The organism is Curtobacterium sp. 179-B 9B NHS (assembly GCF_045370965.1).
In the GTDB taxonomy this organism is placed as follows: domain Bacteria; phylum Actinomycetota; class Actinomycetes; order Actinomycetales; family Microbacteriaceae; genus Curtobacterium.
Genome location: NZ_JBIQDQ010000004.1, coordinates 1 through 57,671, shown reverse-complemented (window position 1 = coordinate 57,671; position 57,671 = coordinate 1). Strand labels below are relative to the sequence as shown.

General features: G+C 72.4%; 52 protein-coding genes (1 of these 52 running past the window's edge). 6 read left to right on the top strand and 46 right to left on the bottom strand.

Translation table 11 applies throughout. From position 1 onward, the window contains the following. Nucleotides 1-837, bottom strand: the 5' portion of a protein-coding gene (locus tag ACH0A8_RS05550; protein WP_406906786.1) for an RsmB/NOP family class I SAM-dependent RNA methyltransferase. It extends 729 nt beyond the left edge of the window; 837 of the gene's 1,566 nt are visible here — the first part of the coding sequence; the start codon lies at nt 835-837; the stop codon falls past the left edge of the window. Further along, on the bottom strand, nt 834-1,769 hold the full coding sequence (locus ACH0A8_RS05545) for a methionyl-tRNA formyltransferase (protein ID WP_311205451.1): 936 nt from the start codon (nt 1,767-1,769) through the stop codon (nt 834-836). Before ACH0A8_RS05545 ends, ACH0A8_RS05550 begins: the two co-directional genes overlap by 4 nt. Nucleotides 1,770-1,862: 93 nt before the next feature. Between ACH0A8_RS05545 and ACH0A8_RS05540 the strand changes: the two genes are divergently transcribed. Then, the gene (locus tag ACH0A8_RS05540) at nt 1,863-2,318 is read left to right on the top strand and encodes a DUF4383 domain-containing protein (RefSeq protein WP_174234689.1); all 456 of its coding nucleotides are present in this window, start codon (nt 1,863-1,865) and stop codon (nt 2,316-2,318) included. A 94-nt stretch (nt 2,319-2,412) separates the two neighbouring features. Here the strand turns inward: ACH0A8_RS05540 and ACH0A8_RS05535 are convergent, their stop codons facing one another. The 16 genes from ACH0A8_RS05535 to ACH0A8_RS05460 all read right to left on the bottom strand — a co-directional run bounded on the left by ACH0A8_RS05535 (nt 2,413) and on the right by ACH0A8_RS05460 (nt 21,207). Then, a complete protein-coding gene (locus tag ACH0A8_RS05535) occupies nt 2,413-3,594 on the bottom strand; it encodes a glycine C-acetyltransferase (protein ID WP_406906785.1) in 1,182 nt (393 codons plus the stop codon). After that, complete coding sequence (gene tdh / locus ACH0A8_RS05530; protein WP_406906784.1) at nt 3,594-4,646, bottom strand: L-threonine 3-dehydrogenase; 1,053 nt, start codon at nt 4,644-4,646, stop codon at nt 3,594-3,596. Before tdh ends, ACH0A8_RS05535 begins: the two co-directional genes overlap by 1 nt. Before the next feature lie 156 nt (nt 4,647-4,802). Then, entirely contained in the window at nt 4,803-6,785 is a 1,983-nt protein-coding gene (locus ACH0A8_RS05525; protein WP_406906783.1) for a primosomal protein N', read from the bottom strand. Between the two features lie 7 nt (nt 6,786-6,792). Then, nucleotides 6,793-8,007: a methionine adenosyltransferase gene (metK, locus tag ACH0A8_RS05520; protein ID WP_311205453.1), complete on the bottom strand. Its 1,215-nt coding sequence runs from the start codon at nt 8,005-8,007 to the stop codon at nt 6,793-6,795. Nucleotides 8,008-8,012: 5 nt separating this feature from the next. Next, a complete protein-coding gene (gene rpoZ / locus ACH0A8_RS05515) occupies nt 8,013-8,276 on the bottom strand; it encodes a DNA-directed RNA polymerase subunit omega (RefSeq protein WP_022906709.1) in 264 nt (87 codons plus the stop codon). Nucleotides 8,277-8,391: 115 nt separating this feature from the next. After that, the gene (gmk, locus tag ACH0A8_RS05510; RefSeq protein WP_066658295.1) at nt 8,392-9,285 is read right to left on the bottom strand and encodes a guanylate kinase; all 894 of its coding nucleotides are present in this window, start codon (nt 9,283-9,285) and stop codon (nt 8,392-8,394) included. Nucleotides 9,286-9,341: 56 nt separating this feature from the next. After that, complete coding sequence (gene pyrF, locus ACH0A8_RS05505) at nt 9,342-10,226, bottom strand: orotidine-5'-phosphate decarboxylase (RefSeq protein WP_081984888.1); 885 nt, start codon at nt 10,224-10,226, stop codon at nt 9,342-9,344. Further along, complete coding sequence (carB, locus tag ACH0A8_RS05500; protein WP_271825756.1) at nt 10,223-13,501, bottom strand: carbamoyl-phosphate synthase large subunit; 3,279 nt, start codon at nt 13,499-13,501, stop codon at nt 10,223-10,225. Before carB ends, pyrF begins: the two co-directional genes overlap by 4 nt. Beyond that, the gene (gene carA, locus ACH0A8_RS05495; protein WP_209682459.1) at nt 13,501-14,730 is read right to left on the bottom strand and encodes a glutamine-hydrolyzing carbamoyl-phosphate synthase small subunit; all 1,230 of its coding nucleotides are present in this window, start codon (nt 14,728-14,730) and stop codon (nt 13,501-13,503) included. The genes carB and carA overlap by 1 nt, the downstream gene beginning before the upstream one ends. Then, entirely contained in the window at nt 14,730-15,272 is a 543-nt protein-coding gene (locus tag ACH0A8_RS05490; RefSeq protein WP_066654534.1) for a hypothetical protein, read from the bottom strand. Before ACH0A8_RS05490 ends, carA begins: the two co-directional genes overlap by 1 nt. A 16-nt stretch (nt 15,273-15,288) precedes the next feature. Continuing rightward, a complete protein-coding gene (locus ACH0A8_RS05485) occupies nt 15,289-16,662 on the bottom strand; it encodes a dihydroorotase (protein WP_311205456.1) in 1,374 nt (457 codons plus the stop codon). Next, nucleotides 16,659-17,621 (bottom strand): aspartate carbamoyltransferase catalytic subunit, encoded by a 963-nt coding sequence (locus ACH0A8_RS05480; RefSeq protein WP_066654539.1) that lies wholly within the window; start codon nt 17,619-17,621, stop codon nt 16,659-16,661. Before ACH0A8_RS05480 ends, ACH0A8_RS05485 begins: the two co-directional genes overlap by 4 nt. Then, complete coding sequence (gene pyrR / locus ACH0A8_RS05475; protein WP_406906782.1) at nt 17,618-18,229, bottom strand: bifunctional pyr operon transcriptional regulator/uracil phosphoribosyltransferase PyrR; 612 nt, start codon at nt 18,227-18,229, stop codon at nt 17,618-17,620. The genes ACH0A8_RS05480 and pyrR overlap by 4 nt, the downstream gene beginning before the upstream one ends. A 57-nt stretch (nt 18,230-18,286) precedes the next feature. Further along, a complete protein-coding gene (gene nusB, locus ACH0A8_RS05470) occupies nt 18,287-18,772 on the bottom strand; it encodes a transcription antitermination factor NusB (RefSeq protein ID WP_066654543.1) in 486 nt (161 codons plus the stop codon). Between the two features lie 11 nt (nt 18,773-18,783). After that, a complete protein-coding gene (efp, locus tag ACH0A8_RS05465; RefSeq protein WP_058729119.1) occupies nt 18,784-19,347 on the bottom strand; it encodes an elongation factor P in 564 nt (187 codons plus the stop codon). Between the two features lie 171 nt (nt 19,348-19,518). Further along, nucleotides 19,519-21,207, bottom strand: a complete 1,689-nt coding sequence (locus tag ACH0A8_RS05460) for an AarF/ABC1/UbiB kinase family protein (protein ID WP_066654545.1) — start codon at nt 21,205-21,207, stop codon at nt 19,519-19,521. Nucleotides 21,208-21,333: 126 nt separating this feature from the next. Between ACH0A8_RS05460 and ACH0A8_RS05455 the strand changes: the two genes are divergently transcribed. Beyond that, nucleotides 21,334-21,678, top strand: a complete 345-nt coding sequence (locus ACH0A8_RS05455; RefSeq protein WP_066654547.1) for a hypothetical protein — start codon at nt 21,334-21,336, stop codon at nt 21,676-21,678. 177 nt (nt 21,679-21,855) lie between these two features. On the opposite strand, the gene aroB is transcribed toward ACH0A8_RS05455, so the two are convergent. The 9 genes from aroB to ACH0A8_RS05410 form a co-directional block, all read right to left on the bottom strand. After that, on the bottom strand, nt 21,856-22,953 hold the full coding sequence (aroB, locus tag ACH0A8_RS05450; protein WP_200884091.1) for a 3-dehydroquinate synthase: 1,098 nt from the start codon (nt 22,951-22,953) through the stop codon (nt 21,856-21,858). Continuing rightward, complete coding sequence (locus ACH0A8_RS05445) at nt 22,950-23,594, bottom strand: shikimate kinase (protein WP_400429041.1); 645 nt, start codon at nt 23,592-23,594, stop codon at nt 22,950-22,952. Before ACH0A8_RS05445 ends, aroB begins: the two co-directional genes overlap by 4 nt. Beyond that, entirely contained in the window at nt 23,591-24,826 is a 1,236-nt protein-coding gene (gene aroC, locus ACH0A8_RS05440) for a chorismate synthase (protein WP_066658306.1), read from the bottom strand. Before aroC ends, ACH0A8_RS05445 begins: the two co-directional genes overlap by 4 nt. A 55-nt stretch (nt 24,827-24,881) precedes the next feature. Then, nucleotides 24,882-26,471 carry an endolytic transglycosylase MltG gene (mltG, locus tag ACH0A8_RS05435; protein WP_406906781.1) on the bottom strand — a complete coding sequence of 530 codons (1,590 nt, stop codon included), beginning with the start codon at nt 26,469-26,471 and terminating at the stop codon, nt 24,882-24,884. A gap of 89 nt (nt 26,472-26,560) precedes the next feature. Continuing rightward, nucleotides 26,561-27,004: a Holliday junction resolvase RuvX gene (ruvX, locus tag ACH0A8_RS05430; protein ID WP_066658313.1), complete on the bottom strand. Its 444-nt coding sequence runs from the start codon at nt 27,002-27,004 to the stop codon at nt 26,561-26,563. Between the two features lie 8 nt (nt 27,005-27,012). Beyond that, nucleotides 27,013-29,670 carry an alanine--tRNA ligase gene (gene alaS, locus ACH0A8_RS05425; RefSeq protein ID WP_209682437.1) on the bottom strand — a complete coding sequence of 886 codons (2,658 nt, stop codon included), beginning with the start codon at nt 29,668-29,670 and terminating at the stop codon, nt 27,013-27,015. Nucleotides 29,671-29,726: 56 nt separating this feature from the next. Continuing rightward, the gene (locus ACH0A8_RS05420; RefSeq protein WP_066654557.1) at nt 29,727-29,909 is read right to left on the bottom strand and encodes a hypothetical protein; all 183 of its coding nucleotides are present in this window, start codon (nt 29,907-29,909) and stop codon (nt 29,727-29,729) included. A gap of 136 nt (nt 29,910-30,045) precedes the next feature. Continuing rightward, nucleotides 30,046-30,675 (bottom strand): 30S ribosomal protein S4, encoded by a 630-nt coding sequence (rpsD, locus tag ACH0A8_RS05415; RefSeq protein WP_066654559.1) that lies wholly within the window; start codon nt 30,673-30,675, stop codon nt 30,046-30,048. 236 nt (nt 30,676-30,911) lie between these two features. Then, nucleotides 30,912-32,324: a replication-associated recombination protein A gene (locus ACH0A8_RS05410; RefSeq protein WP_081984889.1), complete on the bottom strand. Its 1,413-nt coding sequence runs from the start codon at nt 32,322-32,324 to the stop codon at nt 30,912-30,914. Between the two features lie 129 nt (nt 32,325-32,453). Here ACH0A8_RS05410 and ACH0A8_RS05405 point away from each other — a divergent pair, with 129 nt between their 5' ends. Beyond that, nucleotides 32,454-33,266, top strand: coding sequence for a peptidylprolyl isomerase (locus tag ACH0A8_RS05405; protein WP_406906780.1), 813 nt, complete (start codon nt 32,454-32,456; stop codon nt 33,264-33,266). A gap of 149 nt (nt 33,267-33,415) precedes the next feature. After that, on the top strand, nt 33,416-34,648 hold the full coding sequence (locus tag ACH0A8_RS05400) for a DUF349 domain-containing protein (RefSeq protein ID WP_406906779.1): 1,233 nt from the start codon (nt 33,416-33,418) through the stop codon (nt 34,646-34,648). Between the two features lie 262 nt (nt 34,649-34,910). On the opposite strand, the gene ACH0A8_RS05395 is transcribed toward ACH0A8_RS05400, so the two are convergent. The 5 genes from ACH0A8_RS05395 to ACH0A8_RS05375 form a co-directional block, all read right to left on the bottom strand. Beyond that, on the bottom strand, nt 34,911-35,873 hold the full coding sequence (locus ACH0A8_RS05395; protein ID WP_066654563.1) for a bifunctional riboflavin kinase/FAD synthetase: 963 nt from the start codon (nt 35,871-35,873) through the stop codon (nt 34,911-34,913). A gap of 8 nt (nt 35,874-35,881) precedes the next feature. Continuing rightward, nucleotides 35,882-36,322, bottom strand: coding sequence for a hypothetical protein (locus ACH0A8_RS05390; RefSeq protein WP_066654565.1), 441 nt, complete (start codon nt 36,320-36,322; stop codon nt 35,882-35,884). Nucleotides 36,323-36,387: 65 nt separating this feature from the next. After that, nucleotides 36,388-36,753: a hypothetical protein gene (locus ACH0A8_RS05385; RefSeq protein ID WP_209682430.1), complete on the bottom strand. Its 366-nt coding sequence runs from the start codon at nt 36,751-36,753 to the stop codon at nt 36,388-36,390. Next, nucleotides 36,750-37,712 carry a tRNA pseudouridine(55) synthase TruB gene (gene truB, locus ACH0A8_RS05380; RefSeq protein ID WP_406906778.1) on the bottom strand — a complete coding sequence of 321 codons (963 nt, stop codon included), beginning with the start codon at nt 37,710-37,712 and terminating at the stop codon, nt 36,750-36,752. The genes ACH0A8_RS05385 and truB overlap by 4 nt, the downstream gene beginning before the upstream one ends. Nucleotides 37,713-37,760: 48 nt before the next feature. Next, nucleotides 37,761-38,207: a hypothetical protein gene (locus ACH0A8_RS05375; protein WP_406906777.1), complete on the bottom strand. Its 447-nt coding sequence runs from the start codon at nt 38,205-38,207 to the stop codon at nt 37,761-37,763. A gap of 97 nt (nt 38,208-38,304) precedes the next feature. Between ACH0A8_RS05375 and ACH0A8_RS05370 the strand changes: the two genes are divergently transcribed. Next, entirely contained in the window at nt 38,305-39,159 is an 855-nt protein-coding gene (locus ACH0A8_RS05370) for an A/G-specific adenine glycosylase (RefSeq protein WP_209683323.1), read from the top strand. A 108-nt stretch (nt 39,160-39,267) separates the two neighbouring features. Here ACH0A8_RS05370 and rbfA read toward each other — a convergent pair whose 3' ends face one another. From rbfA to ACH0A8_RS05310, 12 genes are all read right to left on the bottom strand, one after another. Next, nucleotides 39,268-39,717, bottom strand: a complete 450-nt coding sequence (rbfA, locus tag ACH0A8_RS05365; protein ID WP_209682424.1) for a 30S ribosome-binding factor RbfA — start codon at nt 39,715-39,717, stop codon at nt 39,268-39,270. Nucleotides 39,718-39,806: 89 nt separating this feature from the next. Next, nucleotides 39,807-42,659, bottom strand: coding sequence for a translation initiation factor IF-2 (gene infB, locus ACH0A8_RS05360; RefSeq protein ID WP_406906776.1), 2,853 nt, complete (start codon nt 42,657-42,659; stop codon nt 39,807-39,809). A 75-nt stretch (nt 42,660-42,734) separates the two neighbouring features. Next, on the bottom strand, nt 42,735-43,052 hold the full coding sequence (locus ACH0A8_RS05355) for a YlxR family protein (protein ID WP_082687788.1): 318 nt from the start codon (nt 43,050-43,052) through the stop codon (nt 42,735-42,737). Between the two features lie 99 nt (nt 43,053-43,151). Further along, nucleotides 43,152-44,147, bottom strand: coding sequence for a transcription termination factor NusA (gene nusA, locus ACH0A8_RS05350; RefSeq protein ID WP_406906775.1), 996 nt, complete (start codon nt 44,145-44,147; stop codon nt 43,152-43,154). Between the two features lie 143 nt (nt 44,148-44,290). Then, on the bottom strand, nt 44,291-46,045 hold the full coding sequence (locus ACH0A8_RS05345; RefSeq protein ID WP_251159755.1) for a proline--tRNA ligase: 1,755 nt from the start codon (nt 46,043-46,045) through the stop codon (nt 44,291-44,293). A gap of 38 nt (nt 46,046-46,083) precedes the next feature. Continuing rightward, nucleotides 46,084-47,217, bottom strand: a complete 1,134-nt coding sequence (gene ispG, locus ACH0A8_RS05340) for a flavodoxin-dependent (E)-4-hydroxy-3-methylbut-2-enyl-diphosphate synthase (RefSeq protein ID WP_126892096.1) — start codon at nt 47,215-47,217, stop codon at nt 46,084-46,086. A 50-nt stretch (nt 47,218-47,267) separates the two neighbouring features. Beyond that, a complete protein-coding gene (locus ACH0A8_RS05335) occupies nt 47,268-47,843 on the bottom strand; it encodes a cysteine hydrolase family protein (RefSeq protein ID WP_209682417.1) in 576 nt (191 codons plus the stop codon). Then, the gene (locus tag ACH0A8_RS05330; protein ID WP_406906774.1) at nt 47,840-49,288 is read right to left on the bottom strand and encodes a purine-cytosine permease family protein; all 1,449 of its coding nucleotides are present in this window, start codon (nt 49,286-49,288) and stop codon (nt 47,840-47,842) included. The genes ACH0A8_RS05335 and ACH0A8_RS05330 overlap by 4 nt, the downstream gene beginning before the upstream one ends. 47 nt (nt 49,289-49,335) lie before the next feature. Beyond that, the gene (locus ACH0A8_RS05325) at nt 49,336-50,670 is read right to left on the bottom strand and encodes a M50 family metallopeptidase (RefSeq protein WP_406906772.1); all 1,335 of its coding nucleotides are present in this window, start codon (nt 50,668-50,670) and stop codon (nt 49,336-49,338) included. Nucleotides 50,671-50,815: 145 nt separating this feature from the next. After that, nucleotides 50,816-51,901 carry a 1-deoxy-D-xylulose-5-phosphate reductoisomerase gene (dxr, locus tag ACH0A8_RS05320; protein WP_066654590.1) on the bottom strand — a complete coding sequence of 362 codons (1,086 nt, stop codon included), beginning with the start codon at nt 51,899-51,901 and terminating at the stop codon, nt 50,816-50,818. Between the two features lie 3 nt (nt 51,902-51,904). Continuing rightward, complete coding sequence (locus ACH0A8_RS05315; RefSeq protein ID WP_271825779.1) at nt 51,905-52,876, bottom strand: FKBP-type peptidyl-prolyl cis-trans isomerase; 972 nt, start codon at nt 52,874-52,876, stop codon at nt 51,905-51,907. 6 nt (nt 52,877-52,882) lie between these two features. Then, nucleotides 52,883-53,359: an OsmC family protein gene (locus ACH0A8_RS05310; protein ID WP_209682411.1), complete on the bottom strand. Its 477-nt coding sequence runs from the start codon at nt 53,357-53,359 to the stop codon at nt 52,883-52,885. 70 nt (nt 53,360-53,429) lie between these two features. Between ACH0A8_RS05310 and ACH0A8_RS05305 the strand changes: the two genes are divergently transcribed. Then, a complete protein-coding gene (locus ACH0A8_RS05305) occupies nt 53,430-54,422 on the top strand; it encodes an asparaginase (RefSeq protein WP_271825781.1) in 993 nt (330 codons plus the stop codon). 25 nt (nt 54,423-54,447) lie between these two features. On the opposite strand, the gene ACH0A8_RS05300 is transcribed toward ACH0A8_RS05305, so the two are convergent. Then, nucleotides 54,448-55,314 carry a hypothetical protein gene (locus tag ACH0A8_RS05300; RefSeq protein ID WP_406906768.1) on the bottom strand — a complete coding sequence of 289 codons (867 nt, stop codon included), beginning with the start codon at nt 55,312-55,314 and terminating at the stop codon, nt 54,448-54,450. Nucleotides 55,315-55,423: 109 nt separating this feature from the next. Continuing rightward, nucleotides 55,424-57,316 (bottom strand): zinc-ribbon domain-containing protein, encoded by a 1,893-nt coding sequence (locus ACH0A8_RS05295; protein WP_406906766.1) that lies wholly within the window; start codon nt 57,314-57,316, stop codon nt 55,424-55,426. Nucleotides 57,317-57,671 lie beyond the last annotated feature (355 nt).

Here is a 57,671-nt window from a genome sequence, read left to right as displayed (position 1 = left end):
GACCGGGGACACCGGGCCGGCGTCGGCCCCGGCGACCCGGCCGGGAGGCGCGGTGCCGGTCTCGTCGTCGGCTCCGGCTCCGTCGTCGGTGCGGGGCTGCTCGTCGGCTCCGGCCCCGCCGTCGGCTCCGGCCCCGTCGTCCGCTCCGGATCCGTCCTCAGCAGCGGTCGCCGTCGCGGTGCGGACGTCCTCGTCGGTGGCGAGCCCGGGCAGCGCGACGAGCTGCACGCGGGGCGCGACGTTGTCGGCCGCGAGCAGGGCAGCGAGCTCGTCCCGCGACCGCTCGGCCGCCAGGGCGTCACGGAGTGCGGCGACCACCCACGACGGGTGCGACCAGCGGGTGGCCAGCAGCGCGTCGCCGCTCCGACCCTCGGTCACCAGGGCGTCCCACTCGTCGTCGGTCCTCGCGGCGACCTTGCGCAGGACCGCGTTGACGAAGCCGGTGGCCCGGCGGGCGCCGACCTCGCGTGCGAGCTCCACGGTCGCCGAGACCGCCGCGTGCGTGGGTGTGCGCATGCCGAGCAGCTGGTGCACGCCGAGGCGCATCACGTCGAGCACGTCGGACTCGATGTTGTCGACCCGGCGACCGGATGCGACCCCGACGATCGCGTCGTAGCGGCCGAGCATGCGGATCGACCCGTAGGTGAGCTCGGTGGCGAAGGCGGCGTCGCGGGCGGACAGACCGGCGCGACGGATGCGCGTGGGCAGGAGCAGGTTGGCGTAGGCGTCGTCGACCTGCACCGCGCGGAGCACGTCGAACGCGACCCGCCTGGCGCTGGTCGGACGGGGGCGACGGTCGCCGCGCGACAGCCGGGAGGACTGCTGCGCCGCGCTCACGAGAGCACCACGCCCTCGAGCGAGCCGAGGCCGCGTGCCCACGCGGCGCCGTCCATCGCCTTCTTGCCGGCGGGCTGGACCTCGGTGAGCACGAGCGGGACGTCGGCCGTGCCGACGAGGAGTCGTCCGTCGACCAGTGCGAGCGCACCGGGCGCGAGGTGCGGGGCGGAGGAGGCCGCGCCTCCCGGCAGGAGCGCGCTGCGGAGCAGCTTCACCCGCGTCTCGCCGAGGTGGGCGAACGCGCCGGGCTCGGGCGTCACACCGCGGACGCGGGCACGGACGGCCACGGCCGGCTCCGTGAAGGCGACGTGCGCGTCGTCGGCGGTCGGCTTCGGGGCGAGGGTCACCGTCCCGGACTGCTCGGTGGCGACCGCGCTGCCGTCGGCCAGGGCGTCGACGACCCGCAGGACGGTGTCCGCTCCGGTCTCGGCCATCGCGGCGAGGACCTCACCGCTGGTGGCGTCCGGGTCGATCGTGAACGGGTCGGCGGCGTACACGGGACCGGCGTCGAGCGCCTCGACGAGCTGGAAGACGGTCGCGGCGGTCCGGGTGTCGCCCGCCATCACGGCACGCTGGACGGGTGCGGCGCCGCGGTACGCCGGCAGCTCGGAGAAGTGCAGGTTGACCCAACCGAGACGTGGAGCGTCCAGGGCGGGACGACGGAGGAGCGCACCGTACGCGACGATGACGCCGAGGTCGGCCTGCAGTTCGACCAGCTGCGCGGTGACGGCGTCGTCCACCCGGGTGGCCTCGATGACGGGCAGTCCGAGCTCCTCGGCGACCTGCGCCACCGGGGTCGGCGTGAGGACACGCTTCCGACCCTGGGGTGTCGGGGGTCGGGTGAGGACGGCCGCGATCTCGTGGTCGGAGGCGGCGAGACGTCGGAGGGTGGGGACGGCCGCAGCGGGGCTGCCGGCGACGACGAGACGCATGGGGTCCATCGTCCCACGGCCGACGGTGTCCGACGCGCGCGGGACGCTGCCGGCCGGGAACGGACTGCGAGCGGGCTGGGTAACGTCCGGACCATGAGTGACGTCACCACCTCCACCAACCGCTACGCCGGCTCGTCGATCCAGAAGGTCGCGCTCGTCGTCGGCATCGTGTTCCTGCTCGTCGGGATCGCCGGGTTCGTGCCGGGGCTGACCTCCGGCGACCTCGGCGGTGCCGGGCACCACTCGATGGCGATGCTGCTCGGGATCTTCCAGGTGTCGGTCCTGCACAACATCGTGCACCTGCTGTTCGGCGTCGTCGGCCTCCTCGCGGCGAACCGGGCGACGGGGTCGCGGATGTACCTCGTGATCGGCGGCGTCGTCTACTTCGTGCTGTGGGTCTACGGCCTGTTCACGGCGGGCACGATGTCCGGCGCGAACTTCGTCCCGCTCAACTGGGCGGACAACTGGCTGCACCTGGTGCTCGCGATCGGCATGGTCGCGCTCGGCGTCGTCTTCCCGCGGGAGCGCCGCCGTCCGGTCGGCGCCTGACCCGGGGCCGAACCCGCTGGACGCAACGTCGGCGGCTCCTCGCAGCGGTACTCCCCTGCGAGCGGCCGCCGTCGTTGCGTTCCGCGGGAGGTCGTCAGGCGTCGACGGCGGCGCGGGCCCCGACGAAGGCGTCCACGCAGCGGCGCACCTGCTCCTCGGTGTGCGCCGCGGAGAGCTGCACCCGGATCCGGGCTCTCCCCTGCGGCACCACCGGGTAGCTGAACGCCGTCACGTAGACGCCCCGCGCCTGCATCTCGTCCGCGATCCGCGCGGTACGGCCGGCCTCGTGGAACATCACGGGCACGATCGGGTGCTCCCCCGGCAGCAGCTCGAAGCCCGCGTCCGACATGAGCGTCCGGAACGTCCTGGCGTTGGCTGCGAGCCGGGCGCGGGCGTCGTCCGACCGTTCGACGAGGTCGAGCGCCGCGACGGTCCCCGCCGCGATCACCGGCGCGAGCGAGTTCGAGAACAGGTACGGGCGTGAGCGCTGCCGCAGCAGGTCGACGACCTCCCGGCGCGAGGCCACGTACCCGCCGGACGCCCCGCCGAGCGCCTTGCCGAACGTGCCGGTGTAGACGTCGACGCGGTCCGCGACGCCGCACAGCTCGGGGGTGCCCCGCCCGTGCTCGCCGACGAACCCGACGGCGTGCGAGTCGTCGACGATGACGAGTGCGTCGTACCGCTCGGCGAGGTCGCAGATCTCGGCGAGCGGCGCGATCGAGCCGTCCATGGAGAAGACGCCGTCGGTGACCACCGCGCGGAACCGGGCGGACGAGGCGGCGGCGAGCTGCGCCTCCAGGTCGGCCGTGTCGCGGTTGCGGTACCGGAACCGCTGCGCCTTCGAGAGCCGGATGCCGTCGATGATCGACGCGTGGTTGAGCTCGTCGGAGATGATCGCGTCCTCCGGGCCGAGCAGCACCTCGAACAGCCCACCGTTCGCGTCGAAGCACGACGAGTACAGGATCGCGGCCTCGGTGCCGAGGAAGCCGGCGACCCGACGCTCGAGGTCGAGGTGCAGGTCCTGCGTGCCACAGATGAACCGCACGCTCGCCACCCCGTAGCCCCAGCGGTCGAGGGCGTCCTTCGCCGCGTCGACGAGGTCGGTCGAGTCCGCGAGCCCGAGGTAGTTGTTCGCACAGAAGTTGAGCAGGTCGGTGCCGTCCGCCGCGATCGCCGCACGCTGCGGACCGGCGATGCCGCGCTCGCGCTTCGTCAGCCCCGCGGCCTCGATCCCGGCGAGCTCCGTCGCCAGGTGGTCCTTGATCGCGCCGTACATCAGGTCTCCGTCCAGTCGATGACGACCTTGCCGCCGTCCGCGCTCGCCGCCGCGGCGAACGCTGTCTCCCAGTCGCGCGCCGGGTGGCACGCCGACACGATCGAGCCGATGCGCTCGCGCAGGACCGCACTCGTGGCGAGCATCGAGCTCATCGCCTGCCACGTCTCGTACATCTCACGGCCGTAGATGCCCTTCACCGTGAGCATGTGCGTGACGACCTCGGCCCAGTCCACCGCGATCGGGCCGCTCGGCAGCCCGAGCATCGCGATCCGCCCCCCGTGGTTCATGTTCTCGACCATCGCGGGCAGTGCGGTCGGGGCGCCGGACATCTCGAAGCCGACGTCGAAGCCCTCGCGCATGCCGAGCCGCTCCTGAGCCGCACGGACCGTGGCCGCCCCGTCGTGACGCACGTCCACCCCGAGGTCGGCGCCCATGCCCTCCGCGAGGCGCAGCCGCTCCGTGCTGACGTCCGTCCCGACGACGAACCGCGCACCGGCGTGTCGGGCCACCGCGATCGCCATGAGGCCGATCGGTCCGCACCCGGTGACCAGCACGTCCTCGCCGACCAGGGGGAACGCGAGCGCGGTGTGCACCGCGTTGCCGAGCGGGTCGAAGAGTGCGCCCACCTCGGGTTCGACGGGACCGTGGTGGACCCACACGTTCGTGCCCGGCAGCGTCAGGTACTCCGCGAACGCGCCGTCGCGCTGCACGCCGAGGCCCTTCGTGCGGATGCACATCTGCCGACGCCCGGCGCGACAGTTCCGGCAGGTGCCGCAGACGACGTGCCCCTCGCCGGACACGAGGTCGCCGACGGCGACGTCGCGCACGGCGGCGCCGACCTCGACGACCTCGCCGGAGAACTCGTGGCCGGGCACGAGCGGCGCGGTCACGGCCGATGCGGCCCAGTCGTCCCACCGCTCGATGTGCAGGTCGGTCCCGCAGATCCCGGTCCGCAGCACGCGGACGAGGACCTCGTCCTCGGTCGGGACCGGCACCGGCCGGTCGGTCATGATCAGTCCCGGACCGGCGTCCGGCTTCCAGAGCGCCCGCATCGGCGTCACCTCGTCACTCCGTCGTGCGTGTGGTGTGGTCGTCGGCGGCTCGTGGCCACCACCGACCAGCCTGGCACACCGTCCGGACGGACGGGAGGCTCGGTGCGCGCCCGGCGCGTCGTGGCACCTCGTCCGCGTGAGCGCGTCCGCGGCGGGTCAGACCTCGGTGAACGGCTCGGCGTCGTCGAGTCGCACGCGCAGGGTCGGCGCCGCGCGACGTCGGTTGCCGCCCGGGAGCACCCGGCGCGTCGACGAACGGCGGATGACCTCGGCCTTGAGCGTCGCCGCGACCTCGGCCCCGTGCGCGTAGGCGAAGCGCACGATCGCACGGACCGTCCCGGGCACCGGGTCGTCGGGTACCGGGACCGGCCCGAGCACCGCCCCGACCACCGCGTCACCGAGGGCCTCGACCGCCTCGGTCACCGCCTCGTCCGTACCGGTGAGCGTCGCCACCCGGACGGCCGGCGGGAAGTGCAGGGCCCGTCGGTCGACGAGCTCGTCGTGCGCCGGCCCGTCGAGCCGCCAGAGGGCCATCGCCGTGGCGAGCTTGCCGCCGATGCCGACGAGGTACACCTCGGCGCCGGGTGCGCCCTTGGCAGCGGCGTTCGTCCAGAAGCGGAGCACGTCCTCCTGCACCCGGAGGCCCTCGCGGGCCAGGAGCCGTTCGCCGTCGAGCAGCAGTACGCACGCGTACCCGCCCGGCGCGCTCGGCTCCGCGCCGCGTGTGGCGACGACGACCGCGGGGCGGGCGGGGACCTCGTCGAGCGGTCGGGAACCGTCCGCCACCACGATCCGGGTGCCGGGGAACGCCCGGCCGAGCTCGTCGGCGGTCCGCTGGGCCCCCTGCCCGACGGGCTTGAGCCGCCCGCCGCCGCACGTCGGGCACCGGAACCCCACGGCGAGGGCACCGCAGAACCGGCACTGCGGGGTCGCGTTCCGGTGCGGGCTCCCCAGGGGGCCGCCGCACACCCGGCAGTGCGCGCGTTCCCCGCAGTCGGCGCAGACCAGCCCGGTGCCGAAGCCCGGGTTGGCGACCTGCACGAGGACGGGCCCGTGCTGGCTGGCCTCCCGCGCGGCGCGCCACGCCGTGCTGGGGATGCGGGCCTGGGCCGCGAAGCCCTCGGCCCCCGCCTGCTGCGCGGTCGGGATCACCTTCGGCGTCGCTACCCGGTACGGCGCGAGCTCCTGGAGCCAGTGCAGCTCGACGAGCCGCTGGACGTCGGTCGACCTGGCGTGCGCGACGAAGAGGAGTGCGGCGCCGGACTGCGCGGTCCGCACGAGGGCGACGTCGCGCGTGTGCACGTACGGGGCCCGGGGCTCGACGAAGGACGCGTCGCCGTCGTCCCACATCGCCACGAGCCCGAGCTCGGACGCCGGTGCGAACGCCGCGGTCCGGTTGCCGATCGCCACGACGGCGTGCGTCCGCGCCTCCAGCAGCGCCTTCGCACGCTGCCCGTTCGTCTGCTTGGCGTCGAACCGGACGACGCGCTCCGGCGGGAGCACCGCGAGGAGCGCGCGTTCGAGGTCCGTGACGTCGCGGAAGTCCGGGACCGCGAGCACGGCCGACTGCTCTCGGGCGACGACGTGTGACGCCGCCTGTGCGAGCGTCGCGGCCCAGCCGGGCACCCACACGGGGTCATCGGCGGTCCCGAGGTCGACGGGGTGGGGCACGGCGTCGACCGCAGCCCGTCCGTGGTCGGCGAGCAGGGCCTCCAGGACGCCCTCGGCGTAGCCCGTCACCGGGGTCGGCTCGACTGTCGGCGGTGACCACGAGGTGTCGCGGGCGAGCCAGGCCTTCTCGGCACGGACCTGACGGGTCGGCACGGCGAGCCGGAGCACGTCGGAGGCGACACCGGCGGCGCGGTCGGCGACGGCACGCGCGAGCGTCCAGATCTCCGGGGCCAGCACGGGCACCGGTGACACGACCTGTTCGACGGGACTGAGCTCCCCCGGCCAGTCTCCCTCGGAGACGACCTCGACGACGTACGCGTCGGACATCCGGGCGCCGGTGCGCAGCGGCACCTTGACCCGGACCCCCGGCACGCAGTCGTCCTCGAGCTCGGCCGGCACCCGGTAGTCGAACAGACGGTCCAACTGCGGGAGCGGCGAGTCGAGGACGACGCGCGCGACGGTGGTCACACGGCGCCTAGACGGCGGCGGTGACGAGTCCTGCTGCCGCGCGGAGCTCCTCGACGCGGTCGAGCTGCTCCCAGGTGAAGCCCGGCAGCTCGCGGCCGAAGTGGCCGTACGCCGCAGTCTGGGCGTACCGGGGCTTGAGCAGGTCGAGGTCGCGGATGATCGCGGCGGGACGCAGGTCGAACACCTCGGTGATGGCGGCCTCGATCGTGGCGTCGTCGACGTGTCCGGTGCCGAACGACTCGACGTACAGACCGACGGGCTTCGCGCGGCCGATCGCGTAGGCGACCTGGACCTCGAGCCGGTCCGCGAGCCCCGCGGCGACGACGTTCTTCGCGACCCAGCGGAGCGCGTAGGCGGCCGAGCGGTCGACCTTCGACGGGTCCTTGCCGCTGAACGCGCCGCCACCGTGGCGGGAGGCCCCGCCGTACGTGTCGACGATGACCTTGCGTCCGGTGAGTCCGGCGTCACCCTGCGGGCCGCCGATCTCGAAGCGACCGGTCGGGTTCACGATCACGTCGACGTGCGACGAGTCGAGGTCGACCAGGTCGAGCACCGGACGGATGACGTGCTCCGTGATCTGCGCGGTGAGCTCGTCGAGCGTGACCGCGGGCGAGTGCTGCGTGGAGAGGACCACCGTCTCGACGGTCTTCGGCACGACGCCGTCGTAGCCGACGGTGACCTGGGTCTTGCCGTCCGGGCGGAGGAAGTCGAGCTGCCCGCTCTTGCGGACCTCGGCCAGCCGCTCCGCCAGGCGGTGCGCGAGCCAGATCGCGACGGGCATGTACTCGGGCGTCTCGTTCGTCGCGAAGCCGAACATGATGCCCTGGTCGCCGGCGCCCTGGCGGTCGAGCTCGTCGATGCCCGCACCGGACCGGCTGTCGAGCGACTCGTCGACGCCCTGGGCGATGTCCGGCGACTGCGCACCGATCGACACCTCGACACCGCAGGTGCGGCCGTCGAAGGAGACCTCGGACGAGTTGTACCCGATGCCCGTGATGACGTCGCGGACCAGCTTCGGGATCTCGACGTAGCCGGACGTGGTGACCTCGCCCGCGACGTGCACGAGCCCGGTGGTGACCATCGTCTCCACGGCGACGCGCGCGTGCGGGTCGACCGCGAGCAGCGCGTCGAGGATGGTGTCCGAGATCTGGTCGCAGATCTTGTCGGGGTGCCCCTCCGTCACCGACTCGGACGTGAAGAGGCGCAGGTTGGTGCCGCTCACCGGGGTCAGTCGGTGGGCTGCTGCTGCTTGGTGACGGTCAGCTTGTCCTCGTTGATCTCGTGCAGAGCAACGGACAGCGGCTTGTCGTCGATCGTCGAGTCGACGAGCGGACCGACGTTGTCGAACAGCGACCCCTCGTGCAGGTCGGCGTAGTAGTCGTTGATCTGACGGGCGCGCTTCGAGGCGAAGATGACGAGCGCGTACTTCGACTCCACCTTGGCGAGCAGGTCGTCGATGGGCGGGTCGATGATGCCCTGGGGGTTGGCCATGGTGTCTCCTGTCGGCTGCGGGTGCGTGGGGCGCAGGTCCGACCGGATCGGACCGCCCGACCGCGGTCGGGCTGCGCGGGCGCGACGCCGAGGAGGCGCGCGCGGGTGCGCCGTGTCAGGGCGCAGAGAACAAGTCTACGACCTCGCGTGCCGCGGTGCCGACATCCGAGTTCACGATGCGCACGTCGAACTCGTCCTGCGCGGCCAGTTCGACCTTCGCGGTCTCGAGTCGGCGTGCCTGTTCCTCGGCGGACTCGGTCCCGCGACCGATGAGCCGCCGGACGAGTTCCTCCCACGTCGGCGGCAGCAGGAACACGAGCACGGCCTCGGGCATGGCGTCGCGGACCTGCCGAGCACCCTGCAGGTCGATCTCGAGCAGCACCTTGTCGCCGGCGTCGAGCGCGCGGTCGATCGGCGGCCGTGGCGTGCCGTACCGGTAGGAGTTGTGCACCACGGCCCACTCGAGCAGCTCGCGGTCCCGGATCATCCGGTCGAACTCGGCGTCGTCCACGAAGTAGTAGTGCACGCCGTCGACCTCGCCCGGGCGGGGCTTCCGGGTCGTCGCCGACACGCTGAGGTCCACGTCGGGGAAGTGCTCGCGGATGTGCGCGCTCACGGTGCCCTTGCCGACGGCGGTCGGTCCGGCCAGCACGACGAGCTTCGACGCACCGCGCTTCCGGCCGCGGGCGGCGAGCCAGTCGGCCAGGGCGGAGCGCTGCCGGGTGCCGAGCCCGCCGAGCCGCTTCGACGGGGCGATGCGGAGCTCCCCCATCACGGCCTCGGCACGCGCCGGGCCGATCCCGGACATGCTCGTGAGCAGGTCGCGCACGCGCAGCGACTTCTCGGCGGGCAGGTCCGCGTCGGACCACGCGGCGCGAGCGACCTCGAGGGCGCTGCGCTCCCCCGACGCCACCTGCGCCTTGACGGCAGCACGGGCGCGCCGAGCGGCGACCGCCGCGCGGGCGGCGGCGACGCGGTCGACCTCCGGCGGGTTGCGGTGCGCGGGCAGGTCGCTGCGGTCCGGGGTCCCGGAGCCGGGCGTCTGGTCCGTGGGCGTCTGGTCCGTCACGCGGCGGCCCCGAGTGCGGCGTGGATGCGGTCCACGCGGTCCTGCACCAGCGCGGCGACCCCGTCCGGGCCGTCGGTCAGCAACCCGCGCGACTCGTTCACCAGGACCTGCTCGGCCCGCGCACCGTACCGGGCGCGCAGGTCCTCGATCCGGGCACCCTGGGCACCGAAGCCCGGGGCGAGCACCGGCGCGTTGCCGATGGCGCCCGCGTCGATGCCGAAGTCGTCGAGGTCGAGGGTGGCGCCGAGCACGAGCCCGACGTCCCCGAGCGGCTGCTCGCCGCCGGTCCGGTTGTCGTCTGCCACAGCAAGGACGATACCGGCAGCGACGGACCGTCCGGCACGCGGCCCCTCGGCGAGCACGGCCGTCTGGAGCACGCGCGCCTCCGGGTTGCTCGTCGCCGCGAGCACGAAGACGCCCGCACCGTTCCGTCGGGCGACGTCGACCGTGCCGGCGAGGGACCCGTACCCGAGGTACGGCGAGACCGTCATCGCGTCCGCCCGGAACGGCCCGTCGCGGTCGAGCCACGCGAGCGCGTAGTCGTCGCCGGTCGAGCCGATGTCGCCCCGCTTCACGTCGGCGACGACCAGGAGGCCCGCATCGCGTGCCCGACGCAGGGTCGCGTCGAGCGCGCGGTAGCCGGGGACCCCGGCCGCCTCGAAGAAGGCGATCTGCGGCTTCACGATCGCGGCGCGGCCGGCGGCCGCGTCGACCAGGGTCGCGCCGAAGGCGGTGAGGCCCTGCTCGTCGCGGCCGAGCCCCCACGCCGCCAGGGTGGCGGCGTGGGGGTCGATGCCGACGCACAGGGGGGAACGCTCCCCCACGGCGGCGGCGAGGCGGACACCGAAGGAGGCCGGGCCTCCCGTCCGTCCGTCGCTCACCAGGTCGCGCGCTCGAGCGCGTAGTCCTGCAGGCTGCGGGCGCTGAGCGGGGTGCCGATCGTCTCGATCGCGGCGACGGCCGCACCGAGCTGCGCGATCGTCGTGAAGAGCGGCTTGTCCGCGGCGACCGTGGCCGCACGGATCTCGTAGCCGTCCGCACGACCGGCGGCGCCGGAGGGCGTGTTGATGACGATGTCGACCGCGTCGCGGGCGAGCAGGTCGACCACGCTCTCACCGCCCTCGCTGTACTTGCCGACCAGGGTGACCTCGATGCCGTTGCGGCGCAGGACCTCGGCGGTCCCCTCGGTCGCGGTGATCGTGAAGCCGAGCTGCTGCAGGCGGTGCACGGGCAGGACGACCTGGCGCTTGTCGGTGTCCGCGACGCTCACGAAGACCGTGCCGCTCGTCGGCAGGCCGCCGTACGCGGCGTCCTGCGACTTGAGGAACGCCCGCGGGAAGTCGCGGTCGATGCCCATCACCTCGCCCGTGGAGCGCATCTCGGGGCTGAGCACCGAGTCGACGACCTGGCCGTCGTGGGTGCGGAAGCGGCGGAAGGGCAGCACGGCCTCCTTGACGGCGACCGGTGCCTGCGGCGGCACCGAGGAGCCGTCCCGCTCCGGCAGCATCCCCTCGGCGACGAGCGCGTCGATCGAGGTGCCGGTCATCACGCGGGAGGCCGCCTTGGCGAGCGGGATGCCGAGTGCCTTCGACACGAACGGGACCGTGCGGCTGGCGCGCGGGTTCGCCTCGAGGACGTAGAGCACGCCCGCACCGATCGCGAACTGCACGTTCAGCAGGCCCTGCACGCCGATGCCGCGGGCGATCTTCTCGGTGGCCTCGACCACGCCGCGGATCTCCGCCTTGCCGAGTCCGACCGGCGGCAGGGTGCAGGCCGAGTCGCCGGAGTGGATGCCGGCCTCCTCGATGTGCTCCATGATGCCGCCGACGTAGAGCCGCTCGCCGTCGAAGAGCGCGTCGACGTCGATCTCCACCGCGTCGTCGAGGAACCGGTCGACCAGCAGCGGCAGGTCCGGACCGATGATCGCCTGGTCGGCCATCCGGTCGAAGTAGTCCGCCAGGGCGGCCGGGTCGTAGACGATCTCCATGCCGCGTCCGCCGAGCACGAAGGACGGGCGGACGAGGACCGGGTAGCCGATCTCCTCGGCGACCGCGGTCGCGCTCGCGAGGTCGTGGGCCGTGCCGTTCCGCGGTGCGAGCAGCCCGGCCTGCTCGAGGATCGCGGCGAACTGGCCACGCTCCTCGGCGGAGTCGATCGCGCTCGGGGTCGTGCCGAGGATCGGGATGCCGGCGGCCTCGAGGGGCTTCGCCAGGCCGAGGGCGGTCTGCCCGCCGAGCTGGACGACGACGCCGACCAGCTCACCGGAGGCCGCCTCGGCCTCGATGACCTCGAGGACGTCCTCGGTGGTGAGCGGCTCGAAGTAGAGCCGGTCCGAGGTGTCGTAGTCGGTGGAGACCGTCTCGGGGTTGCAGTTGATCATGATCGTCTCGTAGCCGGCGTCGCTCAGTGCGAACGAGGCGTGCACGCACGAGTAGTCGAACTCGACGCCCTGACCGATGCGGTTCGGGCCGGAGCCGAGGATGACGACCTTCTTCCGGTCGCTCGGGGCGACCTCGGTCTCCGCGTCGTACGACGAGTAGTGGTACGGCGTGAGGGCCGGGAACTCACCGGCGCAGGTGTCCACCGTCTTGAAGACCGGGCGGATGCCGAGCGCGTGACGGGCGTCGCGTGCCTCCTGCTCGGAGATGCCGCGCAGGGACGCGATCTGGGCGTCGCTGAAGCCGTGCTCCTTCGCCCAGCGCAGGGTGTCCGCGTCGAGCGTCTCCGCCGCACGCACCTCGTCGGCGACCTCGTTGATGAGGACGATCTGGTCGATGAACCACGGGTCGATCTTCGTGGCCTCGAACACCTCGTCCGCAGTGGCGCCGGCGACCAGGGCCTGCTGCACGGTCACGATGCGACCGTCGGTCGGCACCTGGGCCCTCGACAGCAGCGCGTCCTTGTCGAGCTCGGCCGCCGGGGTGTCCCAGTGGAAGCTCGACCCGCGCTTCTCGAGGCTCCGCAGGGACTTCTGCAGCGCCGTTGCGTAGTTGCGGCCGATGGCCATCGCCTCGCCGACGCTCTTCATGGTCGTGGTGAGCGTGGCGTCGGCCGCCGGGAACTTCTCGAACGCGAACCGCGGGGTCTTCACGACGACGTAGTCGAGCGTCGGCTCGAAGCTCGCCGGCGTCACCCGGGTGATGTCGTTCTCGATCTCGTCGAGGCGGTACCCGATCGCGAGCTTCGCGGCGATCTTCGCGATCGGGAAGCCGGTCGCCTTCGACGCGAGCGCGGACGAGCGGGAGACACGCGGGTTCATCTCGATGACGATCAGGCGCCCGTTCGACGGGTCGACCGCGAACTGGATGTTGCAGCCGCCGGTGTCGACACCGACGCGACGGATGATGTCGATGCCGATGTTCCGCATGTTCTGGTACTCGCGGTCGGTCAGCGTCAGCGCGGGGGCGACGGTGATCGAGTCGCCCGTGTGCACGCCCACCGGGTCGACGTTCTCGATCGAGCAGATGACGACCGTGTTGTCGAAGTTGTCCCGCATGAGCTCGAGCTCGTACTCCTTCCAACCGAGGATCGACTCCTCGAGGAGCACCTCGGTGGTCGGGCTCGACTGCAGGCCGTCGCCGACGAAGCGGACGAGCTCCTCCTCGTTGTACGCGAAGCCGGAGCCGAGACCGCCCATGGTGAAGGACGGCCGGACGACGAGCGGGTAGCCGAGGTCCTGCGCGAACGCCTTCGCCTCGTCCAGCGTGTGCGCGATGTGGCTGCGGGCGACGTCGGCGCCGGACTCGAGCACGAGCTCCTTGAAGAGCTGCCGGTCCTCACCGCGCTGGATCGCGTCGACCTTCGCACCGATGAGCTCGACGTCGTACTTCGCGAGGATGCCCTCGGCGTCGAGCTTGATCGCGGCGTTGAGCGCCGTCTGGCCGCCGAGCGTCGGCAGGACCGCGTCCGGACGCTCGATCTTGATGATCTCCTCGAGCGAGGCGCTCGTGATCGGCTCGATGTACGTCGCGTCGGCGAAGTCCGGGTCGGTCATGATCGTCGCCGGGTTCGGGTTGACGAGGATGACCCGGACGCCCTCGGCGCGGAGGACGCGGCACGCCTGGGTGCCGGAGTAGTCGAACTCGGCGGCCTGACCGATGACGATCGGGCCCGAGCCGATGACGAGGACGGAGTTGATGTCTGCGCGCTTCGGCATCAGTTGCTGCTTTCGTTCTGCGCGGCCGACGCGCCGGCGTCGGTCGTCGGGTCGGCTGCGGGGGTCGTGGCGGTGGCGGTCGCCGCGTCGAGCGGCTCCCCGTCGCGTCGCGCACGGACCAGGTCCGCGAACCGGTCGAACAGGTACATGGAGTCGTGCGGGCCGGCCGCCGCCTCGGGGTGGTACTGCACGCTGAACGCGGGCACGTCGAGCGCGCGGAGGCCCTCGACCACGTCGTCGTTCAGGGAGTAGTGCGAGACCTCGACCCGCCCGAACCCGGCCGGCGACTCGAGGACCTCGCCCAGGGGCGCGTCGACCGCGAAGCCGTGGTTCTGGCTCGTGATCTCGACCTTGCCGGTGGCGGTGTCGAGCACGGGCTGGTTGATGCCGCGGTGGCCGAACGGCAGCTTGTACGTGCCGAAGCCGAGCGCGCGACCGAGGAGCTGGTTGCCGAAGCAGATGCCGAAGAACGGGCGGCCGGTCCGCAGGGACTCCTGCAGCAGGGACACCTGCGCGTCGCTCGCGGCGGGGTCACCCGGGCCGTTCGAGTAGAACAGCGCGTCCGGGTCGAGCTGCTGCAGCGCCTCGGACGTGATGTCCTGCGGCACGACGTGCACCTCGAACCCGCGCTCGGCGAGGTAGCGGGTGGTCGAGGCCTTCACGCCGAGGTCGAGCACGGCGAGCCGGCCGATCTGCTCGCCGACGGCGGGGACCACGTAGGTCTCCGGGGTCGACACGATCGACGAGAAGCTCGCGCCGGTCATCGCGGCCTGCTCGCGCACGGCCCGGAGCTGCTCCTCGGCGGACAGGTCCGCGTCGGCACCGCTGAACACGCCGCCCTTCATGGCGCCGGCGTCGCGGATCCGGCGGGTGAGCGCACGCGTGTCGATCCCGGAGATGCCCACGATGCCGTCGCGCACCAGGTGGTCGTCCAGCGTCGCGTTCGCGCGGTGGTTCGACACGACGCGGCTGGGGTCGCGCACCACGTACCCGGCGACCCAGATGCGACGGGACTCGGGGTCCTCGTCGTTGACACCGGTGTTGCCGATGTGCGGCGCGGTCTGCACCACGATCTGTCCGGCGTAGGACGGGTCGGTCAGCGTCTCCTGGTAGCCGGTCATGCCGGTGGCGAAGACGACCTCTCCCAGGGATCGGCCTCGGGCGCCGTACGCCCGTCCGTCGTAGCGGGTGCCGTCCTCGAGGACCAGTACGGCCCGTTCGCGTGTCATCAGTTCGTCCCTTCGCCCGCGGTGTGCGGGTGTTCGTGCGTCGTCGTCAGTCCCTGCAGGGCGGCGAGTGCTGCTGCGCCGCCCTCCGGGAACCGGAAGTAGGTGTCGAGGTCCGTCGCTGCTGCGGCGCCGGTCGCCGTCCATCGCAGACGGACCAGTCCCCCGGGTTCGACCACCCGGTCGATGGCCGCGGTGGCCCGGTCGGCGCCGCGGACGGCGGTCGCGGCGATCCACCGGTCCTCGGCTCCGGCGTGGTGCAGGACCACGCCGGTGTCGTGCACGGTCACGCCGCCGCGGCCTCGGAACCCGAGACCGCCTGCCGTGATCCGCTCGAGCGGCTCGTCAGCGCGGGTCGTCGCGACCGTGAACCCGTCCCACGACCCGACCGCCGGTCCCAGCCCGGTCGGGACCGGGACGGGAGGCACGGCTGCCGTCTGCGCGCGGGTCCGGGTCCGCCAGGTGCGCGCCATCGCGACGAACAGCGCGGCCACCAGGAGCAGGATCGCCGCTCCGGTCAGCCAGCGCAGTGCGTCGCCGCTCACCGTGTCACCGCCCGGCTCACGCGGACGCCGCCTTCGTCGACCGCGCCGACGGGGTCGCGGCTGCGGCCGCGGCGACGGTCTCGGCGTCGACGAGCACGCCGTCGAGCAGCGTCGGGTAGCCGTGGTGGAAGGTCGCGACCACCCGGCCGGGCAGCCGCATGCCGAGGTACGGCGAGTTCTGCGACTGGCCGTGCAGGTCGTCGACCGAGAACTCCCGCACCGCCGCGGGGTCGTACAGCGTCAGCTCGGCGGGGGCACCCTCGGCGATGCGCTGACCGTGCCCCTCGACCTGGCCGATGCGCGCCGGTGCCTCGGACAGCACGCGGGCGACGTCGGCCCAGTCGAGCCGGCCGTCCTCGACCACGGCGGCGTGCACGACGCTCAGCGCCGACTCGAGCCCGACCATGCCGTTCGCCGCGGCCGGCCACTCGCAGCACTTCGCCTCGGCGGTGTGCGGTGCGTGGTCGGTCGCGACGATGTCGATCGTGCCGTCGGCCAGTGCTCCGCGCAGCGCGTCGACGTCCTCGCGGGAGCGCAACGGTGGGTTCACCTTGTACCGGGCGTCGTACCCGGGTGCGCCGTCGATCCCCGCGATGAGGTCCTCGGTCAGGATCAGGTGGTGCGGTGTGACCTCGGCGGTGACGTCGATGCCGCGGGACTTCGCCCAGCGGATCACCTCGACGCTGCCGGCGGTCGAGACGTGGCAGACGTGCAGCCGTGCGCCCACGTGGTCGGCGAGCAGGACGTCGCGGGCGATGATCGCCTCCTCGGCGACGGCCGGCCACCCGGCGAGCCCGAGCTCCGAGGACAGCCGACCCTCGTTCATCTGCGCACCGATGGTCAGCCGGGGCTCCTGCGCGTGCTGCGCGAGCACACCGCCGAAGCCCTTGACGTACTCGAGCGCCCGGCGCATGAGGAGCGGGTCCGACACGCAGGAGCCGTCGTCCGAGAACACCCGGACCCGGGCGCGCGAGGTCGCCATCGCGCCGATCTCGGACAGGTGCGTGCCCTGCAGCCCCTGGGACACCGCGCCGATCGGGCGGACCGTCACGTACCCGGCGTCGTCGCCGAGCGCCTGCACCTGCTCGACCACTCCAGCGGTGTCGGCGACCGGCGACGAGTTCGCCATCGCGTTCACCGCGGTGAAACCGCCGGCTGCCGCGGCCCGCGAGCCGGTGAGGACGGTCTCCGACTCCTCGGAGCCGGGCTCACGGAGGTGCGTGTGGAGGTCGACGAGCCCGGGGAGGGCGAGCAGACCGTCCGCGTCGACCACCGTCGCGCCGACCGTGTCGAGACCGGAGCCGACCGCGGTGATGCGTCGTCCCTCCAGGCGGATGTCGGCACGCGAGCCGTCGACCAGCTGCGCGCCGCGGATGAGGTGGGCGGTCATGCGACGGGCTCCTTCGGTTCGTGCTCGCCGGTCAGGGCGAGGTACAGGACGGCCATGCGGACGGAGACGCCGTTGGCGACCTGCTCGACGACGGTCGAGCGCGGGTCGTCGGCGGCGACGCCGGCGATCTCCAGGCCGCGGTTCATCGGGCCCGGGTGCATGATCAGCGTGCGCTCCGAGAGGGCCGCCGCCCGTGCCGCCGTCAGACCGAAGTGCCGCGTGTACTCCCGCGGGTTCGGGAAGAACGCGTCGTTCATCCGCTCCTGCTGGATGCGGAGCAGCATCACGACGTCCGGGTCCTCCCCGAGGGCGGCGTCGAGGTCGTGGTGCACGGCGGCGCCGAACGGACGGTCGACCGCGGGCAGCAGCGTGGGCGGCGCGGCGAAGGTCACCTCGGCACCGAGCGTGCGCAGCAGCCAGGCGTTGCTCCGGGCGACACGGCTGTGCAGGACGTCGCCGACGATCGCCACGCGGACGCCGTCGAGCGCCCGGCCGCGGCTGTCGGTGCCGTGGATCCGTCGGCGCATCGTGAAGGCGTCGAGCAGGGCCTGCGTCGGGTGCTCGTGCGTCCCGTCACCGGCGTTCACGACCGGGACGTCGATCCAGTCGGCCTCGGCGAGGACCCGCGGGGCTCCCGACGCCGGGTGGCGCATGACGATGCCGTCGATGCCCATCGCACCGAGGGTCTGCACGGTGTCCTTCAACGACTCGCCCTTCGAGACGCTGGAGCCCTTCGCCGCGAAGTTGATGACGTCGGCGGAGAGCCGCTTGGCGGCTGCCTCGAACGAGATGCGGGTCCGGGTCGAGTCCTCGAAGAACAGGTTCACGACGGTCTTGCCGCGGAGGGCCGGGAGCTTCCGGACCTCGCGGGTGTTGACCTCGGCCATCTCCTCGGCGACGTCGAGGATCCGGACGGCCTCGGCGCGCGACAGGTCGGCGGTGGAGAGGAGGTGCTTCACGGGGCGACCCCCTGCTCGTGCTGCGGCGGCTCGTGCCGCGTCGTCTCGTGCTGCGTCGTCTCGTGCTGCTCGATGACGACCTCGTCGGTGCCGTCCGTCTCGGTCAGGCGCAGCGTGACCCGCTCGTCGGCGGCCGTCGGCAGGTTCTTGCCGACGTGGTCCGCCCGGATGGGCAGTTCGCGGTGGCCGCGGTCGACGAGCACCGCGAGCCGCACCGCCCGGGGCCGGCCGATGCCCTGCAGGGCGTCGAGCGCTGCCCGCACGGTGCGGCCGGAGTAGAGCACGTCGTCGACCAGCACGACGACCTTGCCGTCGATGCCGCTCGTCGGGATCGTCGTGCGGTGCGGCGCACGACCGATGCCGTGGCCGAGGTCGTCCCGGTGCATCGTGACGTCGAGCGTACCGAGCCGCTGGTCGCGGTCCGCTGCCCACTCGGGTTCGATGTCGGCCAGGACGCGGTCGAGCCGCTCGGCCAGGACGGCACCCCGTGTCGGGATGCCCAGGAGCACGAGGTCCGAGGCGCCGTGGTTGGCCTCGAGGATCTCGTGCGCGATGCGTGTCAGAGCACGCGTGATGTCGGGGTGTTGCAGGACCGTTCTGGTGCCCACGCCGACCTCCTTCCCCGCCTCACCGGACGGACTTAAAGGATGCTGACGTGGACAACCCTACTCGGACTCCTGGTCCCCCGCGACAGTCCGACCGGACGGTGCGGCAGCCTCGTCGGCGCTCCGCCCGGACGGTGCACGGCCGCCCGCGACGGCGCCGAGGACGCCGTTCACGAAGCCGGCCGAGTCCTCCGTCGAGAGCGACTGCGCGAGCTCGACCGCCTCGGCGATCGCGACCGCGTCCGGGACCTCCGGGTTGTACCGGAGCTCCCAGACACCCATCCGGAGGATGCAGCGGTCGAGGACGGGCATGCGGGCGACGGACCACCCCTGCGCGTGCTCGACGATCACCTTGTCGATCGCAGCGCGGTCGTCGTCGATGCCGGTGACGATCTGCCGGGCGTAGTCCCAGCTCGAGGCGCGCTCGGGCTGGTCGAGGTGCCGGACCGTCTCGGTCGCCAGCACGTCCGCGATCGGGAGCTCACGCACCTCGGCGACGTAGAGCATGTCGAGGGCGCGCTTGCGGGCCTTCGAACGAGCACTCATGTGGTCGGCGCCTAGTTGTTGACGCGGCCGAGGAAGCTGCCGTCGCGCGTGTCGATCTTCACGGTGGTGCCGTTCTCCAGGTACAGCGGCACCTGGATGCGGTGACCGGTCGCGATGATGGTCGCGTCCTTCGTGCCACCGGAGGAACGGTCGCCCTGCAGGCCCGGCTCGGTCTCGACCTCGGTGACGATCGACGTCGGGAGCTCGATGTACAGCGGGTTGCCCTCGTTCATCGCGATGGTGACCATGGCGGACTCGAGCAGGTAGTTCTTGGCGTCGCCGACGACGGTCTCCGACACGGGGACCTGGTCGTACGTGTCGGTGTCCATGAAGACGTAGGACTCGCCGTCCTGGTACAGGTACTGGTAGTCGCGGCGGTCCACGGTCGCGGTGTCGATCTTCGCGCCGGCGTTGAACGTGCGGTCGACGACCTTGCCCGAGACGACGTTCTTGAGCTTGGTGCGGACGAAGGCGCCGCCCTTGCCCGGCTTCACGTGCTGGAACTCGACGACCGACCAGAGCTGCCCGTCGATGATGAGAACGGCGCCGTTCTTGATGTCAGTGGTACTCGCCATGGGTCTTCCGTTCGATGGTGTTGTGAAGGTCTCCCGGACGTGCGTCCGGTCCCGGCGACGGCGGGGTGTGCCCGCGCCGACGCCCCGTCGAGTGTAGCGGACGGGCACGGACCGGCCGGGGCGGGGCGCAGTGCGGGCGGCGGCGTGGCTGCCCGGCCGGCCACCCGTGGGTCACCGCCGGCGTCGAGCCCGCCACGCGTCGATCGCGGCCCACACCAGCAGCACCACGGCGGTACCGCCCAGGATCCCGCCCGCGGCGCCGGTCGAGAGCACCGCGGTCGGCCGCGCCGGCGAGGCGAGGTACACGATCGCCAGCACGCCGGCGCCCGCTCCGAGCAGGACGAGCAGGACGCGCCGGACCAGACCGGAGACCACCTCGCGGTCCCGCCGGTCCGAGAACAGCCGGATGTTCACCGCGAACCTGCCGGTCTCGAGCGCCTCGGTGATCCGGTCGACCCGCCGGGGCAGCTTGCGCGCGGCCGACACCACGCCGAAGAGCTCACGGACCGCGAGGTCCCGGACCGCTCGCGGTCGGAGCTGGTCGCGGATCTGCCGCCTGGCCAGGTCGCGGGACTCCTCGAGCAGGTCGAACGACGGCGCGAGGCTGCGCAGGGTGCCCTCGAAGATCGCCAGCGCGCGGGCCGCGGCGACGAAGTCCGGCGGCGGCTTGAGCCGGTAGCGCCCGAACACGGCGACGGCGTCGTCCACCGTCTCGACGCCGATCCGTGCACCGGGCCCGAGCTCGTCCGCGACGAACGCGGCGATGTCCCGGCGGAAGTCCGGCTCGTCCTCGACGTCGCGCACCGGGGCCATGCGCATCACCGCGTCCGCGATCCGCTCGGTGTCGTCCTGGATGTAGCCGGCGAGCAGGTCCTGCACGGTGCTCCGCAGGCCCGGGTCGAGCCGACCGACGGACCCGAAGTCGATCAGGGCCGGACGGCCGTCGGGCAGCAGCACGACGTTGCCCGGGTGCAGGTCAGCGTGGTAGATCCCGTCGAAGACGATCTGCCGGAGGAAGGCGTCGAGGACGGCCCGCATCGGGGCGTCGAGGTCCTGACCGCCCCCGGCGGCCCGGACCGCGCTGAGCGTCTCGCCCTCGAGGAACTCCATCACCATCACCCGACGCCCGGAGAGGTCGCGGTACGGCTCGGGGTAGGCGACCGCGTCCGGTCGGGCGCTCCGCGCCTGCGCCGCACGCAGTGCGGTGAGGTTCCGCATCTCCGACGTGAAGTCCACCTGCCGCACGAGGTCGTCGGCGTACTGCTGCGCGACGTCCGCGACGCCGACCTGTCGTGCCTCGGTGCTCGTCCGGGCCAGGAACCTGACGACCCGCAGCGCGATGTCGACGTCGCGCCGGACCGCGGCGTCGATCCCGGGTCGCTGGACCTTCACGGCGACGACGGTGCCGTCACGGAGGGTGGCCCGGTGCACCTGCGCGATGGACGCAGCGGCGACCGGTTCGGTGTCGAAGGACGCGAACACCTCGTCGACGGGCGCGCCCAGCTCCTCCTCGAGGAGCGCCGCGACCTCGACCGCGTCGGCGGGGCGGACGCTGCGCTGCAGGTGCGCGAGCCCCTCGGTCCACTCGTCCGGCAGCAGGTCGTCGCGCGTCGACAGGAGCTGTCCCATCTTCACGAACCCGCCGCCCGCCTCCTCGAGGGCGCGACGCAGGTGCTCGGCCTGCCGCCGCCGCAGGTCCGACGTCTCCGGGTCGCGTGAGAAGTCGAGCCGTCGGAACGGCACCAGTTCGTGGCGGCGGGCGATCGACAGGAGTTCGGCGAAGCGTCTGGCACGGGTACGCAGGCTGCCGGCGGCGACGTCCTGCTGGCCGAGGTCGCTCAGGCGGGGCGGGGTGGGCACCGCCCCAGTCTGCTCCCCGGGCCTGCGGGCCTGCCCCGTCCCTGCACAGCCGGGAGGCACGGTTCACCGCCCACAGGTCGGCTGACCGGACGCGTCAGGTCAGGTCCACTGCACGACCCTCGTGGCATGGACACTGCACTCACCACCGCCGCGATCGCTGCGACGGCGTCGATCGCCGCAGCCGTCGTCAGCTGGTTCGGCGCGTTCCAGGCGCGACGGTCCGCGGACCGCGACCATGCCTGGACACGGTTCGTCTGGGCGCTCGCTCGTCGACGGGACAGCCCGGAGTACGACATCTCGAAACGTGTGCTCGTGGCACTCGAAGACGTAGCGTGGTGGTCCGAACCGGACCGGCGGCTCGCCACCCAGGCGCTGCGTCGCATCATCGCCGCCGAAGCCCAGCCCGACCCCACCACGACGACCATCGACGGAAGGACCGGATCAGATGCCGCTCCGGAGACCACTCCCTGACGCACCGGATCTCGACCTCGACGGGCGCGAGCAGTACTACGCGTGGGTGAACGGAGCCACCGTCGACGAGTTCCGCGAATGGAAGCGGACCGACGTCCTCACCGTGTCGCTCCGCGTCAAGTGGTGGTGGCGTCGCACACGCCGCAAGCTCCGCTGACCGGACCGGTCGCCGGTGGGCTAGACGCCGACCTCCTGGTACGCGGTGAACAGCAGGTGGTCCTCCGGACCCTCGAGGGTGGCGGGCTTGCCGACCCCGTCGAGGATGATGAAGCGCAGCATGCCCGCTCGTGCCTTCTTGTCGCGCCGCATCGTCGCGAGCAGGCCCTCCCAGCGACCGAGGCCGTAGGTCGTCGGCAGCTCCAGCGACTCGAGGATCGAGCGGTGCCGGTCGACGGTGGCGTCGTCCAGGTGGCCCGTCAACCGGGCGAGCTCCGCGGCGAACACCATGCCGACGGACACCGCCGCGCCGTGTCGCCACTGGTAGCGCTCGGCGTGCTCGATCGCGTGCCCGAGGGTGTGCCCGTAGTTGAGGATCTCCCGACGCCCCTGCTCGGTGAAGTCCTCCGACACCACCTCGGCCTTCAGCGCGATCGCGAGCTCGACCACGCGGCGGAACTCGGGCGTCGTCGGGTCGGTGACGCGGGCGACGTCGGCCTCGATGACGTCCAGGATCTCGGGGACGGCGATGAAGCCGGCCTTCACGATCTCGGCGAACCCGGTGAGCACGTCGTTCCTCGGCAGCGTCCGGACGAGGTCGAGGTCGGCGACCACCGCGCGCGGGTGGTGGAACGCCCCGACCAGGTTCTTGCCCTCGTTGGTGTTGATGCCGGTCTTGCCGCCGACGCTCGCGTCGACCAGCCCGAGCACGCTCGTCGGCATCGCCAGGAACGGCACCCCGCGGAGCCACGTCGCCGCGACGAACCCGGCGAGGTCGGTGACGGCTCCCCCGCCGAGCCCGATGACGGCGTCGGTCCGGGTGAAGTCCGCCTGCCCCATGACCTGCCAGCAGAACGCGGCGACCTCGACGCGCTTGGCGGCCTCGGCGTCCGGGACCTCGGCGATCAGTGCGTCGAGACCGGCCTCGACGAGGACGGCACGCAGCTCGTTCGCCCGCGCTCCCAGGGTCGGTGCGTGCACGATGAGCACCTTCGCAACGCGGGGTCCGAGCAGCGACGGGACCGAGCCGGACAGGTCGTTGCCGACCACGACGAGGGACCCGCCCTCGCCGCCGACCCGGATCTCGGTGGTGCCCTCGGGCAGGTTCGACGCGGTCACGGTGTCCCTCCGGTGGTGTGCTCCTGGTCGGAGCCGATGTGCTCCTCAGCGGAGTCGGTGCGCTCCTCGGCGGAGCCGGTGCGCTCCTCGCCGGAGCCGGTCTGCTGCTCGGTCACCCACGCGACGACGTCCCGGACGACGTGCGACATCGGGCGGCGCGACGTGTCGAACGTCGCGTGTGCGAGCTCGGCGTAGGTCGCCGCCCGCTCGTCGGCGATGGTCTGCCACGCGTCGATCCCGCCCTGCGCGAGGAGCGGCCGGTCGGTCCCCGCGATCCGGGCTGCGACGGCCTCGGGTGACACGGTGAGCAGCACGACCCGGGCGCCACGCAACGCAGCACGGGTGTCCGGGTGCGTCACGGCTCCCCCACCGACGGAGACCACACCGCCGGTCGCGACGGCTGCGCGCACGGCCTCGGCCTCGAGCGCGCGGAACGCCGGCTCACCGCGGTCGGCGAAGATCCCCGGGATCGGGCCGTGCTCCCGCGCGATCACGCGATCGGTGTCCGTGAACGGCACGCCCAGGGCCTTGGCGACGCGCTTGCCGACGCTCGACTTGCCGGCCCCCATCGGCCCGATCACGACGACCGGCGCACCGGTGCCCGCGAGACCGCCGGTGGTCGACGCGTCGGCGCCGCTCACCGGACGGTCGTGGGCTCGGCCGCGCGCGACTCAGCGCCGTCCGTCCGGCGGGTGCGCAGGGTCTCCGGCAGGGCCGCCAGGTACGCGTCGAGGTTGCGCTTCGTCTCGGTCAGGCTGTCGCCGCCGAACTTCTCGAGCACGGCATCGGCGAGCACGAGCGCGACCATGGCCTCGGCGACGACGCCCGATGCCGGTACCGCGCAGACGTCGCTCCGCTGGTGGTGGGCGGCCGCGTCCTCGCCGGTGGCGACGTCGATGGTGTGCAGGGCGTGCGGCACGGTCGCGATGGGCTTCATGCCCGCGCGGACACGGAGCACCGTCCCGGTGGACATGCCGCCCTCGGTCCCGCCGGCGCGGTCGCTCGTCCGGACGATCTCGCCGTCCTCGCGGTACAGCTCGTCGTGCGCCTCGGACCCACGGCGTCCCGCGGTGGCGAACCCGTCGCCGACCTCGACGCCCTTGATCGCCTGGATGCCCATGATCGCCGCGGCGAGTCGCGCGTCGAGACGACGATCCCAGTGCACGTGGGAGCCGAGCCCAGGCGGGACGCCGTAGAACAGGACCTCGACGACCCCGCCGAGGGTGTCGCCGTCCTTCTTCGCCGCCTCGACCTCGGTGACCATCCGCGCGGAGGTCTCCGGGTCGGCACAGCGGAGCTGGTCCTCGTCCAGGCGGTCGACGTCGTCGGGCAGGGGCAGCGGCGTGCCGTCGGGCACGCGGACGGTGCCGACCTGCAGGGTGTGGGCGATCGAGCGGATGCCGAGCTCGGCCAGGAAGGACTTCGCGACCGCGCCGAGGGCGACCCGCGCCGCCGTCTCGCGAGCGGACGCGCGTTCGAGGATCGGCCGGGCCTCGTCGAACCCGTACTTCTGCATGCCGACCAGGTCGGCGTGTCCGGGACGCGGTCGGGTCAGGGGCGCGCTGCGACCACGGGACATCTCGGTCGACTCGACCGGCTCGGGACTCATGACCTCGACCCACTTGGGCCACTCGGTGTTGCCGATGCGGATGGCGATCGGGCTGCCGAGCGAGTACCCGTGGCGGACGCCGCCCGAGACGTGGAGCTCGTCCTGCTCGAACTTCATCCGCGACCCGCGCCCGTAGCCGAGCTTCCGACGCGCGAGGTCGGCGCGGATGGACTCGAACGACACCGGGACGCCCGCGGGCAGGCCCTCGAGCATCGCGATGAGTTCGGGTCCGTGGGACTCACCAGCGGTCAACCAACGAAGCATGTCGACCATCCTCCCACAGGGTCCGGTCGTGCGACGCGACCGGACCGCCGCGGGCCTACTGGTACTCGGGGTGTGCGCGGAGCCAGGCCTGGAACTGCTTCACGGCCACCTGGTGCTCCGCGTACGTGTCCGAGAAGACGGTCTCACCCGTGTCGAGGTCGACCGTCACGAAGTAGAGCCACTTCCCGTCGGCCATGTTCGTGACGGCCTTGATGGCCAGGTCGCCGGGGTTCGAGATCGGTGCCGGGGGCAGACCCTTGTGCACGTAGGTGTTGTACGCGTTGCCCGCGTCCGCTCGCTCCTCGTCGGTCGTGGTCACCTTGTGCGTGTTGCCCGTCCCGTAGGCGACGGTCGCGTCCGACTGCAGCGCCATGTCGATGTCGAGCCGGTTCTGGAACACCCGCGCGACCTTCGGGTAGTCGGCAGCCAGGCCGGCCTCCTTCTGCACGAGCGAGGCGAAGACGACGACCCGCTCCTGGTCGCCCTCGGCCACGCCGGCTGCGGCCAGGTGCTCCTTCATCGTGTCGACCATCGACTGGAAGTACTGCTTCGCGGTCCACCCGGGGTTGATCGGGTACGTTGCCGGGAAGAGCCATCCCTCGAGCGTCGTCACGCCGGACGGGAGCCCGTACGCCTGCACGTCCTTCGCCGCTGCACTGACCTCGGCCTCGGTCAGCCCCGCCTTCGAGACCATCCCCGCCTCGATGTCCTGCAGCGCGGTCCCCTCGGGGATCACGATCGAGGCCTGGACGCGGTTGTCGGAGTCCTTGAGCGCGTCGAGTGCGGCCTTCGAGCTCATCTCCTTCTTGAGCTCGTACGAGCCCGGCTGGAACGAGACGTCCGGTGAGGTCAACAGCAGCTTGTAGAACACCTTCGAGCTCTTCACGACACCGCTGCGTTGCAGGGTCTTCGCGACGTCCTCGCCGATGTCGCCCTGCTTGATGGTCACGGTGACCTTGCTCGTCCCGTCGCCGGTGTAGTCGTCGGGCTCGCTGGACCCGCCGATCGCACTGAGCACCTGCTGCACCTTGGGTGCGGCGAAGGCGTACGCGCCGACGCCGCCGCCCAGGACGAGGGCGACGATCACGATGCCCGCCACGAGAGGGCCACGTCGCCGCTTCGGCCGCGGTTCGCGTGGCGGCCGGGAGGCTCCCCCGCCTCCGGCACCACGCCCACGTCCGCCTCCGGTACCGCCGGTTCCCCGGTCGGCTCCGGCAGGCCCGCCCGCGGCGGCAGCGGAACCGTCGACGACGCCCGCGTCACGCGTGGCCCGGCCCGGGCCGGCCTCGGCCCGCGCCGCACGCACCGCCTGCGCATCGGGCGCCCGGAGCTCCCCGGTCAGGAGTGCCCGGACGTCCGGGTGGAGCTCGTCGTCCGACCGCGCGCCCGGGGCGTCCGCCGGCGATGCCGGTCGCGTCGCCGCCGTCGAGGGCTGCGACGCCGGGTCCTGGTCCGCCGGACGACGACCGTCGGTGTCCTCCGCCGGCGCACGCCGCGCCCGCTCGGACTCGGCTGCCTCGGCAGCACGCGCCTCACGACGGGACATCGGCCGGTCGGGCTCGGCGTCGGGGTCGGTGGGGCGACGTCGCCGCCCTGCGTCGTCACCGGGCGCGATGATCGCGTCCCAGTCCAGGTCGTCTGCCAAGGGATCCTCGGTCTCTCGGGTCGGGGGCTCCACCTGGGCCCCGTCGGTCCGGGAACGACGGTCTCCCGACCCGTCCCGGGGCCGGTCGGTCAGGGGAGCGTTGCGCCGGGAGCGGCGCTGGACGCACGCTCGTGGTCGAGCGCGTGTTGCAGGATGATAACAGCGGCCGCTTGGTCGATCACGGCGCGGGACTTCTTGGTGTTCTTCCCGGCCTGGTGCAGACCGCGCTGCGCCGTCACCGTCGAGAGCCGTTCGTCGACCAGCCGTACGGTCCGGTGCTCGGCCAGCCGCTCCGCGAAGCCCCTGGCATCGGCGGTCGACGGGGTGTCGTCACCCGACATCGAGAGCGGCAGCCCCACGACGATCTCGAGCACGTCGTACTCGTCGGCCAGTTCGACGATCCGGCGCACGTCGGTCGCCTGGGCCCGGGGCACCGTCTCGACCGGGGTGGCCAGCAGGCCGTCGCGGTCGCAGACCGCGACGCCGATGCGGGCCTTGCCGACGTCGACGCCGAGCCGGCGGCCCGGACGCACCGGCACGATCAGCCCGCCAGTCGTGCGGTCACGGCGCGCAGCGCCGCGGGCAGCGCCGCCGCATCGGTGCCACCGCCCTGGGCGAGGTCGGGCTTGCCGCCGCCACCGCCGCCGAGGACACCGGCTGCCTCCTTGGCGAGGGGACCCGCCTGCATGCCGGCCGACCGCGCCGCGTCGTTCGTCGCGACGATCACCACGGGCTTGCCGCTGATCACGGCACCGAGCACCACGACCGCGGCACCGTCCCCGAGCTGACCGCGCACGCCCGTCGCGAGGGCACGCAGGTCGTCCCCGGACTGCAGGCCGTCGACCGTCTCGGCGACCACGGTGACCGCGCCGACCGTCTCGGCCCGGCGTGCGATCGACGGCACCCGCTGCTGCAGGTTGGCGGACTCGAACTCGGCGATCCGCTTCTGGGCGGTGCGCAGGTCCTCCATCAGGCCCTGCACGCGGGTCGGCAGGTCCTCACGGGGAGCCTTCAGCGCACTCGAGAGCTGCGACACGATCGTCCGCTCGACGGCCAGGTCGCGGAAGCCCTCGAGTCCGACGAGGGCCTCGACGCGACGGTTGGTCGAGCCGACGCTCGACTCGCCGACCAGGTTGACGAGGCCGACCTGCGCGCTGGAGGCGACGTGGGTGCCACCGCAGAGCTCGCGCGACCACGGACCACCGATGTCGACCATGCGGACCTCGGCGCCGTACTTCTCGCCGAACAGCGCCTGCGCACCGAGCGCCTTGGCCTCGTCGAGCGGCAGCACGCGCGTCTGCACCGCGAGGTCCGAGCGGATCGCCGCGTTCACGACCTCCTCGATCTCCGAGCGGGTGGCACCGGAGACCGGCTGCGACCAGGAGAAGTCGAGGCGCATGTAGCCCGACTTGTTGTACGAGCCGGCCTGCAGGGCCTCCGGTCCGAGCACGTCGCGCAGCGCCGCGTTGACCAGGTGCGTCGCCGAGTGCGCCTGGGTCGCGCCGCGGCGGTACTCGCCGTCGACGACCGTCGTGGCGGCGTCACCGACGCCGACCTCGCCGGAGCGGACCTGCACGGTGTGGCTCCAGAGCCCGGCGACCGGGCGCTGCACGTCGAGCACCTCGAGGTCGAAGCCGTTGCCGACGATCGACCCCTGGTCGGCGTCCTGACCGCCGGACTCGGCGTACAGGGACGTCTCCCCGAGGATCACCTCGGCGATGTCACCGGCGACGGCGCGGTCGACGCTGACGCCGCCCACGATGATGCCGAGCACGGCGGACTCGGCCTCGAGCGCGTCGTAGCCCAGGAAGACCGTCTCGCCCTTCGCGCGGAAGGCGCTGTAGACACTGAGGTCGGCGAGGGCGGTCTTCTTGCTCTTCGCATCGGCCTTGGCGCGGGCACGCTGCTCCGACATCAGGGTCTCGAACGCCCCGCGGTCGACCCGGACGCCGGCCTCGTCCGCCATCTCCATCGTCAGGTCGATCGGGAAGCCGAACGTGTCGTGGAGGAGGAACGCGGTGTCGCCGCCGATCGAGGGGGCACCGTCCTGCTTCGCGCGCTCGACCGCGACGTCGAGGATCGTGGTGCCCTGCGCCAGCGTGCGGAGGAACGTCTCCTCCTCCGCGTAGGCGATCCGGGCGATCCGGTCGTAGTCACCGGCGACCTCCGGGTAGGCCTCGCGCATGGCGTCGCGCGACGCCGGGAAGAGCTGCGGGAAGGTCGCACCCTCGACGCCGAGCAGGCGCATGGCGCGCACCGTGCGGCGGAGCAGACGGCGGAGGATGTACCCGCGGCCCTCGTTCGACGGGGTGACGCCGTCCGCGATGAGCATGAGCGACGATCGGACGTGGTCGGCGATGACCCGCATCCGGACGTCGTCCTCGTGCACGGCGCCGTACTGACGGCCCGAGATCGCTGCGGCGCGGTCCAGCACCGGACGCACCTGGTCGATCTCGTACATGTTGTCGACGCCCTGCTTGATGAAGGCGACGCGCTCGAGCCCCATGCCCGTGTCGATGTTCTTGTTCGGCAGTTCGCCGGTGATCGTGAAGTCGTACTTCGACCGGACGTCGGCGATCTGGTACTGCATGAACACCAGGTTCCAGATCTCGACGTAGCGGTCGTCGTCGGTCGCCGGGCCGCCGTCGATGCCGTACTCCGGGCCGCGGTCGAAGAAGATCTCGGAGCACGGGCCGGCGGGTCCGGGCTGCCCGGTCGACCAGTAGTTGGTGTCCTTGCCGAGGCGCTGGATCCGGTCGTCCGGCAGCGACGAGTGCTGCTTCCAGAAGGCGATCGCCTCGTCGTCGTCCTCGTAGACCGTGACCCACAGGTCGTCGGCCGAGAACCCGAGGCCGCCGTCCGACTCCGGCGTCGTCAGGAACTGCCAGGCGTACTGGATCGCCTGCTCCTTGAAGTAGTCCCCGAAGGAGAAGTTGCCGTTCATCTGGAAGAACGTGCCGTGCCGAGGGGTCTTGCCGACCTCCTCGATGTCGTTGGTCCGGATGCACTTCTGCACGCTCGTCGCGCGCGGGTACGGTGCGGGGACCAGCCCGGTCAGGTACGGGATGAACGGGACCATGCCGGCGACCGTGAAGAGCAGCGACGGGTCGTCCGAGACGAGCGACGCGGACGGGACGACGGTGTGTCCGCGGTCGCCGAAGAACTGGAGCCAACGGCGGCGGATCTCTGCGGTCTGCATGGTGCTTCCTGATTCAGGTCGGCGGAGGGTGCGTGGGAGCTGGGGCGCGGTGACGCTCAGGCGTCGGTGCGGAGTTCGGCCTCGCGGGAGCGGTACCCGTCGGCGACGGCGTCGGTGAACGCCTTCGTCCTGGCGTTCACGTCCGCGAAGAGGCGGGCGCCGCCGGGGGTGTTCGCGATCCGGTGCGCGGCGGCGAAGCCGATGACGACGCCGACGGCGACGAAGAACAGCTGCTTCACGGTGCCTCTCCCTCTCCCTCTCGCGCACGCGAGCGGTGCGTGCCCGAACGAGTGTAGTGGCGTGGGACGGCCGGGACGCCGAACGGCGGGCCGTCCTCCTGAGAGGACGACCCGCCGTTCGGGCGTGATCCGTGGATCAGCGAGCTGCGTAGTACTCGACGACGAGCTGCACTTCACAGGTCACGGGGACCTCGGCGCGCTTCGGGCGACGGACCAGCCGGGCCTGGAGCTTCTCGATCTCGACCTCGAGGTAGCCCGGGACCTTCGGCAGGACCTCGAGGTGACCACCGGCAGCGGCGACCTGGAGGGGTTCGAGGGACTCGGAGCGCTGCTTGACGTGGATCATCTGGCCCTCCTTCACGCGGAAGGAGGGACGGTCGACGAGCTTGCCGTCGACCAGGATGTGACGGTGCACGATCAGCTGGCGCGCCTGCGCGGTGGTGCGGGCGAAGCCGGCACGCAGCACGAGGGCGTCGAGGCGCTGCTCGAGGAGCTCGACCAGGTTCTCACCGGTCAGGCCCTTCGTCTTGCGGGCCTCTTCGAAGACGATGCGGAGCTGCTTCTCGCGGATGCCGTACTGGGCGCGCAGACGCTGCTTCTCACGGAGGCGGACGGCGTAGTCGCTGTCCGCACGACGGCGGGTACGGCCGTGCTCACCGGGGCCGTAGGGGCGCTTCTCGAGGTAACGGGCCGCCTTCGGCGTCAGCGGGATGCCGAGCGCGCGCGAGAGGCGGGTCTTGCTGCGGGTGCGTGACTTGGTAGACACAGGGTCCTTTTCTCTGTCTGAACTGAATGACTCGCCGGACACGGCACGCACTCGTGCGCGCGGTCCCGGCGACGGGATCCAGAGGGATGAGCCTGTGGGATCGGACGGCTACAGTCCGAACCTCTGTCCCCGTCCCGCCGGAGCGGGACTCTGTCCTCGGCGCAGCCGCACGCGAGGACCAGGACGTAGGCCCGTCAACGATAGCAGCATCGAGAGGCCCGGAGAAGCACCGGGCGTCACTCGCCGCGGGTGATCTTCCGGAGTCGCTCGAGCCGGGGCCCGACCTCACGCTCGTACCCGTTGCCGGTCGGCGTGTAGTACTCCGTGCCCTCGAGGGCGTCGGGCAGGTACTGCTGCCGGGCGACCCCGTGCTCGGCGTCGTGCGAGTAGACGTAGCCCTTGCCGTGCCCGAGCCGCTTCGCGCCGGGGTAGTGCGCGTCGCGCAGGTGCGCCGGGACGACGCCCATCCGCCCGGCCTTGACGTCCGCCACCGCCGCGTTCACGCCGTTGTAGGACGCGTTCGACTTCGGGGCCGTCGCCAGGTAGACCACGGCCTCGGCCAGCGGGATGCGCCCCTCGGGCATCCCGATGAGCTGCACCGCCTGCGCGGCCGCGACGGCGATCGGCAGGGCCTGCGGGTCCGCCATGCCGATGTCCTCGGACGCCGAGATGATGATGCGCCGTGCGATGAACCGCGGATCCTCGCCGGCCTCGATCATCCGTGCGAGGTAGTGCAGCGCGGCGTCGACGTCGCTCCCCCGGACCGACTTGATGAAGGCGCTGATGACGTCGTAGTGCTCGTCGCCCTGTCGGTCGTACCGCAGCAGGGCACGGTCCACGGCGGCGGCCACCGTGTCGGCGTCGACCAGCGGCACCGTCTCGACGTCGTCGAGGGCGACGTCGAGGGCGACGTCGTCGCGCGGTTCGTCCTCGTCGTCGTCCGCATCGCCGGTGCGCGCCGCGATCGCGGAGGACGCGGCGGCCTCGAGCGCGGTGAGGGCCCGACGCGCGTCGCCGGAGGACAGCCGGACGATCGCCGAACGAGCGTCGTCCCCGAGGACGACCGAGCCGCCCAGGCCCCTCGGGTCCTCGACCGCCCGGTCCACGAGCATGCCGAGGTCCTCGTCCGTGAGCGGCTTGAGGGTGAGCAACAGGGAACGGGAGAGCAGCGGGGAGATCACGGAGAACGAGGGGTTCTCGGTCGTCGCGGCGATGAGGATGACCCACCCGTTCTCGACACCGGGCAGCAGCGCGTCCTGCTGGGCCTTGCTGAAGCGGTGGATCTCGTCGAGGAACAGCACGGTGGTCGAGCCGTACAGGTCGCGGTGCGTGAGGGCCTTCTCCATGACCTCGCGCACGTCCTTCACGCCGGCCGTCACGGCCGAGAGCTCCACGAACTCGCGACCGGACTGCCGCGCGATCGCCTGTGCCAGGGTCGTCTTGCCGGTGCCGGGCGGACCCCAGAGGATCACCGACACCCCGCCGGGGTTCTCACGCGTCCCGGTGGCGAGCTGCACCAGCGGACTGCCCCGCCCGAGCAGGTGCTGCTGCCCCGCGACCTCGTCCAGGCTCGTCGGACGCATCCGCACCGCCAGCGGGACGGACCCCTGAGCCAACCCGGCGCGACCACCCGTCGTGGGCGCGCGCATGCCCGATCGATCCGCTGCCATGCTCCGATGGTAGGCCGGACCGCCGACGTGCTGCGTGCCTCCAGGCCGGGCGTCCCCCGCGGTCCGCTACGCTCGTCGGCACAGTCGACGAGAGGTCCGATCAGCACCGTGGCACCGAAGAACCAGGCGCGCGACAACCGCGAGGCGCGTGAGCGGCTCCGTCTGTACCAGGCCCGACAGGGCCTGCACGACCGGCAGCGACGCCGGAGGGTGCGGGACAACGTCGTCGGCGCGGGTGTGCTCGTGCTCGTGGCGGCGCTCGCCACCGGGTCGCAGCTCGCCTTCGCGGGATCGCGGGCCGGCGATGCACCGGACGCGAGCGCGAGTGCCACGTCCACCCCGACCCCGTCGGCGAGTGCGACGGCCGGCAACACCGGGAAGGTGCCGAGCAAGGGCATCGCTGACGGGGCGACCTGGACCGGCACGCTGACGCTGAACAAGGACGTCGAGCTCGGCATCGAGCTCGACGGCGCGGCCGCTCCGCAGGCGGCGAGCGTGGAGATCGACCTCATCCGGAAGCAGTTCTACGAGGGCACCACCTGCCACCGCTTGGCCGACAGCGCCGACTTCCGGTTCCTGCAGTGCGGCTCGGCGAACGGCGACGGCACGGGTGACGCCGGGTTCCAGTACGGCCCGCTCGAGAACGTCCCGAGCGACGGCCGCTACGCCGAGGGCACGCTGGCGATCGCGCGCGGCGCGTCGCCGTACTCGCAGTCCACGCAGTTCTTCATCGTCTACGGCGACACGACGCTCGACGGCTCGACGGGCGGCTACACCGTGGTCGGCAAGGTCACGAGCGGGCTCGGCGACCTGGAGCGCGAGATCACCTCGAAGGGCATCGCGTCGGCGGGGTCCGACGGCACCGGCGAGCCGGAGGTCGCCACGACGATCACCGGCGCGACCATCCGGAAGGACGGCTGACCGGACCGGGTCGCCACGGACCCGGGTCCGCGGTCGTCCACAGCCCGCACGTCCCACTGGCCCCCGCGCCCCTCCGGTGCAATAGGCTGACGACCTGACCGTGCCGACGGGGACGTCGGTGATGCACGACCACGATCGAGGCGAGACCTGTGGGACCTGACGAAGCAACGACCTGGGGCCGGGTCGACGAGAACGGGACGGTGTACGTCCGGTACGACGACAGCGAGAAGGCTGTCGGCGAGTACCCGGACGCCACCCCGGACGAGGCCCTCGCGTACTTCGCGCGCAAGTACGCCGACCTCGAGGGGCAGGTGAAGATCGCCGAGCAGCGCGTCCAGCGTGGCGCCTCGGCGAACGACGTCGCCCGGACCGTCGAGCACCTGCGCACGCAGGTCGCCGAGGCCAGGGTCGTCGGCGACCTGAAGTCGCTCGAGAGCCGTGTCGCGAGCCTGTCGGATCAGGTGGGGTCGCTCACCAAGGAGCAGCAGGCACAGGCGCAGCAGGCGCTCACGGACGCGCTCGCGTACCGCGCGTCCCTGGTCGAGGAGGCCGAGTCGCTCGCCGCCGTCGACCCGGCCCGCGCGCAGTGGAAGCAGATCACCGCGCAGCTCGACGACGTGTTCGCCCGCTGGCAGCAGCACCAGCACGACGGTCCGCGCCTGCCGAAGAACGACGCGAACGACCTCTGGAAGCGCTTCCGTGCCGCCCGCTCGACGGTCGACCAGCACCGCCGTGCCTTCTACTCGGAGCTCGACGCGCAGCACCGCGACGCGCGGAACCGCAAGCAGGAGCTCGTGCAGCAGGCCGAGGCGCTCGCGACCCGCGGGACGGACGGCATCCCGGCCTACCGCGAGCTGCTCGACGACTGGAAGCGGGCCGGGCGCGCCGGCAAGCGCCACGACGACGCACTCTGGGCACGGTTCAAGGCAGCCGGCGACGTGCTGTTCGAGCAGCGCCACGCCGAGGCCGCCGTCGAGAACGAGGAGTTCAGCGCGAACCTCGTCGCGAAGCAGGCCCTGCTGACCGAGGCCGAGCCGCTGCTGCAGCAGACCGACCGCGTCGCCGCACGCCGGACCCTGACGGACATCCAGCGCCGGTGGGACGAGATCGGCAAGGTCCCCCGCGGCGACGTCCGCCGGATCGAGGACCGCCTGCGCGCGGTCGAGGACCACGTCCGGAGCCTCGAGGACGAGCACTGGAAGGCCTCGGACCCGGAGCGCAAGGCGCGACAGTCCGGCCTCGCCAGTCAGCTCGAGGACGCCATCGGCAAGCTCCAGGCCGAGCTCGAGGCCGCACAGGCCTCCGGTGACGCCCGCAAGATCACGGCGGCGCAAGAGGCCCTCGACGCCCGCAAGATCTGGCTCGACGCCCTCGGGAGCTGATCAGCACCGCGCAGGACGCCCCGTGACCGTTGATCGGTCGCGGGGCGTCCTGCGTGGCAGCGTGCTGCGTGCTGCGTGCTGCGTGGCCGAGTCTCGGGCTGAACGACGGTGCTCGTGCTCGGACGCGCGAGACGTGTCGCTCAGGCCGAGACTCGCCCTCGGTTGGCCGAGACTCGCCCTCGGTTGGCCGAGACTCGCCCCTGGCCGGCCGAGACTCGCGCGGGGCTGGCCGAGACTCGCGCAGGGCGGGCCCGGCCCGGCGTCAGACCGGCGCGGGCAGTCCGAGCAACAGCCGGATGTCGAGGTCGTCCTGCCGCATCTGGGCCGCGAGCTCGTCCATCGACGAGAACGCGACCATGCCGCGGACGAACGACACGAACAGCACCGAGATGGTGTCCCCGTACAGGTCGATGTCGACGTCGAGCAGGTGCGCCTCGATCTGCTTCGCCGGGACGCCCTGGAACGTCGGGTTGTTGCCGACGGACACCGCCGCCGGGTACACCGTGCCCTCGTGCAGCACGCGGGCCGCGTAGACGCCGTCGGCCGGGACGAAGCCCTCGCACGCAGGGTCGAGGTTCGCCGTCGGGTACCCCATGGCCCGACCGCGCTGGTTCCCGTGCACCACCGTGCTCCGGACCGCGTGCTCGCGCCCGAGCAGACGGGCAGCCTCGGCCACACGTCCGTCACCGAGCAGCTCGCGGATCCAGGTGGACGAGACGCGTCGCTCGTCAGCGGGGCGCACGTCGTCGCGCAGGTCGACGTCGTCGATGAGCTCGACGCGGAAGCCGTGCTGCTCCCCCAGTCGACGCAGGAGCGCGACGTCGCCGGCACCGCGGGCGCCGAACCGGAAGTCGCTGCCGACGAACACGAGCTCGGCGTGCAGGGTGCCGACGAGGATCTCGGAGACGAACGCCTCGGGGGCCTGCGACTGCAGGTCCTGGTCGAAGCGCAGCAGGAGCATGGCGTCGACCCCGATGCCCTCGAGGAGCTCGCGGCGCTGCGGGGTGCTCGTCAGCGCCGGCGGAACCCGGTCGGGGTCGATGACGCTGAGCGGGTGGCGGTCGAAGGTCACCACGGTGGACACCAGCCCGCGCTCACGGGCGGCGCGCTCGAGGTGCGCGATCACCGCCCGGTGTCCGACGTGGACGCCGTCGAACTTGCCGATGGTGACCGCACTCGGTCCGAAGCCCTGCGCCACGTCGGCGACGTCGTCGTAGTACTGCACGTCGATCCCTACTCGCCGACCGTCGCCGACGCGGCAGCGGGTCCGGCGACGGCGGTGCGGTGGTGCTTGCGGAGCCACCAGAGCCCGGCGATCGGGAGCACGAGCGGTGCGAAGAGGTAGCCGAGGCCGTAGTACGACCACACGGTGTCGTCCGGGAAGAGCTGACGGTCGAGGAGCGACAGGGTGCCGACGACCAGCACGCCGGCCATCTCGAACCCGATGGTCACGCAGGCGACGCGGTACCAGGCACGGCCGGGGGCGATGAGCGCGATCATCGCCACGATGTAGACGACGGCGGCGACGGCGCTCAGCGTGTAGGCGAACGGTGCGAAGGAGAACTTCTCGATGATCTGGACGACGCTGCGCCCGGTCGCCGCGAGGGCGAGGATGCCGTACACGGCGATGAGGACGCGGCCGATGCCGGTCGCGAGGGAGGATCTGTTCGCCACGGCGACGAGTCTACCGACGACGGGTGACGCGCGCGGACGAGCGGGCACCGGCGACGACGGCGGGCTCAGTTCAGCGCGAACCAGATCTGGTACATGCGGTAGACCATCACCGCGACGGTGAACGCCCCGGCGCCGAGCACGACCGTGCTCCACTTCGTCCGGTCGATCAGGGCCCACAGGATCGCTGCCGGCGGTACGAGCAGCACCGACACGGCGTACACCCCGAACTCGAGCGCGTTGCCCTGCGGCGGACTGCCGACGGCGGGGAGGACGAGCGAGACCACGCCCTGCGCCAGGAGCAGCAGCTCGATGAGGGCGAGGGACCCGACGGTGTAGTCGTTGGGCTTCCAGCCGAGGAACCCGACGACCACGGCGAACAGCCCGGCGACCACGGCCACCGCCAGCTGCACCCACATGAACCACTCGATCACGCGCGCGCTCCGTCCGTCGTCGTCCCGACGGCCGCCGGGGCCGGGAAGTTGGTGATGACCCGCAACCGACCGCGCCGCACCGAGACGAGGCCGACCAGCCGGTCGTCGTCCTGCGCGACCGCAGCGACCGGTCCGTCGTGGTCGGGGTGCTCGACCGCGACCCGCTTGCCGTCCGTGAGGTCCTTCGCCGCGGCTGCGTCGAGCGTGACGACGTCGAACAGTCGACGCGCGACGTCCGCCGGGCGTGCCAGGGCCGCCGCGACGTCGACCGATTCGTCCTCGAGGTCCACCGCGTCCGCGACGGCGAAGGGGCCGACGGCGGTGCGGCGGAGCGCCGTGAGGTGGGCGCCGGTGCCGAGGGCCGCCCCGACGTCACGCGCGAGCGCCCGGACGTAGGTGCCCGAGGAGCAGTCGACCACGACGTCGAGGTCCACGACGGGGACCGCTGCACCGTCGACGGTGACGGTGTGGTCGTCGCGGCCGGTGACCTCGAAGCGGGACACCGTGACGGTGCGGGAGCGCAGCACGACCTCCTCGCCCTTCCGGGCGAGGTCGTAGGCCCGTCGCCCGTCGACCTTGATCGCACTGACCGTCGAGGGCACCTGGTCGATCACCCCGCGCTGCGCGGCGACCGCACGCTCGATGGCGTCGTCGGACACGTCGGCGTCCGTGACCCCGACGGCTGACGTCGGCGTGCCGTCCGCGTCGTCCGAGTCCGTCCCGACGCCCAGTCGGATCGTCGCCGTGTAGGTCTTCCCGAGTCCGACCAGGTGCGTGAGGAGCCGGGTGGACGGTCCGGCGCCGAGCAGCAGCAGACCGGTCGCCATCGGGTCGAGGGTGCCCGCGTGGCCGATCTTCTTCAGGCCGAGGCGCCGACGTGCGATCGACACCACCCGGTGACTGGAGATGCCCTGCGGCTTGTCGACGAGGAGGATGCCGTCAGGCGGGGTAGCGAGCACCGGACGAGGGTACCAGCGACGTGCGTCAGCCCGACCTGCCCGGTGTGGTCAGCAGGCGTCGTTCCACTCGCGACGGGGGTGGTCCGGGTCCGTCACGTCGAGCACGGCCGAGGCGGCGATCTTGACGTCCGCGCGACGCTCGAGGCGGCCGTCCTCCTGCTCCACCCACAGCGACCAGCGCCAGAGCCCCCGCGGACCCGGTGCGAGCAGTCCCTGCCCGTGCACGACGAGCACGCCCTCCCCCGCCCCGGTCGTGCGGAACGGCGTCACGACCTCGGCGCGGAGGACGTCGAGGTCGGCGGACGGCGCAGCAGCAGCCATCGCGGACACCCCCTGCTGCTGGAAGGCCCCGACGAGCGCCGCGGCGACCCGTTCGAGGTCGGTGCCGTCCTGCCCGTCGATGCCGACGACGGTCCGGTTCGTCCCGACCTGCGCGATCACCTCGCTCGCGATCGCGGCCATCGTGTCGGTCTCCTGCGGTGCCCAGCGTGCCATGCACCCACCGTAGGCTGTCGAGGTGAACGCGAGCGGAGCCTCCCGACCGGCTGTGGAGAACCCGACGGACCGGAGCCGTCCCGACATCGCGTCCCCGCTGGTGGCTTGGTTCCGCGCCGAGGCCCGCGACCTGCCGTGGCGGCGGCCGGGGTTCCCCGCCTGGGGCACGCTGGTCAGCGAGATCATGCTGCAGCAGACGCAGGTCGCGCGGGTCGTCCCCCGTCTGGAGGCGTGGCTCACCCGGTGGCCGACGCCTGCGGACCTCGCGGCGTCACCCCCCGGCGACGCGGTCCGCGCGTGGGACCGGCTCGGCTACCCGAGACGGGCGCTCGCACTGCACGCGGCGGCGACCGTGATCGCCGAGCAGCACGACAACGTGGTCCCGCGCGACGTCGACGCGCTCCTCGCCCTGCCCGGCATCGGTGACTACACCGCCCGCGCCGTGGCGGTGTTCGCGTACGGCGACCGGCACCCCGTGGTCGACGTGAACGTCCGCCGTGTGCTCGCGCGTGCGGTCCTCGGCGAGGGCGAGCCCGGACCGGCGAACGCGAAGCGGGACCTGCCGCTCATGGACTCGGTGCTCCCCGAGGACCGCGACACCGCAGCGGCCACGAACGCCGCGGTGATGGAGCTCGGCGCGCTCGTCTGCACCGCCCGTTCCCCCGCGTGCGACGCGTGCCCGATCGCCGACCGGTGTGCCTGGCGGGCTGCCGGGTACCCGGAGCACGACGGGCCACGGGCGCCGAAGCAGGCGCGCTTCGCCGGCAGCGACCGCCAGGTGCGTGGTCTGGTGATGGCCGAGCTGCGCGCGAGCGACGTGCCCGTCACGCGCGACGAGGTCGACCTGGTGTGGCCGGACGCCGAGCAGCGAGCCCGGGCGCTCGCGTCCCTGCTGCGCGACGGACTCGTGACCGGCGACGACGCGTCCGGGTACCGACTGCCCGACGCTTGACGGCCGTCGGGCCCGCCGTCTGACGCCCCCGTCCGCCCCGTGGCCGCCCGTCGCACGACGACGGCCGCCGGACGGGGTGTCCGGCGGCCGTCGTGGTGCTGCGGCAGGTCAGGCGCGCTCGTCGCGCTCCTCGTCCTCGTCCTCGTCGTGCTTGTACGGGTCGGCATCACCGGCGTACTGTGCGCCGGCCGACGCGGCGCGCACCTGCGCGTCACGCTGCTGCGCCTGGACGAGCAGGTCCTCCATGTGCGCCGACGTCTCGGGCAGGGCGTCCGCGATGAACTCCAGCGACGGGGTGAGCCGCGCCGTGATGTTCTTGCCGACCTCGCTGCGGAGCATCCCGGTCGCGGCCTTGAGCGCGGCGGCCGAGTCGGCACGCTCCTCGTCGGTGCCGTAGACCGTGTAGAACACCGACGCGTGCTGCAGGTCGCCCGTCACGCGGACGTCGGTGATCGTGACGAATCCGAGGCGCGGGTCGCGCAGCCCCTTGTCGAGCCGCCGTGCGACGACTTCCTTGATGCGGTCCGCCATCTTGCGAGCGCGCTGCGGATCGGCCATGGGTGCCTCCTGGGGCAGGGAATCTACTGGTGGAACGGGACGGACCCCGCCCCTCCCGAGGGAGGAGCGGGGTCCAGGATAGCCAGGCGTCAGTCGCGCGGCTTCTCGACGAGCTCGGTGGTCTCGATCTCGTCGCCGATCTGGATGTCGTTGTACTTGCCCAGACCGATACCGGCCTCGAAGTCCGTGCGGACCTCGGTGACGTCGTCCTTGAAGCGACGCAGCGACTCGATGGCCAGGCCGTCGGCGAGCACCACACCGTCACGGATGACGCGCGCCTTGGCGTTGCGCGTGATCGTGCCGGAGCGGACGATGACACCGGCGATGTTGCCGAACTTCGAGGAGCGGAACACCTCGCGGATCTCGGCGACACCCGACTGGACCTCTTCGTACTCGGGCTTGAGCATGCCCTTGAGGGACTGCTCGATGTCCTCGAGTGCGTTGTAGATGACCGAGTAGAAGCGCACGTCGATGCCTTCGCGCGCCGCACGCTCGCGGGCCTTGACGTCCGGGCGGACGTTGAAGCCGACGACGATCGCGTTGTCGATCGTGGCCAGGTCGATGTCCGACTCCGTGATCGCACCCACACCGCGGTGCAGGATGCGGAGCTGGACGCTGTCGTCGACCTCGATGTCCAGGAGCGACTGCTCGAGTGCCTCGACGGCACCGGAGACGTCACCCTTGATGATGAGGTTGAGCGAGTCGACCTTGCCCTCCTCGAGAGCACGGGTGAAGTCCTCGAGCGAGATGCGCTTGCGGGCCTTGGCCAGCTGGGCGTTGCGCTCGGCCGCTTCACGCTTCTCGGCGATCTGGCGGGCCGTGCGGTCCTCCTCCGTGACCAGGAAGGTGTCACCGGCGCGCGGCACCGACGACAGACCCTGCACCTGGACCGGACGGCTCGGCGTCGCGGCCTTGACCGCCACACCGTTCTCGTCCGTCATGGCACGGACGCGACCGTAGGCCGTGCCCGCCACGATGGCGTCGCCGACGTGCAGCGTGCCGGACTGGATGAGCACCGTCGCGACGGAACCGCGACCCTTGTCGAGGCGGGCCTCGATCGCGACACCGCGGGCGTCCTTGTCGGGGTTCGCACGCAGGTCGAGACCGGCGTCCGCCGTGAGCAGCACCGCGTCGAGCAGGTCCTGGATGCCGACGTTGTTGCGCGCCGACACGTCGACGAACATGACGTCGCCGCCGTACTCCTCGGCCACCAGGTTGTACTCGGTGAGCTGCTGCCGGACCTTCGCCGGGTTCGCGCCCTCCTTGTCGATCTTGTTCACCGCGACCACGATCGGCACGTTGGCCGACTGCGCGTGGTTCAGCGCCTCGATCGTCTGGGGCATGATGCCGTCGTCCGCCGCGACCACGAGGATCGCGATGTCCGTCACCTGCGCACCACGGGCACGCATGGCGGTGAAGGCCTCGTGACCCGGGGTGTCGATGAACGTGATCGGACGCTCGATGCCCTCGTGCTCGGTGACGATCTGGTACGCACCGATGTGCTGCGTGATGCCGCCGGCCTCGCCCTCGACCACCTTCGAGTTGCGGATGGCGTCGAGGAGTCGGGTCTTGCCGTGGTCGACGTGACCCATGACGGTGACGACCGGGGGACGCTGCTGCAGGACGGAGTCGTCCTCGTCGGCGTACTCGGCGTCGATGTCGATGTCGAAGCCCTCGAGGAGCTCGCGGTCCTCGTCCTCCGGCGACACGATCTGGATCTTGTAGCCGAGCTCCTCGCCGAGGACCTCGAACGTGGCCTCGTCCAGCGACTCGGTCGCCGTGGCCATCTCACCGAGGTGGAACAGCACGGTCACCAGGTTGCCGGGCATGGCGTCGATCTTGTCCGCGAAGTCCGAGATGCTCGCACCGCGACGGAGTCGCACGACCGTGTTGCCGTCGCCGCGAGGGACCTGCACACCGCCGAGCGACGGCGCCTGCCGCATCTCGTACTCGGCGCGCTTCGTCCGCTTCGACTTGCGGGCACGACTCTTGCCGCCACCGCGACCGAACGCACCGGCGGTACCACCACCGGGGCCACGACCGCGGCCACCGCCACCGGCGGGACGCGGACCGCTGAACGCCGGACGCGGGAAGCCGCCACCGGCACCACCCGGACGACCACCGGGGCCGCCACGACCGCCGCCCTGGCCCGGGCGCTGCCCGAAGCCGGGGGCACGGTTCGCCTGACCGGGGCCACCCGGACGCGGTGCGCCCGGACGGGGCACGCCGGGACGCGGCGGGGCCGGACGCGGGATGCCGTTGCCGCCACCGGCACCGCCGGCGGGACGCTGACCCATGCCCTGGTTGGACGAGTACGGGTTGTTGCCGGGACGCGGCGGGCGCGAGCCCATGCCCTGGCTGGACGCGTAGGGGTTGTTGCCCGGGCGTGCGCCGGGCTTCGGACCGCCGGGCTTGGGGCCGGCTGCGGAGCCGGGCTTCGGCGCACCGCCCGGCTTGACGGCGTCGCTCTTCGGAGCGCTCGCGTCGTCGCCGGACTGCTCACCCGACGCTGCCTGCTCGGCAGCGGCGGCCTTCTCGGCAGCCGCGGCCTTCTGTGCAGCCTCGGCCTCGGCCTGGCGCTGCGCGACCGACTTCGGCGCGGCGGGCGTCGGGGTCTCGGCGACGGGCGCCTCGACCTCGGGCTCGGCCTTCGGCGCGGGAGCCGGACGCGCCGGACCCGGACGGGGACCGCCGGGCTTCGGGGCGCCGGACCGCGGGGCAGCGGCCTTCGCGGGAGCGCTCGGGCTCGCCGAGGCCGCGGGCTTCGACGCCGTCGAGGCGCCGTCCGCCTGCAGCGCAGCACGGAGCTTGCGCGCGACGGGGGGTTCCACACTGGAGCTCGGGCCCTTGACGAACTCGCCGAGTTCCTTGAGCTTCTCCATTGCGGTCTTGCTGTCGACACCGAGTTCGGATGCGATCTCGTGTACGCGTGGTTTTGCCACTGTTCTCCTTCACGGGTCCCACCCCGCGAAGGGGGCAGGACTCACTGGATGACGGGTCTCACTTCGAGCCGCTCATCAGTTGTCCATAAGCCGTTCAGCCTGTTCTGTCGTGTCCCGGTGACGCGCCTGCTCTTCGGCGCTGAGCGCCTCGAGGTAGTCACGTACCGCTGACGTGTCCGGTTCACGGTCGAGCCGGAGCGCGCGGCGGTAGGCCCTGCGCTTGACGGCCTGATCGTGTGCTTCGACGGTCGGGGTGAGCCAGGCTCCCCGCCCCGGCATGACTGCCTTCGGGTCCGCCACGACGCGACCGTCGCTCAGGGCGACGACACGGAGGAGGGAGGACCGGGGAGCACGACGACGACTGCCGATGCATGTTCTGACGGGAACCACCATACTCCTTGCCTCCGACCACCGCGATCCGGCGCGCCCGGACGGGCCACGCCACCAGCGAAACGGTGCCGGGCGACGAGCGTCGCCCGACACGGTCGTGTCCTACTCGTCGCCGTCCAGTATGGAGTCCGGCTGGATGTCGATGCGCGCACCGGTCAGCTTCGCGGCGAGACGGGCGTTCTGCCCTTCCTTCCCGATCGCGAGCGACAGCTGGTAGTCCGGCACCAGGGCACGGACCGCCTTCGTCGACGCGTCGAGCACGAACGCGCTCGTGACCTTCGCGGGCGACAGTGCACTCGCGACGAACGAGGCCAGGTCGGACGAGTAGTCGACGATGTCGATCTTCTCCGCACCGAGCTCCGTCGTCACGGCACGGACGCGCGCACCGAGCTCGCCGATGCAGGCGCCCTTCGCGTTGACGCCCGGCGCGTTCGCCTTCACCGCGAGCTTGGTGCGGTGCCCGGACTCACGCGCGATCGACGTGATCTCGACCACGCCCGACGCGATCTCGGGGACCTCGAGCGCGAAGAGCTTCCGGACCAGGCCCGGGTGGGTGCGCGAGACCGTGATCTGCGGGCCCTTGGCACCGCGACCGACGCTCGTGACGTAGACGCGGATGCGGTTGCCGTGCTTGTACTCCTCACCCGGCACCTGCTCCTCGGGCGGCAGGATCGCCTCGACCGTGCCGAGGTCGACGTGCACCATCTTCGGGTTCGGACCCTGCTGGATCACGCCCGCGACGATGTCGCCCTCCTTGCCACGGAACTGGCCGAGGATCTTGTCGTCGCCGATGTCGCGCAGACGCTGGTTGATGACCTGCTTCGCGGCGAAGGCGGCGATGCGGCCGAAGTCGCTCGGCTGGTCGACGGCCTCGCCGACGACGGTGCCGTCCTCGTCGCGCTCCGGCACGTAGACGGAGACCTCGCCGGACTTGCGGTCGAGCTCGACACGGGTCTGGGCGTCGACGGGCTCGTCGTTCTCCGCGCGGTGCTTCTGGTACGCCGTCAGGATGGCGGATTCGATGATGCGGACGAGTTCGTCGAACGGGATCTCCCGCTCGCGCTCCATGAGTCGCAGGACTGCGAGGTCGATCTTCACCGAGGTGCCTCCGTGTTCAGCTGAGTCGCTCCTGCGGGTGGAACTGCGCAGAAGTCGGCTACAAGCGTACCCCAGAACCACGAGACGGACCGGAGGCGCGGTGCCGGTCGACACCGCGCCTCCAGTCCGTCAAGGAGTCGCGATCAGATCGCGCGGACCGCCTCGAGCAGCTCGGCCACCGGGACGTCCCGACGCTCGCCCGAGCGGCGGTCCCAGAGCTCGACCACACCGTCGGCGGCGTTCCGCCCGGCGACGACGACGACCGGGACACCGAGCAGCTCGGCGTCGCGGAGCTTCACGCCCGGGGACACCTTCGGACGGTCGTCGTACACGACGTCGTACCGCTCGCCCTCGAGGCTGTCGATGAGCGACGCAGCGAGGTCGTACGCGACCTGGTCCTTGCCCGTCGCCACGACGTGGACGTCGAACGGCGCGACCTCCTTCGGCCAGGCCAGGCCCTTCTCGTCGTTGTGCGCCTCGGCCAGGATCGCCATGATGCGCGTCACGCCGATGCCGTACGACCCCATGGTGACCGTCGCGAGCTTGCCGTTCTCGTCCTGCACCTTGAGGTCGAGCGCCTCGGCGTACTTGCGGCCGAGCTGGAAGACGTGACCGATCTCCATGCCGCGGGCGGTCTCGAGCGGGCCGGAGCCGTCCGGAGCGGGGTCGCCCGCACGGACGTCGGACACCTCGGCGACGCCGTCCGCGGCGAAGTCGCGACCCATCACGAGGCCGGAGACGTGGACGCCGCGCTCGTTCGCGCCGGTGATCCAGCTCGTCCCCTCGACCACGCGCGGGTCGACGAGGTAGCGGATGCCCGACGGGCTCGCGGAGCCGAGCACCTGCGGGCCGATGTAGCCCTTCACGAAGACGCCCGGGTGCTTCCGGAAGTCGTCGTCGCCGGCGGCCTCGACCTCGGCCGGTGCGAAGGCGACCTCGGCGCGCTTCAGGTCGACCTCGCGGTCACCGGGCAGTCCGACCACGACGACCTCGCGGGTGCCGTCGAGGTGGGTCAGCGCCAGCACGACGTTCTTCAGCGTGTCGGCAGCGGTCCACGGTGCGCCGTCACGCGGGGCGACCTCGTTCGCGTGGGCGACGAGCGTGTCGATCGTCGGCGTGTCGGCAGCGGGCAGGAGCACTGGCTCGGGCTGCCCCGCGATCGGCAGGGCGTCGGGGACGGGCGTGTTGTACGCCTCGACGTTCGCCGCGTAGCCGCCGGCGCTGCGGACGAAGGTGTCCTCGCCGACGCCGATCGGGTGCAGGAACTCCTCGGACTTCGAGCCGCCCATCGCGCCGGCATCGGCCGCGACGATGACGTACTCGAGGCCCAGGCGGGCGAAGATCTTCTCGTAGGCGTCGCGCATCACCTGGTAGCTGCGGTCGAGCCCCTCGTCGGTGAGGTCGAACGAGTACGCGTCCTTCATCGTGAACTCGCGGCCGCGGAGCAGACCGGCGCGCGGGCGGGCCTCGTCGCGGTACTTGTCCTGGATCTGGAACAGCGTGACGGGCAGGTCCTTGTACGAGCCGTACAGGTCCTTCACGAGGAGCGCGAACATCTCCTCGTGCGTCGGCGCGAGCAGGTAGTCGGAGCCCTTGCGGTCCTGCAGGCGGAACATGCCGTCGCCGTACTCGGTCCAGCGGTCCGTCGCCTCGTAGGGCTCGCGGGGCAGCAGCGCCGGCAGCAGGACCTCCTGCGCACCGGCGGCCACCATCTCCTCGCGGATGATGTCCTCGATCTTGCGCCGCACCCGCAGGCCGAGCGGGAGCCACGCGAAGATGCCCGGGGACTGACGACGGACGTACCCGGCGCGGACGAGCAGCTTGTGGCTCGTCACCTCGGCGTCGGAGGGGTCGTCGCGGAGCGTGCGGAGGAAGAGATGGGAGAGCCGTGTGACCACGGACGCAAGCCTAGCGGCGCGCGTCCGACGACGGCGGCTCAGGTCGTCGTGACGACCTGCGGGGTCCCGGTGGCGGCGTCCGGACCCATCTCGTCGGCGATGCGGTTCGCCTCCGCGATCAGCGTCTGCACGATCTCCCGCTCCGGGACGGTCTTGACGACCTGCCCCTTCACGAAGATCTGTCCCTTGCCGTTGCCGGAGGCCACGCCGAGGTCCGCCTCGCGCGCCTCGCCCGGGCCGTTCACGACGCAGCCCATGACGGCGACACGCAGGGGCACGGTCATGCCCTCGAGGCCCTTCGTCACGTCGTTGGCCAGCTGGTAGACGTCGACCTGTGCACGGCCGCAGCTCGGGCAGGAGACGATCTCGAGCTTGCGCTCACGCAGGTTGAGCGACTGCAGGATCTGCAGGCCGACCTTGACCTCCTGTGCAGGGGGCGCGGACAGCGAGACGCGGATGGTGTCGCCGATGCCCTCGGCGAGCAGGATGCCGAACGCGGTGGCGCTCTTGATCGTGCCCTGGAACTCCGGCCCGGCCTCGGTGACACCGAGGTGCAGCGGCCAGTCCCCCGCGGCGGCGAGCTGACGGTAGGCCTTCACCATGACGATCGGGTCGTTGTGCTTGACCGAGATCTTGAAGTCGTGGAAGTCGTGCTCCTCGAAGAGCGATGCCTCCCACACGGCGGACTCGACGAGCGCCTCGGGCGTGGCCTTGCCGTACTTCTGCAGCAGGCTCGGTTCGAGCGACCCGGCGTTGACACCGATGCGCAGCGACACCCCGGCGTCCTTCGCGGCCCGGGCGATCGCACCGACCTGGTCGTCGAACTTCCGGATGTTGCCCGGGTTCACGCGGACGGCGGCGCACCCGGCGTCGATGGCCTGGAAGACGTACTTCGGCTGGAAGTGGATGTCGGCGATGACCGGGATCTGCGACTTCTTGGCGATGATCGGCAGTGCGTCGGCGTCGTCCTGGCTCGGGACCGCGACGCGGACGATGTCGCAGCCGGACGCCGTGAGCTCGGCGATCTGCTGCAGCGTCGCGTTGATGTTCGTCGTCGGCGTCGTCGTCATCGACTGCACGGAGACCGGGGCGTCACCGCCCACGAGGACCTTCCCCACCCGGATCTGCCGCGACTTCCGACGCGGGCTCAGGGTTTCGGGGACTTTCGGCAGACCGAGGTTCACTGCTGGCACGGGTGTGACTCTACGCGCTCCCGGTGACGTCACACCTGGTCGGTGACCAGGTCCGCCCCGCGGTCCACGACCGTGATGAGCGGCCCGTACAGCCGCATGAGCGCGAGGGCACGCTCGTGGTCCTCGTCGCTCGCGCCGGCGCACGCGTCGGCGACGACCGTGACGGTCGCTCCCGCGTCCGCCGCAGCCAGCGCGGTGGACACGACGCAGCAGTCGGTGGACACCCCGGTGAGCACGAGGTGCGGGTGCTCGCCGACGACGGCCCGGAGGCCCGCTCCCCACTTGCCGAACGTCGGCTCGGTGACGACGGGGTCGCCGTGGGCCGTCGCCGCAGCCGAGAAGGGGGCGGTCAGGTCGTACAGGGGGTCGGTGTCGGGCACGAGCGCGAACGACCACTCGCGGTAGTAGGGCACCCACGCGCCCTGCGGGCGCTCGGGCGCGACGAACCGGGTGAACACGGTGCGCCCGGCGAACCGCGGGAGCAGCCGTCGCGTCCCGGCAGCGGCGTCGTCGTACCGCGGTGTCGCCCACGGGCTGTCGCCGGTGAAGACCTCCTGCAGGTCGATCGCGACGAGCCAGGCGTCGGTCGGGACCGTGACGCTCATGCGTCGTGCTCCTGGCGGCGGATCGTCCCGCGCGCCGTGAGCAGCGTGCCGGCGAAGCCGACGACCAGGGCGACGAGGACCCCGAGGTTCGCGTACGCCCAGGCGCCCTCGCGGCCGCCGAGGCCGAGCGGTCCCAGCAGGTACCCCTGCCAGTTGAGCCACGCGGGCACACCGTACGTGTTCGTGACGAGTCCCCAGCCGAGCACCGTCCCGAGCAGGACGAGCCCGATCGCGGCCCAGCGCACGTCCCCGTAGCGACCGCGCACGTCGTCGAGCTCGCCGTCGGCGTAGGCCCGACGCCGCAACACCACGTCGGCGACGAACACCCCGGCCCACGCGGCGATCGGGACGCCGAGCGTGACGAGGAACGCCTGGAACGGCGAGATGAAGTCCTTCGCGAAGAAGACGACGTACACGGCGCCGGCGACCATGAACACGCCGTCGACGCCCGCCGCGACCGGCCGCGGGATCCGCACGCCGGCGCTGAGCAGCGCCAGGCCCGACGAGTAGATGTCGAGCACGGCACCGCCGACGAGTCCGAGGATCGCCACGAGGGCGAACGGCACGAGGAACCAGACCGGCAGGATCGTCGTCAGCGCGCCGATCGGGTCCGCGCCGATCGCGGCGTTGAGGTCCTCCGACGAGCCGGCGAGCAGGACGCCGACGACGACGAGGACCGCGGGCGCCAGGGCGCCGCCGAACGTCGTCCACCAGACCACGCCGCCCGTCGAGGACGTCCGCGGGAGGTACCGCGAGTAGTCCGCCGCCGCGTTGACCCAGCCGAGGCCGAAGCCCGTCATCACGAGCACGAGCGCGCCGATGACGTTCTGCGCGCTGCCCGCCGGCAGGGCGGCGAGGGTGCCGAGGTCGATCGAGGGCACCGCGAGGACGACGTACACGACGGTGAGCACGGCGGTCACGACGGTGATGACGGTCTGCAGGCGCATGATCACGTCGAAGCCCGCGATCCCGGCCCCGACCACCAGGGCCGCCACGACGACGAGGGCGACGAGCTTCGTCACCACACCGTCGTCCCAGCCGAGCTCGCGGAACACCGTCGAGGTGGCGAGCACCGCGAGCGACGCCAGTGCGGTCTCCCACCCGACCGTCAGGACCCAGCTGAGGAACGACGGCAGCCGGTTCCCCCGCACGCCGAAGGCCGCGCGGCTCAGCACCATCGTCGGAGCCGACCCCCGCTTGCCCGCGATCGCCACGATGCCGCACAGCAGGAACGAGAAGGCCACCCCGACGACGGACACGATCGTGGCCTGCGCCACGGAGATGCCGAAGCCGAGGACGAACGAACCGTAGCTCAGCCCGAGCACCGACACGTTGGCGGCGAACCACGGCCAGAACAGCCCGCGCGGGCGTCCCTTCCGGTCGGACTCGGCGATGACGTCGATGCCCTGGCGCTCGACGGCGCGGACCTCTGGCGCGGTGCTCATGCGCCGAGCGTAGTGGGCAGCGCGACCCGCGTGCGCGAGCGGCCGCGCTACCCGAACAGGTTCACGGGACGGACGATGTCGGCGTAGATGAGCAGCGCGCTCATCCCGGCCAGCAGCACCACGACGACCATCGTCAGCGGCATCGACTTCGCCAGGTCGATCGCGCCCGGGTCCGGCTTGCCGACGAGCACGTACGCACGGCGCTTCACGGCCTCCCACAGCGCACCGGCGATGTGCCCGCCGTCGAGCGGCAGGAGCGGCACCATGTTCAGCACGAACAGGCCGATGTTGAGCGAGGCGAGCAGCCCGAGGATCGTGTACGCCTTGTCGACCACCGGCACGCCGCTCATCGACGAGACCTCGCCGATCGCCCGACCGACGCCGACGACCGACACCGGGCTGTCCTGCGACCGCTCCTGCGCGCCGAAGGCCGCGTTCCAGACGGCGACCAGACGCTGCGGGAGGTCGATGATGAGGTGCGCCGACGCGGCGATCTGCGCTTCGGTCGCGGGCAGCACCGCCGCCGGCGACTGCCGGACCAGCGACTGCCCGATGCTGACACCGACCACGCCCACGCGCTGGGTCTTCGTCGAGCCGTCCGCGTTCTTCGCGACCGTGCCCTGCTCGGTGACGACGTCGCGGGTCGCGAGCTGCGGCGTGACCTCGAGCGTCCGCCGCTGGCCGTCACGCTCCACGACGACGCTGACGCTCTCCCCTGCCGACCGCTGGAACACACGGGACACCTCGGCGATCGTCGGGTCCTGGCGCCCGTCCACCGCGAGCACGACGTCGCCGTCGCGGATGCCCGCCTGCTTCGCGGGCGATTCGGCATCCCCGGCGGTGCAGGTCGTCGCGCTGCTCGTCGGCAGCACGCAGTCGACACTCGACGTGAAGGTGGTGGTCGGCGCGCCGAACCCGCACAGCAGCACGCCGAACAGCACGATGCCGATCACCAGGTTCATGGCGGGCCCCGCGACCATGACGATGATCCGCTTCCACGGCGTCAGCCGGTAGAACGCGCGGGAGTCGTCGCCGCCGGAGTCGGCGATCTGCTCCGCGCTGGCCTGGCGGGCGTCCTGCACGAACGCGCCGTACATGCCGGTGTTCGTGATCGCGTTCGGCCGGCCCGATGCACGCGGCTTGAGCATGCCGACCATGGAGATGTACCCGCCGAGCAGGATCGGTCGGATGCCGTACTCGGTCTCCCCCCGTCGGAAGGACCAGATCGCCTTGCCGAAGCCGAGGGAGTACTGCGTGACCTTCACCCCGAAGAGCTTCGCGAACGACAGGTGTCCGAGTTCGTGGAGTCCGATCGAGACCAGCAGGCCGACGATGAAGACGACCACGCCGAGGACGAAGAGGAGCACGGATTCGACGGTCACCGTCAGAGGGTACGGGACCCTTCCCATGACGGAGCCGAACGCGCCCTGAGAGGTCTGCCGTGCCTCCCGGCCGGCCTGGAGGCACGGATCACCGTGGGCGCACCCGTCGCGCGACCGCGCGGCGGGCTCGCGACGCCCGGGTGCGTCAGCGGGCCAGCAGGCGGTCCGCCGTCACGCGCGCCCAGCGCTCCGCCGCCAGGACGCCGTCGAGGGAGGACTCCCCCGCGGTGTGCTCGTCGACGACGCGACGGACGGTGTCGACGATGTCGAGGAAGCCGATCGCACCCGCGTGGAACGCGGCGACCGCCTGCTCGTTCGCCGCGTTGAAGACCGCCGGGAAGGTCCCACCCAGCACGCCCACGTGCTTGGCCAGGTCGACGGCGCCGAACGCCTCGGCGTCGAGCGGTTCGAACGTCCAGGTGCTCGCGGTCGTCCAGTCCAGCGGGACCCCGACGCCGGGCACCCGGTCCGGCCAGGCGAGGCCGAGCGCGATGGGCAGCCGCATGTCCGGCGGTGAGGCCTGGGCGATCGTCGACCCGTCGACGAACTCGACCATCGAGTGCACGATCGACTGGGCGTGCACGGTGACGTCGATGCGGTCGTAGGGCACGCCGAACAGCAGGTGCGCCTCGATGACCTCGAGCCCCTTGTTCACCAGCGTGGCGGAGTTCGTCGTCACCACCAGGCCCATGTCCCACGTCGGATGCGCGAGGGCCTCGGCCGGGGTGACGTCGCGCAGGCTCTCCCGTGAGCGTCCGCGGAACGGTCCGCCGCTGGCCGTGAGCACCAGGCGGCGGACCTCCGCGTCGGAACCGGAGCGCAGCGCCTGCGCGATCGCGGAGTGCTCGCTGTCGACGGGCACGATCTGCCCGGGACGGGCGGCGGCCTGCACGAGCGCACCGCCGACGATCAGGCTCTCCTTGTTCGCCAGGGCGAGCGTCGCACCGGACTCCAGCGCGGCGAGCGTCGGACCCAGGCCGACGGAACCCGTGATGCCGTTGAGCACGACGTCCGCCTCGACGCTCCGGACGAGGCGTTCGGCGTCGGCCGCGCCGAAGGCGGTGTCACGGACGTGGAACCGCTCGGCCTGTTCGGCGACGAGGGCACGGTTCGTGCCGGCGGTCAGGCCGACGACCTCGAAGCGGTCGGGGTTCCGGGCGACGACGTCGAGGGCCTGGGTGCCGATCGAGCCCGTGCTGCCGAGGACGACGATGCGACGCCGGGTCGGCACGGGTCAGCCCTTGGCGAGGACGTCGACGACGAAGACGAGGGAAGCGTCCTTCGGGATGCCCGAGCCCTCGGGCGGGTTCGAGCCGTAGGCGTCCTCGGGCGTGGTCACGATGAGGACCTGGGACCCGACCTTCTGCCCGACGAGCCCGGTGACGAAGCCCTTGATGAGCGAGCCCTCGGAGACGGTGAAGGTGGTCGGAGCACCCTTCGACCACGAGGAGTCGAACTCCTTGCCGTCCGCCAGGGTCACGCCCTTGTACTGCACGAGCGCGGTGTCACCGTTCTCGATCGTCGCGCCGTCGCCCTGCTTGAGGACCTCGACCTCGGTCTTCGACGGGGCCGTCGCACCGGACGGGATCGTGATCTCCGGCTCGCCGCTCGCCTTGTCCTCGACCGTGGGCAGCGACGGGTCCTGCGTCTGCGGCGTGCCCGTCGCCTTCGTCGGGGTCTGCGCGACGACGTCCGCCACGACGACGATCTCGCCGCCGGTGTTGAAGCCGAGCGCCGACGACTCACCGACCACCGCGACGCGGTCCCCGACCTTCGTGCAGGCGAGCAGCGCGCCGAAGCCGGTCCCGCCGACGGAGAGCACCTGCGGGTTCCCCTGGTCGAACCCGACCGCGCCGAGCTTCGAGGCGTCCGAGGCCTTGTAGACGGCGTACGACACCTGGGCGAACTCGCCGCTCTTGAGCGCCTTGCCCGAGCCCTGCACCACCGTGGTGGCCTGCGGGGTCTCCGCGCTGAGGCCCTTGTCGAAGGTGACCTTCGGCGCCTCCGACCCGGCGACCGCGCCGGTGACCTCGATGCTCTTCGACGCCGAGCCCGACTCCGGGCACGACGAGATGGGCGTCGCCGTGGCGCTGGCGGACGCGCTGGGCGAGGCCGAGGCGTCACCCGAGCCGTTCCCGGAGCAGGCGGCGAGTCCGAGCACGACGGCTGGGACGATGGCGATCGGGAGCAGGCGGAGACGCTTCACGAGGCCCTATCCTGCCGCACGCACCTTGGTGGCGGGCGTGTGGTGGACGGGGAACGCCACCGAGCGCGCGATGAAGCACAGGCGGTTCGCCTCGGCGTGGGCTGCCTCGGCGTCCGCGACGCGGTCGGCCTCGAGCACGGTGACGACGGGGCGCAGGGTCACCTCGGTGACCTCGCCGGTGCCGTCGCGGTGCACGTCGAGCGAGGCCGTCGCCGTGTCCTCGTAGCCGACCACGGTGAAGCCCCGCTGCACGGCGACGTACAGGTAGCTCATCATGTGGCACTGGGCGAGGGCGCCGAGCAGCATCTCCTCGGGGTTCCACCGGTCGCGGTCGCCGCGGAACGCGGGGTCCGCCGAACCGGCGATGGCGTGCTTGCCCGGCGCCGTGACGTCGTGGTCGCGGCCGTAGTCGCGGTAGCCGCTCGTCCCGGTGCCGCGGTCACCCGTCCAGCGGACGGAGACCTCGTACGTGTGGTCGGTCACGGTGCGCTCCTTCGTGCGTGCTGCTGGGTGCTGGACGTGGCGCCTGCCGGCCCCTCGCTACGATGACGGCATGACGGTGAGCCACGACGTCCGCACAGACCGCCATCCTCTCACCGCCGAGGGCTCCGTCGAGCTCGCGGTGCTGGACCGGAACGGCTTCGACGAGAGCCGGCACGTCGGAGCCGGCGTCGTCGTCGCCGCCGACGGGACCGTGCTCGACGCCGTCGGCGACGTGACGGCGAGCGTGTACCCCCGCTCCACGATGAAGCCCTTCCAGGCCCTCGCCGTCCGTCGCGCCGGCGCGGTCTTCAGCGACGACGAGCTCGTGCTCACGACGGCGAGTCACGCCGGCACCGCTGCGCACCAGGCCCTCGCGCTGCACATGCTCGAGTCCTTCGACCACGTCGAGTCCGACCTGGGCTGCCCGCCCGACCTGCCGTTCGACCGGGCCACCGCCCGCACCATGGACGGCCCGCGGCGCCTGGCGATGAACTGCTCGGGCAAGCACGCCGGGATGCTCGCCGCGTGCCGGGTGAACGGCTGGGACGAGGCGACCTACCTCGACGTGGCGCACCCGCTGCAGCAGCGGGTCCGGGAGACCGTGGAGGCGTACACCGGCGAGACCGTCGACGTCGTCGGCACGGACGGCTGCGGCGCGCCCGTGTTCCCGCTCACCCTGCAGGGGCTCGCCCGTGGGTTCGCGGCTGTCGTCGCCCGTTCGGACTCGGACACCGCGGCACTCGTGGACGCGGTGCTCGACCACCCGTGGGCGATCGACGGTGTGGGCCGGGCGAACACGGTGACGATCGAACGACTCCGGGTGCTCGCGAAGTTCGGTGCCGAGGGCGTGATGGTGATGGGGCTCCCCGGTGGAGCGGCGGTCGCGGTCAAGACGCTCGACGGGTCGCAGCGTGCCGGGACGCTCGCGGCGCTCACGCTGCTCGAGCGGAACGGCATGGTGGACGCCGCGGGCGTCGCCGACGTGCTGGCCGCCACCGGCGAGCAGGTGCTCGGTGGCGGCGTGCCGGTCGGTGCCGTGCGCGCGGGGGCCGGACTGCGCTGACCGCCGGCTGCCCGACACGGCACGGTCACCCTGCGACGAGCTCGTCGACGGGATCCCCGGCCAGCAGCGGGAGCACGGGCTCGAAGGACGGCGCCACGCCGTCCCCGTCGCCGTCGCCGTCGTTCCACAGCCGGCACCCGTGCCGCGTGACCTCGATGACGCGGTCCCGTCGACGCGGGAGCAGGTGGACGCCGGGGACGAGCACCACGGTCGCCTGCACCCTGCCGAGACCGTCGTGGCGCACGGCGACCGCGGTCCCCGTCGGTGTCGGACGCACGCCGGGCGGCGCTACGGACTGCGGACCCGCATCGGAGACGATCCGCACGCCGGCGTCCGCGCTCCCCGCCGCACCGGCTGTCCCGTCGATGGCGGACGCGGCGAGCTGGGCGCCGAGCGCATCGAACACCGCCCGCGCGAACGCCCCGGTGCCGAGGACGACGACGTGGGACGGCGACCCGGGGTCGGCGCGGATCCGCTCGGCTCGACCGTCGGGTCCTCGTCCGAGCACCAGCCCCTCGACGACGGCGCCGCCGACGCCGACGCCGGAAGCGTGCGGGTCCGGGGTCCACGACGACGCCCCGACGGCGTCGCTCAGCGCGTCGTCTCCGCACACTGCTGGTGCGGCGACTGCTGGTCCGGCGACTGCTGGTCCGGAGACTGCTGGTCCGGCGACTGCTGGTCCGGAGACGGCATCCGTCGGCATGGTGACGACGACCGCGGGCGGAGGATCGGCACCGGTGCCCCGGACCGTCAGGGCGTCGAGCACCGCGCAGCTCGCTGCGGCGACGAGCAGCACCGTCCTGGCGACCACCGGGAGGTCGGCGACGACCCCGACGAGCAGCAGCACCACCGCCGGACCGACCAGGCAGCAGCGGGCGACGAGCGGGGACACGGACCGAGACTGACAGCCCCGCGCGCCCAGGATCGGACGCACGGGGCTGCTGGTGGAGACCGGGTCGCGGTCGCTGCCCTGTGGAGGAACGGCCGGCTGCCCGTCAGGGCTACTGCACGAGGAAGAACTGCTCCCCGATGTCGACCCGTGCACCGCGCTCCACGCGGTAGCGACGCCCGGCTTCACAGCGGCGGATGCTCCCGTCGATGTGCCGGATCACCGTGCCGTTGCCCGAGTGCCGGTCGGACACCCAGAGGTCGTCGCCGTCACGCCCGAGCTCGAGGTGCGTCTTGGACACCGACTTGCCGGGGTCGTGCACCGTGAGCAGGTCGTCGAACCGCTCGCCCGGCTGCGGTCGGGGCAGCCGGCCCAGCAGGCCCGTACCGTGCACCGCCGTGCGCTCCCCGGTGCTGAAGTGCAGCACGAACGGCGCGTCCGAGGTGGTCTTGACGACGATCCGCGTCTCCTCGACGTCCTCGTCGGGGGCGAGGTCGCCGCTCGACGGCACCGTCGTGGACCCGACGGGCGGGAGGACCGGGCCGGTCGCCCCCGGGATCGGGGGCAGCGGCGCGGCACGCGGGACCGGCGGCAGGTCGGGACCGCCGGCGCCCTGCGCCGAGGACGGCAGGGTCGGCGAAGCGGGAGCAGGCGGGACCGGTCCTCCGTCGTGTGCGCTCCGGTGCCCGCCGGGCGCGGCCCCCTCGTCGTCGGCGAGGTGGCGGCCCGGCCCCGCAGCGGGCTCGTCCGACCGGTCCTCGTGCGCCTGGTCCGCGTCGGGCCGCTCGGCGTCGGGACGTCCAGCGTCGGGCTGGCCGGCGTCGGGCTGTCCGGCGTCGGGCTGTCCGGCGTCGGGCTGTCCGGCATCGTGCTGTCCGGCGTCGGACGCCGCACCGTCGCGGTGCTCGGGGACATCCGCTTGCGACGCGTGGTCCGTGGAGCCCGGCTCGGCGCCGCCGTCCGCGGAACCGGGGTCCGAGGGCTCGTCGTCCACACGGATCTCGTCGTCGGCAGCCCAGTCCGGCCGCGCCAGGGGCAGCGGCACGACGGGCCCGGTGAAGGCAGCGGTCACGGTCGGACGGACGGCGCCGCACTCCGCGCAGAAGATGTCATCGGGTTCGAGGGCGTGGCCGCACACCGGGCAGGTGGCCGGACCGTTCCCCGGAGCGATCAGGGGCGTCGGTGCCGGACGACGGTCGACCAGTGGTTCCACGACGGCGGTGTCGCCGGCACGGGGACGTTCGTCGACGGACGGGTCCTCGACCTGGTCCTCGACCGGCGGCTCGGCTGCCGCGCCTCCGCGGCCCACCCACCACGACGGTCGCGACGGAGCTGCCGTCGGCTGCTGTGCGACGGGCGGCGCCCACACCGGGGCCGTCGGCGGCGCCTCGGGCGCAGCGGACGGTGCCTCGGGCACGGGGGACGGCGTCCCGGAGCCGGACTGGTCCCCCGGGGCCGGCGCGAGACGGGTTCGTTCGGTGTCGGCCTCGTCGTCGGCGGAGGACCCCGTCGGGGACGACGGGTACGCGTCGGGATCGAGGGGCGGCTCCGGCTCCGGCTCCGACGCCCCGGACCGCTCGTCCGTGCGGTGCTGCTCGTGCGTCCACCGGTCGTCCCCGACGCGGTCCGACCGACCCGGGTCGACGCCTTCGGGGCGCAGCCACGACGGATCGTCAGCCTGAGCTGCGGGAACGGCCGGGACCACAGGAGCGGACGGTGCGGTGGGGCGAGCGTCCCCGGTCGCGCCGGAGCGCTGCCGGTCCTCGCCGATGAGCCACGCACGGGTCGCGGGGTCGAGCGTCGCCTCGGGCAGCCAGGCCTCGGCGGCGGGATCGGGACGGCGGCCGTGCCGGTCGGGTTGCCGGAGTGGTGGCGGCGGGGTGTCGTCGACGGGCGCAGCCGGCGCGGGCCGACGGTTCGCCGAGACGTTCACCGACCGCCCGCACTCACCGCAGAAGATCGCCCCGTCGGGCAGCATCGAGCCGCAGTGTTCGCATCTGATCACGGTTCGCCTCTGTCCTCACTCGGCCGTCCACGACGCTCGCCGGCCTCCGGCCCATCGTAGTCACCGGCCCCGGGACGCCCCTGGTCGTGGCGATCGGTGCCGGACGGACGCACCGCACCGCTCGGCCTCCGCCGGGTCGCCGGACGGCGTCGACCCCACCACCCGGCGGAGCGGAGGGACCGCAGCGACACGGCCGCCCGCCAGCGCTGGCGCCGCGTGCGGTCATCGGCCAGGCTCGCGATGGCCTCGTCCGTCGCTGACCACATCCGGTCCGCGGGGGGCGCGGCGCCCGCCCCGGGGGCGGGCTCGTTTAAACCACTGACGCGGCCGCCGCCACCACGCAGGGGGGGGGGGG

Bases quoted from the DNA above. Each gene is read 5' to 3' on its own strand.
- alaS (WP_209682437.1), bottom strand. From the start codon at position 29,670: ATGCAGACCGCAGAGATCCGCCGCCGTTGGCTCCAGTTCTTCGGCGAC.
- ACH0A8_RS05485 (WP_311205456.1), bottom strand. From the start codon at position 16,662: ATGACCGCCCACCTCATCCGCGGCGCGCAGCTGGTCGACGGCTCGCGT.
- ACH0A8_RS05335 (WP_209682417.1), bottom strand. From the start codon at position 47,843: ATGAGCGTCACGGTCCCGACCGACGCCTGGCTCGTCGCGATCGACCTG.
- ACH0A8_RS05305 (WP_271825781.1), top strand. From the start codon at position 53,430: ATGACGGTGAGCCACGACGTCCGCACAGACCGCCATCCTCTCACCGCC.
- ACH0A8_RS05375 (WP_406906777.1), bottom strand. From the start codon at position 38,207: ATGGCACGCTGGGCACCGCAGGAGACCGACACGATGGCCGCGATCGCG.
- tdh (WP_406906784.1), bottom strand. From the start codon at position 4,646: ATGCGGGCGCTCTGGAAGCCGGACGCCGGTCCGGGACTGATCATGACC.
- carA (WP_209682459.1), bottom strand. From the start codon at position 14,730: ATGACACGCGAACGGGCCGTACTGGTCCTCGAGGACGGCACCCGCTAC.
- ACH0A8_RS05330 (WP_406906774.1), bottom strand. From the start codon at position 49,288: ATGAGCACCGCGCCAGAGGTCCGCGCCGTCGAGCGCCAGGGCATCGAC.
- ACH0A8_RS05540 (WP_174234689.1), top strand. From the start codon at position 1,863: ATGAGTGACGTCACCACCTCCACCAACCGCTACGCCGGCTCGTCGATC.
- ACH0A8_RS05355 (WP_082687788.1), bottom strand. From the start codon at position 43,052: ATGGTGGTTCCCGTCAGAACATGCATCGGCAGTCGTCGTCGTGCTCCC.
- ACH0A8_RS05545 (WP_311205451.1), bottom strand. From the start codon at position 1,769: ATGCGTCTCGTCGTCGCCGGCAGCCCCGCTGCGGCCGTCCCCACCCTC.
- efp (WP_058729119.1), bottom strand. From the start codon at position 19,347: ATGGCGAGTACCACTGACATCAAGAACGGCGCCGTTCTCATCATCGAC.
- nusB (WP_066654543.1), bottom strand. From the start codon at position 18,772: ATGAGTGCTCGTTCGAAGGCCCGCAAGCGCGCCCTCGACATGCTCTAC.
- rpoZ (WP_022906709.1), bottom strand. From the start codon at position 8,276: ATGGCCAACCCCCAGGGCATCATCGACCCGCCCATCGACGACCTGCTC.
- carB (WP_271825756.1), bottom strand. From the start codon at position 13,501: ATGCCGAAGCGCGCAGACATCAACTCCGTCCTCGTCATCGGCTCGGGC.
- ACH0A8_RS05535 (WP_406906785.1), bottom strand. From the start codon at position 3,594: ATGTACGGCGCGATCAAGGACCACCTGGCGACGGAGCTCGCCGGGATC.
- aroC (WP_066658306.1), bottom strand. From the start codon at position 24,826: ATGCTTCGTTGGTTGACCGCTGGTGAGTCCCACGGACCCGAACTCATC.
- ACH0A8_RS05455 (WP_066654547.1), top strand. From the start codon at position 21,334: ATGGACACTGCACTCACCACCGCCGCGATCGCTGCGACGGCGTCGATC.
- ACH0A8_RS05410 (WP_081984889.1), bottom strand. From the start codon at position 32,324: ATGCGCGCGCCCACGACGGGTGGTCGCGCCGGGTTGGCTCAGGGGTCC.
- rbfA (WP_209682424.1), bottom strand. From the start codon at position 39,717: ATGGCCGATCCGCAGCGCGCTCGCAAGATGGCGGACCGCATCAAGGAA.